Source organism: Streptomyces sp. NPDC104831 (genome assembly GCF_055583025.1).
Genome location: NZ_JBVJOT010000053.1, coordinates 1 through 57671, shown reverse-complemented (window position 1 = coordinate 57671; position 57671 = coordinate 1). Strand labels below are relative to the sequence as shown.

The 57671-nt window shown below is 70.2% G+C and carries 48 protein-coding genes and 5 pseudogenes (1 of these 53 running past the window's edge); 32 read left to right on the top strand and 21 right to left on the bottom strand.

What is annotated here, in order from left to right; translation table 11 throughout:
- Positions 1-252 carry the end of a helicase associated domain-containing protein gene (locus ACZ63H_RS30135; protein WP_469870448.1) on the top strand. 2271 nt of this gene lie to the left of the window's left edge, so 252 of the gene's 2523 nt are visible here — the last part of the coding sequence; the start codon falls outside the window, past its left edge; its stop codon occupies positions 250-252.
- A 347-nt stretch (positions 253-599) separates the two neighbouring features.
- On the opposite strand, the gene ACZ63H_RS30130 is transcribed toward ACZ63H_RS30135, so the two are convergent.
- Positions 600-1196: a hypothetical protein gene (locus ACZ63H_RS30130; protein ID WP_469870446.1), complete on the bottom strand. Its 597-nt coding sequence runs from the start codon at positions 1194-1196 to the stop codon at positions 600-602.
- A gap of 294 nt (positions 1197-1490) precedes the next feature.
- On the opposite strand from ACZ63H_RS30130, the gene ACZ63H_RS30125 reads away from it, so the two are divergent.
- Positions 1491-1685, top strand: a complete 195-nt coding sequence (locus tag ACZ63H_RS30125) for a hypothetical protein (RefSeq protein ID WP_469870444.1) — start codon at positions 1491-1493, stop codon at positions 1683-1685.
- 777 nt (positions 1686-2462) lie between these two features.
- Here the strand turns inward: ACZ63H_RS30125 and ACZ63H_RS30120 are convergent.
- Both ACZ63H_RS30120 and ACZ63H_RS30115 read right to left on the bottom strand, forming a co-directional pair.
- Positions 2463-3641 carry a serine hydrolase domain-containing protein gene (locus ACZ63H_RS30120; RefSeq protein ID WP_469870442.1) on the bottom strand — a complete coding sequence of 393 codons (1179 nt, stop codon included), beginning with the start codon at positions 3639-3641 and terminating at the stop codon, positions 2463-2465.
- A 1165-nt stretch (positions 3642-4806) separates the two neighbouring features.
- Positions 4807-5100, bottom strand: coding sequence for an RICIN domain-containing protein (locus tag ACZ63H_RS30115; protein WP_469870440.1), 294 nt, complete (start codon positions 5098-5100; stop codon positions 4807-4809).
- Between the two features lie 492 nt (positions 5101-5592).
- Here ACZ63H_RS30115 and ACZ63H_RS30110 point away from each other — a divergent pair, with 492 nt between their 5' ends.
- Complete coding sequence (locus ACZ63H_RS30110) at positions 5593-6489, top strand: replication-relaxation family protein (protein WP_469870438.1); 897 nt, start codon at positions 5593-5595, stop codon at positions 6487-6489.
- A 103-nt stretch (positions 6490-6592) separates the two neighbouring features.
- On the opposite strand, the gene ACZ63H_RS30105 is transcribed toward ACZ63H_RS30110, so the two are convergent.
- Complete coding sequence (locus tag ACZ63H_RS30105) at positions 6593-7456, bottom strand: hypothetical protein (RefSeq protein WP_469870436.1); 864 nt, start codon at positions 7454-7456, stop codon at positions 6593-6595.
- 788 nt (positions 7457-8244) lie between these two features.
- Here ACZ63H_RS30105 and ACZ63H_RS30100 point away from each other — a divergent pair.
- The 4 genes from ACZ63H_RS30100 (at position 8245) to ACZ63H_RS30085 (ending at position 10400) form a co-directional block, all read left to right on the top strand.
- The gene (locus ACZ63H_RS30100; protein ID WP_469870434.1) at positions 8245-8901 is read left to right on the top strand and encodes a helix-turn-helix domain-containing protein; all 657 of its coding nucleotides are present in this window, start codon (positions 8245-8247) and stop codon (positions 8899-8901) included.
- Positions 8889-9434, top strand: a complete 546-nt coding sequence (locus tag ACZ63H_RS30095) for a DNA-binding protein (RefSeq protein ID WP_469870432.1) — start codon at positions 8889-8891, stop codon at positions 9432-9434. Before ACZ63H_RS30100 ends, ACZ63H_RS30095 begins: the two co-directional genes overlap by 13 nt.
- Positions 9435-9451: 17 nt before the next feature.
- Positions 9452-9925: a hypothetical protein gene (locus ACZ63H_RS30090; RefSeq protein ID WP_469870430.1), complete on the top strand. Its 474-nt coding sequence runs from the start codon at positions 9452-9454 to the stop codon at positions 9923-9925.
- A 337-nt stretch (positions 9926-10262) separates the two neighbouring features.
- Positions 10263-10400, top strand: a complete 138-nt coding sequence (locus ACZ63H_RS30085) for an ATP-dependent DNA ligase (protein WP_469870428.1) — start codon at positions 10263-10265, stop codon at positions 10398-10400.
- A gap of 466 nt (positions 10401-10866) precedes the next feature.
- On the opposite strand, the gene ku is transcribed toward ACZ63H_RS30085, so the two are convergent.
- A complete protein-coding gene (ku, locus tag ACZ63H_RS30080) occupies positions 10867-11772 on the bottom strand; it encodes a non-homologous end joining protein Ku (RefSeq protein WP_469870426.1) in 906 nt (301 codons plus the stop codon).
- A gap of 37 nt (positions 11773-11809) precedes the next feature.
- On the opposite strand from ku, the gene ACZ63H_RS30075 reads away from it, so the two are divergent.
- The 3 genes and pseudogenes from ACZ63H_RS30075 to ACZ63H_RS30065 all read left to right on the top strand — a co-directional run.
- On the top strand, positions 11810-11983 hold the full coding sequence (locus ACZ63H_RS30075; protein WP_469870424.1) for a hypothetical protein: 174 nt from the start codon (positions 11810-11812) through the stop codon (positions 11981-11983).
- Positions 11984-12699: 716 nt separating this feature from the next.
- Complete coding sequence (locus tag ACZ63H_RS30070) at positions 12700-13200, top strand: ricin-type beta-trefoil lectin domain protein (RefSeq protein WP_469870422.1); 501 nt, start codon at positions 12700-12702, stop codon at positions 13198-13200.
- A 117-nt stretch (positions 13201-13317) separates the two neighbouring features.
- Positions 13318-13527, top strand: a pseudogene (locus ACZ63H_RS30065) (IPT/TIG domain-containing protein); the annotation flags it as partial.
- A gap of 126 nt (positions 13528-13653) precedes the next feature.
- Here the strand turns inward: ACZ63H_RS30065 and ACZ63H_RS30060 are convergent.
- On the bottom strand, positions 13654-13965 hold the full coding sequence (locus tag ACZ63H_RS30060) for a COG4315 family predicted lipoprotein (RefSeq protein ID WP_469870420.1): 312 nt from the start codon (positions 13963-13965) through the stop codon (positions 13654-13656).
- A gap of 326 nt (positions 13966-14291) precedes the next feature.
- Positions 14292-15572, bottom strand: coding sequence for a DUF8189 domain-containing protein (locus tag ACZ63H_RS30055; protein ID WP_469870418.1), 1281 nt, complete (start codon positions 15570-15572; stop codon positions 14292-14294).
- Between the two features lie 386 nt (positions 15573-15958).
- On the opposite strand from ACZ63H_RS30055, the gene ACZ63H_RS30050 reads away from it, so the two are divergent.
- Positions 15959-16459, top strand: coding sequence for an ATP-dependent DNA ligase (locus ACZ63H_RS30050; protein WP_469870416.1), 501 nt, complete (start codon positions 15959-15961; stop codon positions 16457-16459).
- Positions 16460-16560: 101 nt separating this feature from the next.
- Entirely contained in the window at positions 16561-16956 is a 396-nt protein-coding gene (locus ACZ63H_RS30045; RefSeq protein ID WP_469870414.1) for a hypothetical protein, read from the top strand.
- Between the two features lie 93 nt (positions 16957-17049).
- On the opposite strand, the gene ACZ63H_RS30040 is transcribed toward ACZ63H_RS30045, so the two are convergent.
- Positions 17050-17796 carry a hypothetical protein gene (locus ACZ63H_RS30040; protein ID WP_469870412.1) on the bottom strand — a complete coding sequence of 249 codons (747 nt, stop codon included), beginning with the start codon at positions 17794-17796 and terminating at the stop codon, positions 17050-17052.
- A gap of 204 nt (positions 17797-18000) precedes the next feature.
- Here ACZ63H_RS30040 and ACZ63H_RS30035 point away from each other — a divergent pair, with 204 nt between their 5' ends.
- The gene (locus tag ACZ63H_RS30035; protein WP_469870410.1) at positions 18001-18690 is read left to right on the top strand and encodes a hypothetical protein; all 690 of its coding nucleotides are present in this window, start codon (positions 18001-18003) and stop codon (positions 18688-18690) included.
- A 71-nt stretch (positions 18691-18761) separates the two neighbouring features.
- Here the strand turns inward: ACZ63H_RS30035 and ACZ63H_RS30030 are convergent, their stop codons facing one another.
- Together ACZ63H_RS30030 and ACZ63H_RS30025 are read right to left on the bottom strand one after the other, a co-directional pair.
- A complete protein-coding gene (locus ACZ63H_RS30030) occupies positions 18762-19064 on the bottom strand; it encodes a hypothetical protein (protein ID WP_469870409.1) in 303 nt (100 codons plus the stop codon).
- 45 nt (positions 19065-19109) lie between these two features.
- Entirely contained in the window at positions 19110-20759 is a 1650-nt protein-coding gene (locus tag ACZ63H_RS30025) for a replication-relaxation family protein (protein ID WP_469870407.1), read from the bottom strand.
- Between the two features lie 688 nt (positions 20760-21447).
- Here ACZ63H_RS30025 and ACZ63H_RS30020 point away from each other — a divergent pair.
- The 4 genes and pseudogenes from ACZ63H_RS30020 to ACZ63H_RS30005 form a co-directional block, all read left to right on the top strand.
- Complete coding sequence (locus tag ACZ63H_RS30020; RefSeq protein WP_469870405.1) at positions 21448-21780, top strand: hypothetical protein; 333 nt, start codon at positions 21448-21450, stop codon at positions 21778-21780.
- Positions 21781-22049: 269 nt separating this feature from the next.
- Positions 22050-23081: a polyprenyl synthetase family protein gene (locus tag ACZ63H_RS30015; RefSeq protein ID WP_469870403.1), complete on the top strand. Its 1032-nt coding sequence runs from the start codon at positions 22050-22052 to the stop codon at positions 23079-23081.
- Positions 23082-23210: 129 nt separating this feature from the next.
- Positions 23211-23417, top strand: a complete 207-nt coding sequence (locus ACZ63H_RS30010) for a hypothetical protein (protein WP_469870401.1) — start codon at positions 23211-23213, stop codon at positions 23415-23417.
- A 313-nt stretch (positions 23418-23730) separates the two neighbouring features.
- Positions 23731-24216, top strand: a pseudogene (locus ACZ63H_RS30005) (transposase); the annotation flags it as partial.
- A gap of 10 nt (positions 24217-24226) precedes the next feature.
- On the opposite strand, the gene ACZ63H_RS30000 reads toward ACZ63H_RS30005, so the two are convergent.
- Positions 24227-25089, bottom strand: a protein-coding gene (locus tag ACZ63H_RS30000; RefSeq protein ID WP_469870399.1) for an IS5 family transposase whose coding sequence is annotated in 2 segments (ribosomal slippage) — positions 24227-24730 and positions 24733-25089 — 861 coding nt in all. Because the reading frame shifts where the segments join, the coding sequence is not laid out codon by codon here.
- A gap of 504 nt (positions 25090-25593) precedes the next feature.
- Here ACZ63H_RS30000 and ACZ63H_RS29995 point away from each other — a divergent pair.
- Complete coding sequence (locus ACZ63H_RS29995; protein WP_469870397.1) at positions 25594-26391, top strand: transposase; 798 nt, start codon at positions 25594-25596, stop codon at positions 26389-26391.
- On the opposite strand, the gene ACZ63H_RS29990 is transcribed toward ACZ63H_RS29995, so the two are convergent.
- The 4 genes and pseudogenes from ACZ63H_RS29990 to ACZ63H_RS29975 form a co-directional block, all read right to left on the bottom strand.
- Entirely contained in the window at positions 26277-26642 is a 366-nt protein-coding gene (locus ACZ63H_RS29990; RefSeq protein ID WP_469870395.1) for a nuclear transport factor 2 family protein, read from the bottom strand. The two genes, ACZ63H_RS29995 and ACZ63H_RS29990, sit on opposite strands and share 115 nt — an antisense overlap.
- Before the next feature lie 366 nt (positions 26643-27008).
- On the bottom strand, positions 27009-28037 hold the full coding sequence (locus ACZ63H_RS29985; RefSeq protein ID WP_469870393.1) for a hypothetical protein: 1029 nt from the start codon (positions 28035-28037) through the stop codon (positions 27009-27011).
- A gap of 58 nt (positions 28038-28095) precedes the next feature.
- A pseudogene (mobF, locus tag ACZ63H_RS29980) lies at positions 28096-28779 on the bottom strand (MobF family relaxase); the annotation flags it as partial.
- A complete protein-coding gene (locus ACZ63H_RS29975; RefSeq protein WP_469870391.1) occupies positions 28780-28920 on the bottom strand; it encodes a hypothetical protein in 141 nt (46 codons plus the stop codon).
- A 322-nt stretch (positions 28921-29242) separates the two neighbouring features.
- On the opposite strand from ACZ63H_RS29975, the gene ACZ63H_RS29970 reads away from it, so the two are divergent.
- The 4 genes and pseudogenes from ACZ63H_RS29970 (at position 29243) to ACZ63H_RS29955 (ending at position 35066) form a co-directional block, all read left to right on the top strand.
- Positions 29243-29728 carry an effector-associated constant component EACC1 gene (locus ACZ63H_RS29970; protein ID WP_469870389.1) on the top strand — a complete coding sequence of 162 codons (486 nt, stop codon included), beginning with the start codon at positions 29243-29245 and terminating at the stop codon, positions 29726-29728.
- On the top strand, positions 29725-34221 hold the full coding sequence (locus tag ACZ63H_RS29965; RefSeq protein ID WP_469870387.1) for a caspase, EACC1-associated type: 4497 nt from the start codon (positions 29725-29727) through the stop codon (positions 34219-34221). The genes ACZ63H_RS29970 and ACZ63H_RS29965 overlap by 4 nt, the downstream gene beginning before the upstream one ends.
- A pseudogene (locus ACZ63H_RS29960) lies at positions 34121-34645 on the top strand (zeta toxin family protein); the annotation flags it as partial. The gene ACZ63H_RS29965 and the pseudogene ACZ63H_RS29960, both read left to right, overlap by 101 nt.
- A gap of 73 nt (positions 34646-34718) precedes the next feature.
- Entirely contained in the window at positions 34719-35066 is a 348-nt protein-coding gene (locus tag ACZ63H_RS29955) for a zeta toxin family protein (RefSeq protein WP_469870385.1), read from the top strand.
- A gap of 127 nt (positions 35067-35193) precedes the next feature.
- Here the strand turns inward: ACZ63H_RS29955 and ACZ63H_RS29950 are convergent, their stop codons facing one another.
- From ACZ63H_RS29950 to ACZ63H_RS29940, 3 genes are all read right to left on the bottom strand, one after another.
- On the bottom strand, positions 35194-36507 hold the full coding sequence (locus ACZ63H_RS29950) for a sporulation protein (protein ID WP_469870384.1): 1314 nt from the start codon (positions 36505-36507) through the stop codon (positions 35194-35196).
- 1461 nt (positions 36508-37968) lie between these two features.
- Positions 37969-38919 (bottom strand): hypothetical protein, encoded by a 951-nt coding sequence (locus tag ACZ63H_RS29945; protein ID WP_469870382.1) that lies wholly within the window; start codon positions 38917-38919, stop codon positions 37969-37971.
- A gap of 125 nt (positions 38920-39044) precedes the next feature.
- On the bottom strand, positions 39045-39170 hold the full coding sequence (locus ACZ63H_RS29940; RefSeq protein WP_469870380.1) for a hypothetical protein: 126 nt from the start codon (positions 39168-39170) through the stop codon (positions 39045-39047).
- 770 nt (positions 39171-39940) lie between these two features.
- Between ACZ63H_RS29940 and ACZ63H_RS29935 the strand changes: the two genes are divergently transcribed.
- The 8 genes from ACZ63H_RS29935 (at position 39941) to ACZ63H_RS29900 (ending at position 53186) form a co-directional block, all read left to right on the top strand.
- On the top strand, positions 39941-40648 hold the full coding sequence (locus ACZ63H_RS29935) for an AfsR/SARP family transcriptional regulator (RefSeq protein ID WP_469870378.1): 708 nt from the start codon (positions 39941-39943) through the stop codon (positions 40646-40648).
- An 83-nt stretch (positions 40649-40731) separates the two neighbouring features.
- Positions 40732-41796: a ferritin-like domain-containing protein gene (locus tag ACZ63H_RS29930; RefSeq protein WP_469870376.1), complete on the top strand. Its 1065-nt coding sequence runs from the start codon at positions 40732-40734 to the stop codon at positions 41794-41796.
- A 1252-nt stretch (positions 41797-43048) separates the two neighbouring features.
- Entirely contained in the window at positions 43049-45511 is a 2463-nt protein-coding gene (locus tag ACZ63H_RS29925) for a hypothetical protein (RefSeq protein ID WP_469870374.1), read from the top strand.
- A 185-nt stretch (positions 45512-45696) separates the two neighbouring features.
- Entirely contained in the window at positions 45697-49269 is a 3573-nt protein-coding gene (locus tag ACZ63H_RS29920) for a hypothetical protein (protein ID WP_469870373.1), read from the top strand.
- Between the two features lie 136 nt (positions 49270-49405).
- Positions 49406-50197 (top strand): hypothetical protein, encoded by a 792-nt coding sequence (locus ACZ63H_RS29915; RefSeq protein WP_469870371.1) that lies wholly within the window; start codon positions 49406-49408, stop codon positions 50195-50197.
- A gap of 85 nt (positions 50198-50282) precedes the next feature.
- Positions 50283-50990 carry a hypothetical protein gene (locus ACZ63H_RS29910; protein ID WP_469870369.1) on the top strand — a complete coding sequence of 236 codons (708 nt, stop codon included), beginning with the start codon at positions 50283-50285 and terminating at the stop codon, positions 50988-50990.
- Positions 50991-51130: 140 nt separating this feature from the next.
- A complete protein-coding gene (locus ACZ63H_RS29905; protein ID WP_469870367.1) occupies positions 51131-52012 on the top strand; it encodes a hypothetical protein in 882 nt (293 codons plus the stop codon).
- A 250-nt stretch (positions 52013-52262) separates the two neighbouring features.
- Positions 52263-53186: a YncE family protein gene (locus tag ACZ63H_RS29900; protein ID WP_469870365.1), complete on the top strand. Its 924-nt coding sequence runs from the start codon at positions 52263-52265 to the stop codon at positions 53184-53186.
- Between the two features lie 401 nt (positions 53187-53587).
- Here the strand turns inward: ACZ63H_RS29900 and ACZ63H_RS29895 are convergent, their stop codons facing one another.
- Complete coding sequence (locus ACZ63H_RS29895; protein WP_469870363.1) at positions 53588-54439, bottom strand: hypothetical protein; 852 nt, start codon at positions 54437-54439, stop codon at positions 53588-53590.
- A gap of 267 nt (positions 54440-54706) precedes the next feature.
- Between ACZ63H_RS29895 and ACZ63H_RS29890 the strand changes: the two genes are divergently transcribed.
- The gene (locus ACZ63H_RS29890; RefSeq protein ID WP_469870361.1) at positions 54707-54829 is read left to right on the top strand and encodes a hypothetical protein; all 123 of its coding nucleotides are present in this window, start codon (positions 54707-54709) and stop codon (positions 54827-54829) included.
- A 76-nt stretch (positions 54830-54905) separates the two neighbouring features.
- On the opposite strand, the gene ACZ63H_RS29885 is transcribed toward ACZ63H_RS29890, so the two are convergent.
- A complete protein-coding gene (locus ACZ63H_RS29885) occupies positions 54906-55220 on the bottom strand; it encodes a hypothetical protein (RefSeq protein ID WP_469870359.1) in 315 nt (104 codons plus the stop codon).
- Between the two features lie 537 nt (positions 55221-55757).
- Positions 55758-56243 (bottom strand): GNAT family N-acetyltransferase, encoded by a 486-nt coding sequence (locus ACZ63H_RS29880; RefSeq protein ID WP_469870357.1) that lies wholly within the window; start codon positions 56241-56243, stop codon positions 55758-55760.
- Positions 56244-56382: 139 nt separating this feature from the next.
- Here ACZ63H_RS29880 and ACZ63H_RS29875 point away from each other — a divergent pair.
- Positions 56383-57579, top strand: a pseudogene (locus ACZ63H_RS29875) (NF041680 family putative transposase); the annotation flags it as partial.
- Positions 57580-57671 lie beyond the last annotated feature (92 nt).

Here is a 57671-nt window from a genome sequence, read left to right as displayed (position 1 = left end):
GACGAAAAGCCGCCCCCGCGCCGTACGCAGGCCGACAAGTGGGCGCTGAACTACGAGGCCGCCCGCCAGTTCTACGAACGCGAGGGACACCTCCAGGTCCCCAGGAAGTGGGTTGAGCGGATCGCCGGCGAGGACCAGGAGGAACGGGAGCTCCGGCTCGGGGCGTGGATCGGGAATCAGCGCTCCCGGGCGGCGACGCTCGCCCCGGAGCGGGTGGAGCTGCTGTCCGCCATCGGCATGCGCTGGTCCTGATGGCGGGCGTCGCCGCCCGACGGCGTTCGGGGCGTGGGCCGGGAACCAGCGCAGCCGAGCCACGACGCTGACGCTGGAACGGGTGGAACCGACCGCCCGAACGCACCTGCTGTGATCGCTGAGCCGACCGTAAGGCGTACATTTAGCGTGCACAGAGCGTACGGCGAATGTTGTTCCATGGGCAGGCCGTAGCGCGCGGTGTTCCTGGAGCCGGGTGAGGTCCCGTGGCCGCCAGCGCCTCGTTCCGCCCCCAGCCGTAAGCGCAAGCCCGCTTCCAGCCCGCGCGAAACGGCGACCATCGCGGCCTTCTGCGCACCCGGGTCTACCGGCTCGAGTCCCTGGTGTGCTCACTCGGCAACCACAGTCTGCGGCATCGGTGGTGGCTCCACTCCTCTGACTTCGAATATTCGAGCCCCGTACTCTTCTTTTACTCTCTCAACAGCTTCTCGAAATTCCTTGAACCGCAGCCGCATATCCCAGTCGGCACGAGCCGAAGACGTATCGAAGCTGAAATCCCTGCGCAGTTTCTGAAGCTTGCATGATTGCTCATGATAGAGCAGATATAGTTTCTGATCATGGCTAGTCATCTGCACGAACACACAAAAGCCCTGGATAAAGCTCAGGGCAACATATACCCACTTGGGTGAATCGAGCGCCACGGCAGGCGGCAAGGCCAGTGCTGCGAAACCGGTGGTGAATAGCACTATCCGATGGCGCAGCATTCGACTCCGGGCTTCCGAGACCAGCCACTGAACATAGTCGTCCAGCCAGGCCGGGTATTCTTTCTCTCCCTTAAGCAGAGAGGGCGGCGGAGTAACCCGGGGATACATGCTAGGCGTAGGCCTTGCCTCCTCAAGCGCAAGAGTCCGGAATAACACTGCTGCCCCCGCGAGGACCATCGCAGAGGGCATAAGCAGCGCGGCGAAGCGGTTTCTGAGCGTCATGTGCTGAGCCTACGGCTCTGCGCAACATGATCACTGGTGGATTACAGCGGCTACAGCAGGGCCATCGCCCGGGGGATCGTGCCGCGCTCCGGGCCGTCCCGCCCCGGGGCAGACAACGACGGACGAACCCGCCCCGGCCTCGGTGCCGCCGCTGGAGGCGACGGACGTCCTGGCGGCCGCGGAACAGTTCCCGTGGGCCGTGGCCGCACCAGGCGTGCGGCACTGGCCGGACGGCGGTGACTTCCTGGACGTCGCTCTGAACAGCACCGCGCCCGCCGGGAAGAGATACTGCGCATGCACGGGCCGGGCAGCAGGCCCGCCTCGCACGGCCGGTACGCCCTGATCGGACAGCCCGAGACCCTGGTCATCGTGGAGCGGATGGAGAGTGCCCCGTTCCTCCTGCGCGGCCAGTGGGAGCAGGAGCTGGAGACCGCCTTCCTGGACGACCTCGAGTTCGTGTGGGGGCCGCGCCTCCGCCTCAGCCGGTGAGCAGCCGGGAACCAGCAGCGGGGGCCGGGCAGGGGGATTCTGTCCGGCCCCGCTGTCGTCGGATCAGCTGAAGCCGAGCCACCACCGGGCAGGGCTACTCCACCCGGCCGGCGCCAGGCGTAGAAAGTCGGCGCCCGCCCCCCGCATCCGGCCGGATTTGCCCCGCTAGCCGTGAGGTGGGGTGTTGCGACGACCGCTACAACTCACCCCGGTACCCCGGGGCCAAAAGAGGCCGTCCTAGACACGCCACGGAGCGGGCTGCGCGCCGAGTCCGCGTGTGGAGTCCGTTTCCGGGAAAGGCGTCCCGCCGCCGGAAGGCGGGGACGACCGGGGCCGAGCATGTGTGCTGCCAGTCCACCGTGGCCGTTACCGACGCCACCCGCTGACCCCCACGGCACAGGACGCCGTACGGCGCATCCTTCAGCGTCGGACCCCGTCGTCCTCCCCGGACACTGCCCCACCTGCACCCAGCCCCGGCCCGACTCCACCTGCCCCAGCAAGCAGTGCATCCTGCGCTGCCGCAGCCGTGAGTGAACCCTGCGCAGTGCTCGGAGACGCATGCCCCTGTTCTTCATCGACCGGCGAAAGACCCAGGAGGCCGGGGACATCTCCCGGGCTCAGTCGCGTGGATCTGGAGGAGCTGTTCGAGCGCCGCCGGGCGCCGGACGGGATACCGATCCTGCTGGATGAAGCGATGCGCTCGGTGGAACCGGAAGCGGTTTCCTGCCCCGATGTGCCGGCCGCCCGGGTCGGAGGCTTCGGCGGCATCATCCGGGATCAGCCGAGGAAGGCCGGGAGGGCGAAGCGGCGGGCCAGCTTTTCGCCGTCGTCTTTCGCACTTTCGGCGTTCAGTGAGTAGACGACCGTGCGTGACAGCTGACGGTCGCCCGCGATGACCGTGTGGTAGCCGGGGCGGGAGCCTGTCTTCGCCCAGATGATGGTGCCGCCGCCGAGGTCGAGACGCTGGAAGCCCATGCCGTACTGGCGGTCGCCGTCGTACGCGACCTGGCCCGCGGGCAGGCTGAGCATGGTGTCCAGGAGCGGGGCGGGCAGCAGGGCGCCGGAGAAGAGCCCGGTCAGCAGGCGTTCCAGGTCGGCGGTGGTCGAGATCATGTCGCCGGCTGCGCGGCGGTCCACCATGTTCCACTCCGTCACGTCGACACGGTGGCCGTCGACCTGTGCGTACGCTCGGTTGTGGACGCCGTGCACGAACGGGTCGCCGGGGCTGGGGAAGCCGGTGTCCCGCATGCCCAGGGGGCGCAGTACGCGGATCTGCGCCTGGTGGGCGTACGTGTCCTTGGTGACGCTCTCGATGAGGAGGCCCAGGACCGTGTAGTGGATGTTGGCGTAGCGCTGGACCGTGCCGGGGATCGACAGGGAGCCGCCGGCCAGGGACGCCGCCACGACCTGGCGGGGGGTGAGGGTGCGGAAGCGGTTGGCGTACAGCTCCTCGTCGGTCTCGCCGAGGCTCGCACCGTCGCGCAGGCCGCTGGTGTAGTCGAGGAGCTGGCGGACGGTGGGGATCCGGTCGGCGGGGAAGCCGGCGGGGAAGAGGCCGGGCAGGTAGCGGTCGGCGCGGGCGTCGAGTGCGACCTTGCCGTCCGCGACCAGGCTGAGGACGGTGGCGGCGGTGACGATCTTGGTGACGGAGCCGGCACGGAAGCGGGCGTCGGGCCGCGCGGGGGCCTGGGTGACGCGATCGCGGATGCCGGCCGAGCCAGCCCAGGTCTCGGTGCCGCCGACCTTGATGAGGGCGGCCGAGACGTCGTCGTCCGGTACGCCTTCCAGGGCCTGCTGGAGCGCCTGGACGCCGGAGCTGGGGGTGGGGGTGGGGGTGCCGACGGCCGTGACGCGGGTGGGGGGCGTCGGGGCGGCGGCCAGCGCGGTCCCGCTGAGCGGGGCGAGGGTGGCGGCGACGAGGAGGGCGGCAATGGCGATGCGGGGGACCGGCTTCATGGGGTGACTCCTGCGAGATGGGGTGTCGTGTGCCGTTCGGGACGGGGACCATCCTCGTGAGCGGGGCTGCTCCGGCGGATCGTCTGCCCGGGGGAGAGCGCACCCCGAGATCCGTGCGGGAGTCAGCCGCGGAACCCCTGCGGGACAAAGGGGAATTGTGTCAGGGTTGCCCGGCTTGATACCCGGGATCTCCCGACGCAGCGGACCATGACTGCGTTCAGCGTCGTCACGACCGCGCCCGATCCGGAATTGTGCGAGGACTTGAGCTCCTAGGGACCGCGCCAGCGCGCCCTGGCCAACGTCGCGGCGACCTGGGCGACGACAGCCTCACCGCAGCGCGAGCGGAAAACCGCCTCGTGCGCAACCTCGTGCACACCTCCGACGACCCCGCCGCGAGTACGGCACCTGGTCACGGGCCGTCACCGGCATATACCGGACGACACCCCGCCCCGCCACGGGAAGCCCCCCCGGACGGCTCTTCCCGTACCGCCGCCTGGCCGTCCACCGTCCAGGCCGGAACACCGCAGACCCTGGTCTGCTCCCGGCGTCTTTGTGTGCGGTGAAGCCGGCCGGCCGGAGCCCAGCGGCCAACGCGGCCAGCACCTCCATCCAGCTACTGCCTGGCCCGGAAGCCGACAGGTCCGAAGCGGCCGGCCGCAGCCCGTAGCGGCGGGCCGCTGAACACCGGCTGCCCGGCGGGCGTCTGGTCGGCGGTCAACCGCATGAGGGGACTCCTTCGTGTGCAGGTGTGCCGGGGCTTGACGCGGCACACCTGCGCGTCGCAGCAAGGGGTGGCTGGATTGGTCAGGCGCTGCTCAGGGCCGGCACACGGCGTGGGCGCATGGGGCGGCGCGCTGGGCCCGGGCGGTGCGACGCATATGCGGAGGTGGGCTCGTTGAAAGGCAGGTCCACTCCCGCCGGTGCGAGGCGGTGCGCTCCGCAGCCCGCGCGCATTTCAGCGCCCCGTCCGCGAGTGCGGACCCGATACGGTCGAGGGTGGTGCCCGAATCAAGGCACCACCCTCGACCGTCGCGCCACTCACCTGATCGTGAAACCTGGATCAGTCCGTCTCCAGCCTGCGTCGAGGCCGATCATCGTGGCCACGCCCGCCAGGCCTGAGGAGCGGCACTTCGCTGTCGCATCAGCGCGTGTGCTGCGCGGCCAGTCAGTCCTGGTCCTGTGAGGAGGGGTAGATCCGCCACAGCTGGGAGAGGTTGGGACCGCCCCACATGCGGGTCAGGCCCACCAGCCGGTCGTTGCCTTGGAGGTGGTCGGCGACGGCCAGGGCGTAGCGCGGATGCAGGACCGAAACCAGGTAGAAGTCGTTGCCACGGTCCGCGTGGGAGACCAGCCGCCAGTGCTGGTTGAGGCTGTCGGTGGGTTCCTGGAGGGTCACGAGGTCGGGCGGGTTGGCCCCTGCGGTCAGGCAGCGCCGGTTGGCGTAGGACTCGATGCGCACCGTGCCGCCGGCGTTCTGCCGCAGGAACCACCGGTGACACCGCAGGCTGCCTACTGGCTGGCCTGGCTGACTCGGCGCACGGTTTCGTCTGACCGTCCGTATCGCGCGCGGCCCGCCGTCGCGCGCGAGGAGGACCAGCGGCGCCCCGATCCCCTCGCCCGCCGTCCGGGCCTGTTCCCACCACCCACTTCTCTTTTCTTCCTGCTGTGGGGCGTGGACCCGGTGGAGCAGAGGGGATGTCGGCCTGCCGACCATGGCCGGATCAGCCTGGTGACGTGGGGGTTCGCGGGCGGGCGCGGCAGAGGGTGCGGACGGTTGCCGGACGGGTTGTCGGCGGGGATGTGGGTCTGGTCCACGGCAGTGTTGTCGCTTCGTGACCGTGGTCGGGTCTTCGTGGTCGGGCCTCTGGTCGGGGCCGGCTGCTGCTGTGTCCGGTATGCGCGGTGTCGGGCAGGCCGGCGCCGCACCGGATGGGAAGCGGACGGTACCGTGATGATCGGCGTGGACGCGGGCAGCGGGGACCGGCTGGCGCTGGGTGTTCTTACGCACTACCGGATGGCCACCACTGAGCAGATGCACCGGGTGATCACCCCCTCGGCGCGTATCGAGCAGACCCGACGGCGGCTGGCCCGACTTCGGGAGGAGGCGCTGGTCGACCGAATCACGCTGCCGCAGGCCGGACGGACCCGGGTGTGGTTCCCCACCCCCTACGGCGTGCGGCTCGCCTGCGAGTGGCCCGAGCCGCGCGGGCGCCGGCCCTCCAAGACCGTGTCCGATCCGACCGCCGTCCGGCTGAGGACCGGCCACACGCTGACCGTGACCGAGACCGCGCTCGCCTTCCTCGAGGACGCCCGCCGCCGCGGCGAGCTGTGCCGGCCGCTGGACTGGATCCCCGAGGTCCACCATCCCGTCGGGAGCGGAGAGTCTGTCATCCCCGACGCCCTGCTGTACTACCGGCGCGGGCCCGCCGACGGCGACAGCGGGTCGATGCTCCGGGCGTTCGTGGAAGTCGACCGGGCCACCATGGGCCCCGAACGCCTCGCCGCCAAGCTGCCCGCGTACGAGCGTCTCCACCGCTACGTGCCCGCGCTGCCCGGGCGCCGGCTGACCCTTCAGGCGCCGGCGGTGGAGGAATGGCGGCAGCGCTACCCGCTGTTCCCGCGCGTCCTGTTCGTCCTGGACGGCACCGGAGCGGCCGGCATCGAGAACCGGATCAGCGCCCTGCGCGCGGCCGCCCGGCCCCTGGCACTCTTCCTGCGGGACGTGCCCGTCCTCGCAGCACCCCTGGCCGACCTCCACCAGCACGGCCCCTCCGCCCCCGTGTGGCGCCCCGTCCGCGATCCCGACCAGCGAGTCCCCTGGACCGCGGCCTGGCCTCAACCGGGATGACGCGCGGCCGCCGCAGACGACAGCACGGGTCCGCCCTCGCGCCTGTGCTGAGCGGTGGTCGGGGCTGAACGCGGTCCGACGGGAGGCGTGGCCGGCCTCATGGTCAAGTCTGCCGTGCCCGAGGGAGGCGGCCGGCGGCTTTACGGAGGATGACTTCGACGAGGGTGCCGCGGCCGTCGTTCTTCGGCAGGGCGGCGGCGTGGCGCCGGACGTCGGCGGCGCGGGCGCGGGCGCGGGCGTGTCCGGTGAGCTGGAGGGCGATCTGCTCGTAGTCGCGGGGCGTGAGGTCCGGGTCCTGCCACGCGAGGACGGCGGTGACGAGCGCTTGGTACGGGGCTCGGTCCAGCGGCAGGTCGTCGTCGACCAGGCCGTGGGGGTCGTGGAGCACGGTGTAGGTGTCGCTCACCGGCACCTCGCCGCATCGTCCTCCTGGCCGTGGTCGCCGGTGCGGTCGTCCCGCCCTCGCGTACCACACCCGGACAGAACGGCTGCGCCCAGGGCGAGGACGGCGCTCGCGCCGAACACCTTGGTGAACAGGGGCAGCGAGATCCTTCCGCCCGCCCGCGCCCCCACGCCGTCCAGAAGGACGGCCCTGGACGCGGGCGTCGCCGGACCAGGCGACCGTGAACAGGCCGCCGGGGACGTCGACGGCGACGACGACCGCCGCGCAGGGAAGGTCGTGGCCGGCCGCGCGGGCGGGGTCGGCGGCGTAGTAGCCGTACTCGGCGCGCAACCCGGCCTCCGCACCCGCGCTTTCGGTGGCGGCATGGGCCGGGCGCAGGGCGGCGGTGCGGGTCCAGGAGTGGATGGCCGGGCTGTCGCCGACACCGTCGAGCAGGGCGTAGGCGCGGGTGCCGTCCGGCGCCGTGCACACGGCGGTCGCATCGCACTGAAAGGCCCGGTCACCACGCCGCTGGGCAGTGGCGTACGACGTCACTGCCAGGTCCTCATCGATGTCCTCGCGCATGCGGCGAGCCTTCCAGAACGCGCGGTCCAGGCGGAGTGTTTCGCGAGGGCGCCCGTTCCCGGAGGGGGGAAGCTGACCGGTGGGGCCGGGGGATGTGACGCCCCGTTCCCGGCACCGCCGGGGTCTATGCGGGATGTCTCCGACTCGCGGGTGCGGTGACGCGTGATCGCGTCCATGGTTCTCACGCTGCCCTCGCCGTCCTCGATGCGGCGGCGGTATTCCTGCCAGTCCTCGGGGGTCCATTGGTCCAGGGCCGCGGGGAACGCCTCGTCGCCGCCGTTCACCGGTCCGCCCCCACGGCCGGGACGCCGTACATGGCCGCGCAACATGCGCAGGCGCGCAGGCCCCCCACGGGGTACCGGGGCGATGCCGTCCCCGCGCACCACACGCACGACGTGCCCGCGCGCTGCCGGTCCATCAGGGCGTCCTGATGGTCGGGGCATCCAGCAGTGGCGGCAGGTGGCCGTTCGTGCTGCGCGTCGTCATGGGCAGTCGCCTCGCGCTCGCGTCGGTTCGGTGTGGTCGTCCCCGACGGGGGGCGGGGACGACCGGGGGGCGGGGACGACCACCGGGCCGCAACGCGCCCTGGTGCGGGGCGGTTGGGCTGCCACCAGTCAACGATCACTGTCCGCTGTGGGATCATCACCCATGCGGCATGTGCATACGGGTACGCGCTCAGCGGGTACGGGCAGACGCCGAAAGCCGCAGCAACTCGTAGCGTGGGGGACGTCGTGGACTTCCAGGCAGGGCCGATCCGGGACGCCTCACGAGCTGGGGACTACAGACGCGTGATCGAACTGGCCCGCAAGGGACGGCAGATGACGCAGGCGGCGCTGGGGCAGGCCCTGGGCATGGCCCAGTCGGCCGTCTCCCGTCTGGAGAAACGCGCCCAAGCCTCCTACAGCGCCGACGTCCTGGCCGCGGCGGCCGCCCATCTTCAGATCCCGCCGGCGCTGGTGGGTCTGGCAAACGGGCGCACGGCGCAGGTTCGGGTGAGAGACGACGATCCCATGCACCGACGCACCGTCCTTGGTGGTGCCCTCGCCGCGATGGCAGCCCCCATCCTGGCCGCCGTGCCGGACACGCACGACACGATCGGCGGGCAGGCCGCCGCCCTCCGGCTGACCACGAGCGCCTACCGCAGACTCGATGGCACCACCCCCTCCCGTGACCTCGCCGACGCCGTCGAGGGCCATATCCGGCTCATCCAGACCATCACCCGCACCGTCACCGGCGACGCGGACCGGGCGCGGCTGGCCGCCGTGGGCAGCGAGGCCGCCTCCTTCGCGGGCTGGCTCGCGTGGGACAAGGGCGACCACGGGTCGGCCCGCTCCTGGTACGGCGGAGCCGTCAAAGCCGCACGCACGGCCCACAACCCGCTCCTGACCGCGTACCAGATAGGCACGCTCGCCCGGCACACGCCGGCAACGGCGTGGAAGCCCTGAATCTCGCCCGGCGCGCCCGGCGGGTGCTCGGCGAGCAGCGTCCGGCCCTCGCTGACGCCTGGCTGCTGACCGTGGAAGCTTTCGGGTACGCGGTAGCCGGCGACCGGCGCGGGGCGGACCGGGCCCTGACCGACTCCCGCGCAGCCGCGGAGACGCTGACCGCCGAGCAGGAACCGCCACCGTGGCCATGGGTGTTCTCCTTCCCTCCCGGCAAGGTGGCCGCCTGCCGCGTCACCTGCGGCGCACGCCTGGGGCTGCCCGAGTGGGTACTCGCCCAGGACGTGGAAACCCTGACCACCGGACACGCGAAACAACGAGCGCTGCTCGTGCTCGACATCGCCGCCGGGCACCTCGCCGGCGGACGGGTGGAGGCCGCATTCTCTCTTGCCTCCCGCGCCCTCGAGGCCGGCCTGCAGTACCGGTCCGGGCGGATCGTGGAACGCGCTCGTACCCTGCGCCGCAGCCTCACCACCAACTCACCGCCCAGGATGGTGCTGGACTTCGACGAACGCCTGCACGGCGTCTACCTGTAGGGAAGGATGACCACGGCATGAGGGTGGGGATCACCGGGCACCGCGGGCTGAGCACGCAGGTCGAGGCCCAGGTACGGGCGCTGGTGACCGCGTACGTCACGGCACACGACCCGAGCGGCCTGGTCGGCCTCTCGTGCATCGCCGACGGACCCGACTCCTGGTTCGCCGAGACCGTCCTGGAGCACGGCGGCCGCCTCGAGGTCGTCGTCCCGGCCGCCGAGTACCGCCACGGGCTGCCCGACTGGCACCACCCCGTCTACGACCATCTCCTTGCCCGCGCAGCCGACGTCCACCACACCGGCATCACCGAATCGACCTCCGAAGCACATCAGGCCGGCTCCGAGATCCTCGTCGGCCTGGTGGATGAGCTGATCGCCGTATGGGACGGGAAACCGGCCCGGGGATACGGGGGCACCGCGGACGTGGTCGCCTACGCCCAACAAACCCGCGTCCCGGTGCGGGTGCTATGGCCCGAAGGCGCCAGCCGGTGACGCCGTTGAACAAAGTGCCACCCGCGCAACGCACTGTCCGGCGAAGTCACCGCTTGCGCCAAGACCGTGCGGAAGTACAAAGTGCGGGCCACCACCGACGCGGTGGTCGGTACCGTCACCGGTTCCCCCGCGGCGCCCCGGACAGTGCTGCTGGGCCGCTACGACACCGCGGGCCGCCTGCAGTACACCGGGCGCAGCACCACGCTGTCCCAGGCCGCCGGCCGCGCCCTGGCCGACGTGTTGGTCTCACCGACGGTTGCGCATCCGTGGCAGGGGTGGACGTTCTCGGCGGGCTGGGGAACAGCACGCTCTCGATGTCCTCCTGGTAGAGCCCGGCGTGGTGCTGGAGGTGGCCGTCGACATCGCCCGGGACAGCGCCGGACGGTGGAGACACCCCGTCCGGCCCCACCGCACCCGCACGGACCTCGACGTGACGCGGGTACCGCTGTTCGGCGAGGACGACGCCTCACCCTGAGCCGGCCACGTGGTCAGGCCGTCCGCGCCTGGCCGCGACACCCGCGCCCACCCGAGCCGGGCCGACATCTCCTGCATGAAGTACAGGGTGTAGAGGGGGCCAGCTGGCTCGTACCAGAGCGGCGAGCGGAGCGGATCGGTTCTGACCTTCTCCAGCCGGCTGTCACGACGTGAGCCCCGGATCGTGTCCGGGAAACTCACGTCGTCACAACCGGCGAGGCGTGGATGCGGCGGCGATTGTGCGGTCACTCAGCTCGGATAGAGGCGCCGTAATCGTCGCTCTGGCGGAGCACCGCAGCCTCCCGGACGGGTGCGGGCCATACCTGGTCCCGGTCGGCGTCGGTCCGGCTCCGCACCATCGCCGGTCTCGGGCCAACACCCGGAGGGGCTGAGGGGCGGCCTTCGACGAGTTCGGTCCGCTCACAATCCGCGCCGGCCCCGGGCGTCGTGCGCCTGCCGCGCCGGGCTCAGGCACTGCGCGGCCGGCGGCCCGCCGTCTTCTTCGCCCCGGTCTGCTTGGCCGGCTGCTTCTTCGCGGCCGTCTTCCTCTTCGGCTGCGGCAGCTCGTGTACATCGGCCGGGCCGGCGTCGCCGCGGGATGCCTTCGCCTTGGACACCGACTGCTGCAGGGCGGCCATCAGATCCAGCACCTGGGCCGGCTGCTCCGGCTCCTCCACCGCGGGCAGGGGCTTCTCCTCGCGTTTCGCCTCGATGATCCGGGCGATCGCCTCGGTGTAGCGGTCGGTGAACTCCGGCCCCTCCAGCCGGTCGATCGTCATGGTGTCCATGAGGGCGAGGGCGCCGGCGATCTCCTCCTCGGAGACCTCGGTGGGCGGGGGCAGGAGCTCGGTGGGGTCGCGGATCTCGTCGGGCCAGCGCATGGCGTGCAGGACCAGGACGTCATCGCGGACCCGCAGCAGCCCAAGGCGTTCGCGGCCGGACCAGGCGTACTTCGCGACGGCCACCTTCGCCGACCGGGACAGGGCCTTGACCAGCAGCTTGTACGGCTTGGCCGCGACCTGACCGGAGGGCTGGAGGTAGTAGCCCTCGGCGATCCGGATCGGGTCGACCGACTCCAGCGGCACGAACGCGTCGATCTCGATCGCCTTCGCCGTCGGCAGCGGCAGATTGCTCACGTCCTCGTCCGTGATGGGGACGACCTGCGTCTTCGTCAGCTCGTAGCCCTTGCCGATCTCGTCCTGGGGGACCTCGCGGTCCTCCAGCTCGCACACCTTGCGGTAACGGACCCGGCCCTGGTCGGGCAGGTGGTACTGGTGGAAGTGGATGCTGTGGTCCTCGGACGCGCCGACCACGTTGATCGGCACCGTGACCAAGCCGAAGGTGATCGCGCCGGACCAGATCGTTCGGGGCATGGCACACCTCTCCCACTCACCCCGAGCACCACCAGGCATGAGTGTGCATGAGATTCCGGACGAGCTGATCATTCTGGAGCGGTCCGCCGAGCAGGAGCGGGCCCGGCTCGCCGGCCTTACTGGTGACGACTACGACGCCCAGCTGGGCCGCTGGCGCGAGGCCTCCGCCGCCTTCCACACGACCGTCACCGAACACGCAGCCACATCCTAGATCAGCCGGTACGAGCTGGAGCAAGCCGTGAAGAAGGCCGTACGGCACCCCGAGCCCAAGGACGACGCAGCCGACCAGTAACCCCGCGGACGGTGCCGGGGCTACTGGTCGGGCCAGTCGGCCAGCACCCCACCGGTCTCCTCGTCGAAGAGGACGACGCGGGTGCCCGGCCTGCCGCCGCGCTCGCCGATCCGGGACTGCCCTCCGGCTCCCACGTCACAGATCCTCCCGGAAGTGTGCCGGGCACCCTGATCCAGCACACTCAACTCTGCGGCCCTCGTATGAAACTGATTCCGTGGCGGAACGCAGCATCATGCGAGGGCCGTCCGTCTGTTCGGCGAATGCCCAGGCAAGTGACGTCACACGACGACCTGTTGGCGACGGCTCCCGGCTGGTCGCCCGGGGCCCGGCGTGCGGCCGACGGTTCGCTCGCGGCCACGGTCACTGCCAGGACGCGGTCTACTGCTCGCACGCCTGCTGACATGTGACCGAGCGCTTGGCCTGGCGGGACTCGCCAACTTCAGTACGCATTCACCGAAATGCCCGATCCCTGCGCATTGCCGTCCGTCACTCCGTCGCCGATGCGCGGTTCGAGGTATTCCGGGCACCGCTGTGGTACGGGTGGTGTCCGGCGTGGCACCCATCAGTGCGCCCGGCCACCGCGGTCGGCACCCGAGGAGCGGCATCCCTCCTCGCACACGCACAAGGGAGTACCCGTGCCCGACACCAAGAGGACGGCGGCCATCGCGGCGGCCGTCCTGACCGCCGCGACCTGCGCGCTGACCACCGCCACACCCGCCACGGCCACCGACGTCCGCCAGCAGAACCAGACCGTACGCTTCTTCAACGAGGACACCGGCGGAGCGCTGGACGCCAACGGGCGAGGAAACATCGCCATCACCTGGGTGCCCAACGGAAATGCCCTCCAGGACTGGAACGTGCGCCCCTCCGGTTCGGGATACCTGATCGAGAGCGTGGCCAAGCGCGGCAACTGCCTCCAGGCGCCCGACGACCCCGGCCAGCCCGTCCTGGTCGTGCGGTGCAACGCCTACGCCCCGACCCAGCTCTGGCTGGACGAGCGCGTCGGCGACCAGTGGGTCCTCGTCGAGCAGGCAGACCAGAACTTCGCCATCGAGGCCGTGCGGAACGGCCAATCGGTGATCAGGGAGTACCGAGACGACAACCCCCGCCAGCTCTGGGACGTCACACCCGCCTGACACCACTCGGAACGGCCGGCCCGCCTCCCGTATCCGGGACACGGGCCGGCCTGGCACCCACAGGGCTCCACCGGAGCCGGCACAGACCTCCCGCCGCCCGCGGCGAAGGGTCGCGAGACCACCGTCACGCTGATTGGCTCGGACCTGTCCGACATCACCAGGGTGACCTTTAACAACGAAGACGCCACAGGGCTCAAGGTCAGCAGTTCCACGAGGCTGAGCTGCCAGCCCCCGGACCTGCACGCCGGCACCACCCAGGTCGTCGCCTACGAGGACGACGACACCCCGACCAACAGCTTGACGTTTACGTTCACGGGTGAGGACTGAGCCCGGCGCCGCCCGAGCGCCCCTTCCGGACTCGCGCGGACCGGGCCGCCCGGCCGGTCGGATCTCGTCCTCGGCCTCCGCGTCCCGGAAAGGGGCGCGGGTCCTGGGCGGCCGTCAGGCTGCGAGCTAGGGCGTGGCCACGTGCCACATCCCCTGGTAGTTGTCGCCGTTCGTGTCTCCGGGGTTGGCGTCCTTGGAGCAGAAGTAGAGCGGCTTGCCCTTGTAGCACCACTGCGGTGTGCCGTCGTCGCGCTTGGCGATCGTGTAAGGGCCGGCCGGGACGTCGGTCGCGCTCGCCTTGTACGGCGGCCAGGAGGTGGCGCACGGGCCGGTGCACGCGCTCGTGCCCGAGTTGGGCTTGTCCTTGTCGAACGTGTACAGCGTCATCCCGTTGTCGGCGACCAGGAACCCGCCGGCGGAAACGCTTGCAACACCCATCGCTGTCTCCTCATCACATCGCCTCCGGTACCGATAACCGGGGCACATTTGTACGGACGTCGGCAGCACCGGTCGTCCTGGAACCGCTCCAGCCGGGAGTCGCGCTGATGCTGCCCCGGCGTAGATCACGAAAACATCAAGGCCGGTGGAATTGGCGTCGGGCGCGTGAAGCGGTCCCGGCTTGGGTGATCGCGGCCGTGAGCCGGAGGATCTGCTGTCGTGTTCGACAGGGCAGGCAAGCGGGCGCCTGGTGGTCCCCCAGGCGATGGCCGCCTGGGGGGACCGGTTGAGCTTGCCGGTGTCCTTCGACCGAGAGGCCCCTGGGGTCAGTCGACGCCGCGGAAGACGCACATCAGCTGGTCGTCGGTGGCGTCCTTCTGGCGGTAGTGGATGATGTCCGGCCCCTGGGCGCTGCGGTGACCGCCGGCGCCCTGTCCAGCAGTCCATCCGCCGGCCGCGGTCCAGGTGGTGTGGTACAGGTTCTGCTTGTTGCCGGTGTAGACGCAGTGGAGCCGGTTGCCGTAGACGGCCAGGCCCACACCGTCGGTGGTGGCCTGGGTTCCCAGGGTCTGGCCGCTGTTCCAGCCCGAGTTGTCGCTGTAGCGCAGGTGCCAGATCTTCTTGTCCTTGCCCTGGTAGACGAGGTGGAGTTCACCGTTGTAGGAGATCAGCGCGGGCTCGTTGAAGCAGGCGTGGTAGCCCAACTTCTCCGCCAGGGGCCAGGTGCCGTCCGTCGATGACATCCAGTAGAGCTGCCCGGTCTTGTCGTTGGAGTCCCGGTAGATGCAGTGCATCCGGTTGCCGTGCACCGCGAGCGCGGCACCGGCGCTGGTGAGGTTGTTGTGCATCTGCGCCGCGCCGCTCCAACCGCGGCCGTCGAAGTGCGTGGACCACATGGTCGAGTTGTTGGCGCCCCGGTACACGCAGTACAGGCGGTCCTGGAAGACGGTCAGCGCCGGGGCGTGCCTGGTTTCCTGCCCGTGCGGGAAGGGTGAGGCCGGGGCCCAGCTCTCTCCGTCCGGGTTGTACCAGGTCCACCACAGTGTCGCCTTGTTCGCCGAGTTGTTGTACACGCAGATGATGTCGTCCCGGTACTTCTCCACGCGGGGGTTCTGCGTCGTGGCCTGCCCGTGAGGGAACTGCTCCTTGGGGCTCCAGCCGTGCTGGGGGTCGTAGACGCACCAGTACAGGTAGTAGTCCGGCGGGGTCTTCAGCCGCACCGGGATGAGCATCCCCGGCGCGAACCAGGGCGAGACGAGCTTGCAGCCCTTGCCTGAGGAGACGTCGCGGATCCACTTCGCCTTCAGCTTGCAGAACAGCTTGATCAACGGCGAGAAGGGCTTGAGCTTGGGAACCTTGGCGAGGACCTTGCCCACCAACTCGGTGATCTCGGCGGCGATGTCCGCCGCCTGGGCGCTGAGATGGACCTCGAACTTCCACCAGAACGTCTTGATCTGGATGTCGTCCTCGGAAAGCCCAGCCCTCGCGGCATCCTCCGCATCCAGGCGGTAGACCGCGTCCGGTTCCCCCTCCTGCACCTCCGGGATGTCCGCCAGCTCGTTGCCCGGAGCGTCCAGCCCACTCAGCGGGCCAGCGTTCTCTTCCACCGCCACGATGATCTCCTCCCGGCGCTCTACGCCAGTTCCTCGGTGACACCCGCGAAACACCACGAAAGTCCGACACCGGACAAGCCGGCACGGGCCCCTGTGCCCGCGCCAAGCGGGCACGCATCTGGAGGCTAGGGCCGATCACGACGATGAATCCGCATGACCCGCCAACCCACCATTCACAACAATACGTATCCAGCCATGTACATATCGCGACACCTCGTCATTGACGCAGCACAGGCCCGCTACGGCAACTGCAACGAAACCCAGGCCGTCCTGCGGGCACTCAAGCCACGTCGGGGGAAGGCGGACCGACCCCCGCGCGCCCACCGCTCGATGCAAGGTCACGTTGACCCCTGCAAGATCAGATGCAGCTTCAAGCTGGCATGTGCAGAGCCAAGCGGTACCGGACATCCGCCAACAACCTCGCCCACCTACCCGGACAGGGGCTCGGTGTCTCTGAGACATACCGCAGTCTGGAGAAGGACGGCTTCCGCGCCCAGCTCGCCGTGCGCACGAACGGCCGGGTGCTGCTGCGCTCGAGACAGGGAACGGACATGACCTCGGCGTTTCCCGAGATCCGGGAGGCGGCCCTCGCGCAGCTGCCCGCGGACACCGGCCTGGACGGCGAGCTCGTGGTCTGGGAGTCCGGCCGGCTCGCGTTCGAGCGGCTCCAGCAGCGCCTTCCCCGGCGCGGGACCGGAGCCGTCGAGGCGGCCCGGCAATGGCCAGCGCACTACGTCGTCTTCGACCTTCTCCGCGCCGGGACGAACCTGACCGCCTGGCCGTACACGCGGCGGCGCGCGGCGCTCGAGGCGCTCTTCGTGGACCACGGTCTTGAGGCGCCGCTGACGCTGTGCCCGTCGACCACCGCGACCTTGCCGTAGCGAGGGGATGGCTGGAGTGGACGGCAGCCGGGCTGGAGGGACTCTGTTTCAAGCGGCTGGAGGAGCCGTACCGGCCGACACGCTCTTGGCGGAAGTGCAAAGTGCGGATCACGACCGAGGCCGTCATCGGTGCCGTCACGGGCTCACTCACCGCGCCCCGGACCGTACTGCTGGGCCGCTACGACGCAGCGGGCCGCCTTCAGTACACCGGGCGCAGCACCACACTGTCCCAGGCCGCCGGCCGCGCCCTGGCCGATCTGCTGGTCCCGCCGACGGGTGCGCATCCGTGGCAGGGGTGGACGTTCTCGGCGGGCTGGGGAACACAGCGCGCTCTTGAAGTCCTCCTGGTGGAGCCCGACGTGGTGATGGAGGTGGCCGTCGACGTCGCCCGGGACAGAGCCGGGCAGTGGCGGCACCCTGTCCGGCCACACCGCATCCGCACGGACGTCGACGTGGCGCAGGTACCGCTGGTCGGCGAGGACGACGCCCCGCCCTGAGCAGAGGGGTGACGCGCCGGAGCGCGATGCGCAGGTCGGTGATGCGCTGGTCGCGGGTGGCGGGGGCGGGCGGGGCGTCCATCGTGGGCCACCTCAGCAGGTGATGCGGGCGACGAGGGCGGTGGCGTTGTCCGCGTACGAGTCCGGTAGAGCGTGCGCGCGCCGGACGGCGTCGTCGACCAGGCGCTCGGCGGCGGTGCGCGGAGTGCCGGTCAGGTAGCCGGCCAGGTCGTGGCCACCGTCCTCGTGGGGTTCGTAGGCGCCGTCGGAGGCGAGCAGCAGCCAACCCGCCCGGGCCGGACCGCGCAGGTACTCGATGGCCGGGTGGCCCCAGAGACGTTCTGTCTCCTCGTCGCTGCGGGCTTCCCCGAGGCAGGCAGTGATCAGGTTACGGTCCCCGCCGTCGCACGCCCTGCGGGCGTTGTGGTCCTCGGTCAGCAGGCGCAGGTGTCCGTCCAGGAGGAGGTAGGCGCGGGCGTCGCCGGACCAGGCGACCGAGAACAGGCCGCCGGGAACGTGAACGGCGACGACGGCCGCCGCGCAGGGCAGGTCATGGCCGGCCGCGCGGGCGGGGTCGGCGGCGTAGTGGCCGTACTCGGCGCGCAGCCCCGCCTCCGCATCCGCGCTCCCGGCGGCCGCGCGGACCAGGCGGCGGGCGGCGGTACGGGTCCAGGAGCGGACGTCCGGGGTGTCGCCGACACCGTCGAGCAGGGCGTAGGCGCGGGTGCCGTCCGGCGCCGTGAACACGGCGGTCGCGTCGCACTGGAAGGCCCGGTCACCACGCCGCTGGGCAGTGGCGTACGACATCACGGCCAGGTCCTCATCGATGTCCTCGCGCATGCGGCAAGCCTTCCAGAACGCGGGGTCCGGGCGGATCGCTTCGCCAGGACGTCCGTGCCCGGGCGGGTGATTCCTTCCTCGCGCACGCGGACGCAGCCCTGGCAGCACGGCCCAACTTGCCTACTTCCAGAGCGAATTGACAGCTTTGGCAGGTTCTGTAATCTTCTGTCCGCCGCTTCCGGTGAACGAGCGAGAGGTGATCTCATGCGACGAACCGAGTACGACGCGGGTCAGGCGGCCAAGCGCCTGAAGGTGCCCGCAGCGGTCTTCCGGTGGGCCCGGCACACCGGCCTCGTCCCCGCCCCCGACGTGTCCACCTCGCAGTGGTCCCGGGCCGCCGTGGAGGCGATGGACGCCGACGCCATCCAGGCCGCCATGCCCACCCCGCCGATCGGCGGCGGCGCGGCGGCGGACCGGATCGCCGCCGCGCTCGGCACCCCCAACGTGATCGGTGAGAAGGCAGCCGTGACGGCGTTCGTGGTGCGCCGGTTCGTCGACCGCGGCCTCCTGGTCGACCTGAGCGCGAACCCGGACGGAACGCTGCACCACCCCGGCCAGGTCGACCAGGTCTGCCGCCGCGCGGACCTGGCCGAGCTGGTCGCCGCCGACACCCCGCTCGGGCCCGAGCAGGCCGCCGCCCGGCTCGGGGTGCGCCGCGTGGAGTTCGACCACATGGTCCGGCTCGGTTGGGTCCGCTCTCCGCAGTCGGTCGAGGTCCGCTTCGGCACCAGCCGGGCCGGGGCCGTCGACGTCGCCCTCTACCGGTCCGCCGACGTCGACGCGATCCCCGCCGCACACCCGGAAGTCGACTGGGAGCAGCTGCGCGCGGTAGAGAAGGGCCGGCGCTCCCCGCTGGCGGCGCTGCGCCCGAAACCGGCGGTGGCACCTGCGTGAGCCTGCCGGGGCAAAGGCGGCCCTCGCACCCTGGACGTCGGGTGCGAGGGCCGCTTCCTTTGTCGCCGTGGTCAGGGTGTGTCGCCGCAGTGGTAGAAGCGGCAGCTCACTCCGGGGCCGGAAGAGCGCGGCTCGCCGGGGCGCGGGTCGTACAGGGCCCGGCCGCCGGGGCCGAACTGCCCCAGCTCGGTGGCCAGCGCGACGCCGGTATCGACCTCGTCGGCCTGCCAGCCGGTGATGTCCAGCAGCAGGCCGTCCAGCGGGCCGCCGACCAGTTCGACGTAGGTCCGGTGCGGGAGCGGACCGGGGTCGGGATCGTCGTGGTCGGCGCCGTAGACCCGGCGGCGGAGCAGCTGTTCGTCTTCACGGTCCATCCGTCAAGCCTGGCAGCCACCCCTGAGAGCCGGGGTGTGGTCGCGTCACCTGCGGAAGCGGGAGAACCAGCGGCCCTCGGCCTTCTGCTCGGGTAGAGCCTGCTCCTGCTCCTGGGACCTGCCCGTCCAGCCCAGCTCGATCTGGGACTGCTCGAGTCCTTCCCTCTCCCGCTGGTCGCAGTCCCCGCACAGCGTCGGACGGGCCTCCATGGGAACGGGACCCCAGCCGGTGCGCTCCACCGCTTTCCACCGCTCGTTGGTGAACGCCGCCTTGCACTCGGTGCAGCGTGGACGACGGGGGTAACGCAGGAGGTCCGGCTGCTTCGCCCAGTCGGGAAGCGGCTCCGGGTGATCGGCCTCCTGGGTGGCGGCGACAGCCTGGTGCTTGCACCCGTCGCACAGCTGCGGGTGGGTGTCGACGGCAACTCCCCAGTTCGTCTTCTCGGCGGCCTCCCAGCGTTCGTCGGTGAACCGCGTCCCGCAGCTGGCGCAGGCAGGCCGGCGGGCCTCGCGCTGGGCGGCTTCCCGTGCGGCTTCGGCGGCCTTCTTCGCCGCCTGCTCCTGCGCCGCCCGCCGCACCCGCGCCTGGAACTGGGCCCGGCGGACCTCGGCCTCTGCTTCCTCGCGGGCGTCGGCAGCCTCGCGGCGCGGGTTGCCGATCGCCTCCAGGAGCGGCTCCAGGTGGTCGCGGCCGAAGCGGAGGAACACCGGGCCGGCCGGTCCGTGCGCACGAAGGTTTTCCAGCGCGACCGCGACGATCGGGATCTTCCCGTCGTAGAGGTGGTGGCCGCCGCGCTGCCGCTCTCCCTGCCACAGGTGGCGGGTCAGCTCTCGCAGGCGCGCGATGGTGTGGGTGGGGTTGCGTTCGCCGATGCGGTTGAACACCAGCAGCACGGGCGGATGCGGCACATCGCCGTACCTGCCCTCAGGCACCGTCCAGCGGGTGCGCCACATCGGGCGTTCGGTGCCGTCGGTGTCCTTCACCGTCCGCCGGAAGAACCGGGCGTACTTCTCCAGCTTGCCGGCGAGCTCCTCGGCGGTCTCGTGGCAGTTGTCGACCTCGTTGAACAGCAGTGGCACCCCGTCCTGCGGGGCGGTCAGGACGATGTCGGCCTGGGCGCCGCCCCTGCCGGGTGCGTTCCACGTGCCGGTGGCCGGCAGGGGGACCTCGGTCCAGTACGAGGCGATGGTGCCGATGCCGGGCGGAGCGTCGACGGCGGCCCGGGCGGCGGCCTGGACGTGCGGCGGGTCGACGGTGAGCCTGGCCATGTCCGGCTTCGGGCGCAGCATCGCGATGACGGTCTCGTTGACGGCCATCGGGTGGGCGGCGCCGCTGGAGCCCGCGCCGCGCGCGGTGGAGCCCATCTCCGTCACCGGGCGCCGCAGTTCGTAGGAGGCGGCATGCAGGCCCTTGGGGGTCAGGTTCCGCAGGCGGTCTCCCGCGTGGGTGGAGCCGCCGTTCTCGACCAGGCCGTGCCGGCGCATGTCGGAGAGCGCGGCGGTGTGCGAGGCGGTACGGGCCTGCTTCCGCTTCGACGCAGTCGGCTTGTCGGCGTGCCGGAACGTCAGGTGGGGAGCGCCGATCCGCTGGATCTGATCAGCCGTGGCCACCTTCAACGCCCCGAGCACGCACAGCACGTCACCGCGGAAGGTGTTCGTCGATCCCGCCGGGTTCGTCTCCCGCTTGCCCGCCATCAGCCCCGCTCCCTTCCCATCACCCACCGCACCCACCGCGTCCGGCCGCCTGCCGGGCGCCGGCCGCGCCCGGCCGTGGAGGGCGTCCGGGCTCCGGACCCGATGATCTCCTCCCCCACGGACAGCACAGAGAAGTTCAGGAGGGGAGAAGAGGGTTGTGACGGCGCGGCGTGCGCTCGGATCTGAGCGGTGATCTGCGGGTTTTCTGTGTGCCGGGTGCCGGGCACCAAAGGGGGTTCCGAAGGGGCCTTCGAAGGGGGTGCCCAGGGATCCCCCTTGGGTCTGCCCGCCAGGCGCCGGCCTTCCGGTGTGATCGGCCCGAGCGGTGCCGCTGCCCGGCCCCCGGGTGGGTGCTCGTCATCGTCTCGTCTCCTTCGCTGCCCCGGCCGGGGTGGTCGGGGCGAAGGAGCAGCGTGCACGGACCCCCCTTGTCCGCGGTCTAACCGTGGCCAGGGCAAGGAGAAATGCGGCCGTGGTCGGGGCGGTAGCAGAGGTGGACAAGGGGGTGCGGTCGGGTTCGTGGTCGGCCCGACCGCCCTGGCAAGGGGGCCCGGTTTGGCCCTTGCAGACCCGATTCGCCGGTTTCGGATCGGGGGGAGAAATCTCTGGCCTCTGTCCACAGGCTGGCGGGCCGACCCTGCTGGGACGACGCCGTGAGTCGCACGGCGGTCATCATGAGGAGAGGTTCATGCCGTACCTGATCCCGACCCGTACGCCGCTGAGGCCCGAGCAGGTGGAGCAGGGCTTCGACTACCTCCTGGCGCTGCAAACGGGCGGCGGTACCTACGCCGCTGGTCGGGTGGAGGCGACCCCGGAGCTGGCGTTCATCCTGCTGCGGCTCGCCGAGGACATCATCTGGCCCGTCACGGCCGTGGACGGAGAGGCCGCCGACCTGTGCGCGGACTCCTTCGTGCTGGACGAGGTCGGGTGCGTGCTTGTGACTGAGTGCTGCACCTGTCCGATGAGCACCGGACTTGTCGTGCCGTGCATTCGAGTCGGCGTGTGGGGTGGACCTCGGTGACCGCGCGGGCAGCCGCGACGGCAAATTCCATGCGGATGCGTGTGAGACCTCCGCGAGTAAAACGGGCCGCGTTCGCCGGCGCGGCCCGGCCAACCTCACCGACACGGTGCGCTACGGCGGCGGCGCCACCTTCGCCCGTGAGCAGAACGACGCCTTCTCCGCCCGGCCGGGCGGCGGGCGTTCCGTGTCATCCGGCGCCGGTGGCTCGTTAGCCGATCACGAACCGTTGGGCGCCGACGTTGTGCCTCGGGGACTGAAGGAGCACCGACGTGCATTCTGATCGGAGTACTGGCAGCCGTACGGCCGAGGAGATCTTCGACGCGGGAGGGAAACTCATCGATCCGGCCGTCAGAAGCTTGGTGGAGCGCCTGCCCTCACCGCTGCTCGATGCCGTCCGCTACCACTACGGCTGGGCCGGCCAGGACGGCGGTCCGGTCACAGGCCAGCCCGGTGGTGTCGGACGCAGGGGTCTGGTACTGCCTCTGCTGTGCGCGGGTGTTGACGGGGGGCCCGTCGAACGGGGCCTTGCCGCCACCGTCGTCGGCGATCTCCTGGTGAACACCTCGATCATCCACGACGACGTCCTGGACCGGGATCCGATGCGCCGCGGCAGGCCGGCCCTGTGGGCGGCCTACGGCACCGAATGCGCCCTCATGGTCGGCGATGCCCTCCTGGGGCTGGCCTTCTCCCTCCTCGGCGAGCAGAGCCACCCCCGCACCCACCAGGCGCTGCGGATGATGAGCGACGGCTGGAGCCGCCTGTGCGCGGGCCAGATGCGCGACACCGGCCAGGAAGGGCGGACCGAGACGTCCCTGGAGCAGGCCATCGCGGTGAACGAGGCCAAGGCCGCCGACGGCCTGCGCGGCGTGTTCTGCCTGCCTGTCCTGTTCACCGACGCCACCGGCGAGCAGGTGGAGGCCGTCGGCCGGTACGGTTTCCACTTCGGCATGGCGGCGCAGTACCACAACGACCTGACGGACGTGTGGCCGACGCTCGACAGGGGCCGAGCCTGGGGTGGCGATATCCGCCGCCGCAAGATGACGCCCATGGCCGCGGCCGCCCTCGCGTCCGGGCACCGTGACAGCCAGCGCCTCGCCGCGTACTACGGCAGCCGGGGAGGGCCCGGAGAGGAGGAGGTCGCAGCCGTCGCCGAGTTGCTCGACCGATGCGGCGGCCGCGACTGGGCCGTCGCCCAGAACCTCAAGCACATGCGCCTGGCCGCCGAACACCTCCAGAAGGCGGACCCGCCGCCCGCCCTGTACGACGACATCCTCGCCGCCGGCGCCCGCTACCTGGCATGAGGACGGCGGGCGGTCGGGATCACCGCTCCTGAATCGGAACTCTTCGCCAGAACGTGATGCTCCTCTGCCCACCACAGGAGGCTGTGCACCGAAGTTGTCCAGCCAGGCCACCTCTAGGTCTCAGTCACAGTGCTGCTGTCCGCGCTGCGGGACTGGGCGCGCGACTCCGCCACCACGGCGGTGCCCGGCATCGCCCGCAGCATCATCCGCTTCATCGAGAACGTCATCCCCGACCCCGACGACCACGGAGACACCCACGCCACCCTGGAAGCGATGCGCGACGAACACCTAGCGCTGGCGCACGCGGCGCACTCCGCACCCGGTGCGCACCGCTGACCGCACCAACCTCACCACCGCACCGGATGGGAGCGCATCGGTGCGGTGGCGCGTCCATCCGGTGCGCACCACCGTCCATCCGGTACGCCCCACTCGGTGGGCGGTGCGCGCACCCGTGCGAACGACGCGCGGGAGTGGTGCGCACCGGGTGGAGACGGTCCGGTGGAGTGGGCCCGAGTGGAGGCGGCGCGTTTCTCCTTGACCTGAGCCGAGGACCCTGTTGGCCAATTCCACTGTGTCGTACGCGGCCCGGGGTCGTTGATCCGATCATCCGGCGTCGTTGCCGGAGACGGACAGCATCGGGGAGGCGTCAGTGTCGCTGCGTACGAGCGGGCCGGGCCGGGTTCCGGAAACGACGCGGAGGATCGCCGAAGCCGCCTTGCCCCAGGGCAGCCCGGCGATCAGGGTGAGGGACGCGCTGGGCGAGCTGTTCCGTGACGAGGACTTCGCAGATCTGTTCCCTCGGCGGGGTCGGCCGGCGCTGTCTCCGGCCGTTCTCGCCCTGGTGTCGATCCTGCAGTTTGCCGAGGGCCTTTCCGACCGTCAGGCTGCCCTGGCAGTCAGGGCGCGTATCGACTGGAAGTACGCCCTCGGCCTGGAACTCGAGGACCCAGGGTTCGATCATTCAGTGCTGAGCGAGTTCCGAGACCGGCTGGTCGAGGGCAGTGCGGAGACCCGCATCACGGACGCCGTGCTGGCGGCCGCCTCGGAAGTGGGTCTGCTGAAGCCCCGGGGCCGCCAACGCACTGATAGCACGCACGTCCTGGCGGTGGTCCGCGGACTGAACCGTCTGGAACTAGGGTCCGTCTTCAAACGGATCTTGCCCAGAGTAGGAACGATGCGAGGGTGACCGCTGCTTCGTAGGAAGTGGCGGTCTTCTCGTATCTGGTGGCGATCCCGCGGAAGCCCTTGAGCCGGTTGAAGCAGCGCTCGATCACGTTGCGTCGTCGATAGCTCTCCCGGTCGAAACCCGGGGGTCGGCCGCCGTGGCAACCGCGCCTCAGCCGGTGCCGCCGCTGGTCGGTCTTCTCCGGGATGGTGTGCGCAATACCGCGCTTTCGCAGGTAGGCACGGAAGCCGCGGGAGCTGTAAGCCTTGTCCGCGATGACCTGGTCGGGCCTGCACCGAGGTCGGCCCAGGCCGGTGCGCGGGACTCGCATCCGTTCCAGCAGAGGGCGTGCGCAGACGCTGTCGTGCCGTTGGCCGGGCGTGACCAGGATCGCGAGTGGGCGGCTCTTTCCGTCACAGGCGAGGTGGACTTTGGTGGTCAGTCCGCCTCGGGATCGGCCGAGGGCGTGATCGTCCGGTTCGTCCGGCCGGTGCCGCCCCCTTTTCGGCCGGTGGCGGCGGCGTGCTGGTGGGCGCGGACGATGGTGGAGTCGATCTGGACCAGCCAGTCGATGTCGCCGGCCGCATCCGCCTGGGCCTGGATCTGTTGCAGAGCTCGGGTGAACACCCCGTCGAGGGCGTAACGGCGGAAGCGGGTGTACACGGTCTTCCACGACCCGTAGCGTTCCGGCAGGTCACGCCAGGAGATCCCGGTACGGATCTTGTAGACCATCCCATTGATGACCTGCCGGTCCTCCACGCGGGGCCGCCCCGTGGCGGCCCGGGGTATCAGTGGAGCGAGCAACTCCCACTCCAGGTCAGTGAGTTCATGACGGCGTACCACGACACCATGATCTATGCCCCAGATGATCTTTGAAGACGGACCCTAGTGGGTGAGACGCTGCGGGCGGCACTGAACGCGCTGGCTGCGGCCGCACCCCAGTGGCTTACCGAGCTGGCCGACGACGAGTGGTTCAAGCGGTATTCCTACCGGGTGGGAGGACTACCGCCTTCCGCAGACAATGACCGAGCGCATCGAGAGGGGCAACGAGATCGGGAACGACGGCATGCGCCTGCTCCAGGCCGTCTTCCACCCGGCCACACCCGGATGGATCCGCCAGGTTCCCGCAGTGGAAATGCTCCGGCGGACCTGGGTCCAGGAGTTTCAGATCGAGGACGAGACCGTCGGCTGGCGCCACCCGAAGAACATCCCACCCGCTGGCCAGCGCTTGGTCTCGCCCTACGACAGGGTCGCCCGCCACGGATCCAAGCGGGATACCGACTGGCAGGGGGGAAGGTCCACATCACCGAGACGTGCGAGCCCGACCGGCCCAACCTGATCACGCACGTGCTGACCACGACCGCCCCGGTCCACGACGTGCAGGTGACTGGCACCATCCACGAGGGCCTCGCCGAGCACAACCTGCTGCCGGCCGAGCACTTCGTCGACTCCGGCTATACCGAGGCCCGTGTCCTTGTCTCCGCCCAACGCGACTACGGCATCGAGATCGTCGGACCGGTTCAAGGCACCGCGGCCTGGCAGGCCAAGGACGAAGGCGGATTCACGCAGGAGAGCTTCACCATCGACTGGCAGGACCAGGAGGTGCGCTGTCCCAACGGCAAGCGCAGCAGGGGGTGGTCCAACAGCACCAGCCAGACCGGGGCCGCCGTCATCCGGGTCTGGTCTTCCACCAAGGACTGCGGGCCCTGCCCCGTCCGCTCCCAGTACACGCGCGGCACAGGCAGGATCGGCAGACGCCTGACCTTCAGGAATCGCGAAGAACTCGAAGCACTCCGCAAGGCACGCGAAGAGCAGCAGCGGCAGCCCTCAACCTCTCGCGCATCGACGCCTGGATCACCGAGACACCGCGAGGCAGCAACCGTACTTCCCACTTCCGCCGCCTACGACCAGCACCGAACCCCTTGGCTGCGGGCCGCACCCCCGCAGGAGCGGAAGTGCCAGACACGGCCAGCTGAAGCCGCCCGGTTAGGCTGGGCGACCGCCGTCCTTACGGGCGGCGGTCCACCCATTCAACTGGTCAAAGTGGCCTGGTGGAAGTACATCCGCCAGCCCGTCTCCGTCAGGCGCCACACAGAGCTCCGCCATGCCCGACGGCCCTGGTTGTCAGCGAAGTACGTCAGATGAACGATGCCGGGAGCGAGGACGACTCCGGACATTTCACTGACCTTGACCGGAGACTCCGGAGACACCGAGCCTCCGCTCGTCACCGTGAGGATCGACTCCACGTCCCACCGGCGTCCGGAAGCGCCGAACTCGATGAACTCCGGATCCAGAAGCTCCAGGACACAAGCCGGGGAAGCACGCACCTCGGGATCGAGAAGCCGCATCTCCCCATCGATGGCCGCCTGCACGGCCCGCTCACTCTCATCCGTCATGCGCAAACCCTACGGACGCTACTTGCCAAGGCACAGCGAATTGATCACTCGCCACGGCGATGCCATCAAGACTCACGAACATCTCTCGACGGAGTGATCACCAACTGCCACCGGAACTCATGCGCGAGGTCTGCCGCCAAGTGGGAGTGAGGCCGCGCGGCCTTCCCATAGTCGCCCAGTGAGATTGGCCAACAGAGTCCTGAGCCGAGGTCAAGGAGAAATGCACCGGGTGGAGGCGTGGCCCCACTCTCGTAGATGGCGTCCACTTCCACTCGGTGGCGTCCACTCCCGGACGGTGGACTCCACTCGATGGAGTGGGTGTCGTCTGTGCGCACCACCGCACCCGGTGCGCGCCATCGGGTCCACTCAGTGGCCAGTCTCCCGGCCGTGGTGCGGTCCGGGTTGCTGTGGGCGGTGCGCCTGCTGTTCGTCCGGGTGCACCGGGCGCACTACGTCGGCATCGTCCTGTGCGGTGTGGCGGTCCGCGCGGACGCGGGAGTCGTCGGCCATCTTGGTGGCCACCTCCTGGAGGCGGCGCAGTCGGTCGGCCGTGAGATCGAGGGCTTCCACGTCCGTGCGGGATTTCCGCAGGGCCCGCAGCACCGTCATGTCGATCGCCTCCCGGCGGCCGGACTCCGGCTCCTGGTCGTCGTTCTCGGCTTCGGCGGCCAGGGGCGCGAGCAGCTGCTCGGGCATTGCCGCCTGCTGGTGGGCAACGACGTCGTACGCCCGGCCCCGCACGGCGGTGGCGGTGGCGGTGGCGATGCGCAGCTTCTCGCGCACCACCACGCCGGCGAGGACGGCGCGCTCGTACTGGAGCGGGATGCGGGGGATCGCCCACTCCCCCGCGTCCTGGCCCGGGGGCCGGTGCGCGGCCGGCTCGCCGGGACCGGCCGGGGGCTGCCGGTCCGGGTCGGGCGCGGGGGTGAGTGGTCGGCGGCGGGCGGGGAGGTCGGACAGGGGCCACCGGGCGGTGTAGAGACGGTAGGAGGCCTCCAGGCCGCGTACGGTCTTCGGCTCGGTGATGTCCAGGCAGTGGGTGGAGATGGCGGCGGCCACCACCTGGTTGTCCAGGCCGGGGTCGCGGCGGCGGCCGCGCAGGACGAGGGCGAGATGGCGGCGGGCCTCGGCGAGCAGGTGCCGGCGGTGGAAGCGCCCGCCCTCGTTCATCACGAACACGGTAGCGGCGACGTCGACGGCCGCCAGCGCTATGTCGACCACGGCCGCCACCCGGGCCCGGATCGCCGCGACTGCGGCGCGGGCGTGCTCCAGGAGGGAGGTGATGACGTCGGCAGCCACCCTGGACGTGCGGATCGCGCTCACCTTCCACCAGACGCGCAGCTGCGCGAGCGGCCGGGCCGACTGCTTCGGCGGGCGGGTCTTGCGGGCAGCCATCGTGTTGAGCTTGGCGCAGGCCCGCTCGGAGACCACGGGCAGGAACCTCAGCTCGCCGTCGTCGTCGACGGCGGTGACGTACTCGTTCCAGCTCGGTCAGGCAGGCGGCGATCTGGTCGCTGCGCCGGGCGGTCCAGCGGATCAGCTTGTGCGGCACCCCGGCAATCTCCATCACCGGCCGGCGCCCCGGGGTGACGGTCCGCGGCCCGGTCGCCAGCCCCAGCGCCGCGCAGACCTCCGCGGCCACGATCTCGTTGTAGAGCGCGGAGGCCGCGACCGTGTTCTCGTGCAGGGCGGTGGTGTGGATCGAGCCCCACTTCCCGTCCAGGCGCTGCCCCTTCACGGACAGCAACAGATGGTCATGGAGCAGCGGTCGGCCGGAGCGCGCCTCGTAGTGGCGGAAGCGGGCGGCGACCACACCGCCGGGCGGCCTCACCCGGTAGATGCCGTCCTTGCCGTACCGGATCACCGCGACCTCGTCCTCGATCCACTCCAGCACCCGCTCGATCGCGTACTCGTGCGCGGCCTCGATCACCCGCCGCGTCTCCTCGTCCCCCAACGCCCACAGGAGGTAGATCCTCGGCTGCGGCCGGAACACGAAGCCGACCCCGGTCACTGTCACCCGGCGTCCGAGGGCGCCGGCCTTGAACGCCTTCTTCGCCGAGTCACCCTCGGCGAGCCGCTCGGCCTCGATCCGGTCCGCGTACGGGCGGCGTCCCCGCTCGCCGAACAGAGCCCGCAACTACGCCTCGGTGACCTCCTCACCCGACGTCAGTCCGAGCACGGCAAGTCCCCGGCCCATCCAGCGCCCGGCCGGGACACCGGCCTGCTCCTGGGCGGCGCGCAGCAGCGTGCGCGCCGGGCGGCGGCCGTCACCGACCACGATCTCGCGCAGGTAGTAGCGGTGGCACGTCCCGCCAGACTTACTTTGCCGCGTCCCTCCGGGCGGGACGCGCCCCCGAGCCGGACACGAATGTCATCGCTCTCCGACAGCCCTCACACCACGACCCGGCCAACACCAACAACCACCACCGAGCATCACCACACACCAAGGAACGAGCACCGCCAAAGAAGCACCGCCTACACCAACCCCCAGCAACCGCCGGGGGCTTCGCCGGCGGTCCGTCGCCCTCTGTTCAGTATTGGTGCACCGTTGGTAGCCTCCGTCCCCTGCACATTGCGCCGAGCGGACCGACGGGGGCGTCATGGACGTACGGGTCAGCGCGGAGGGTCCCGACGCGGCGGACCAGCTCCGCTCCTTGCGTGAGTGGTTGAACGGCGACCAGGCCCTGCGCGGCCGGGTCGCCGGCCGGGAGAGTCCGCCGGAGCCCGGTGCCCTGGGCCCGGTGTTGGAGGCGCTCCAGCTGGCCCTTGGCCCCGGCGGGGCGGCGACTGCCTTCGCCACCGGGGTGATCGCCTGGCTGCGCAGCCGGCGCGGCGAGGTGTCCCTCAAGGTGACCCTCAGGGACGGCCGCTCGCTGGAGCTGAGCGCCAGACGCGTGGCCGCCCTTGACACCGCCGTGCTGCGGCGGCAGGTGGCGGAACTCGCGGATCTGCTGGAACAGGAGCGGTCCGCCGGCGGTCCGGCGGTACCGGATGGGACAGGGGTCCCGGACGGAGCCGGTGGCGGTTTTGGGCGGAGAGCCAGCCCCGGGGACGGGGACGCCGACGGCAGCCGAGCGCTCCCGTGACGGACCTTTCCGGGGCCGGCGTACGCGTCCTGCTGATGGCCACCGCCCGGCACGACGGTCCGACCCTGCCCTCCGTGCCGTCCGTGGCTCCCACGTTCCACGCGCTACGCACCGCCCTGACCGAGTGCTGCGGAGTGCCGCCGGAGCAGGTGCGGGCCGAACTCGACCCACCCGATGCGAGGTTCATGGCGCAGGCGGTCGCCGAGGAGGCCCAGCGTGCCGGCAGCGTGCTCCTGGTCCACTTCGTCGGGCACGGACTCCTCGACGCCGACGGCGAGCTGTATCTGGCGGCCCGCGCGACCGACCGCCTCACCCCGGGGCTCGCCGCCCACCAGGCGCTGTCCTTCTCCGCGTTGCGCCAGGCCCTCCTCGCAAGCCGGGCCCCGTCCGTGGTGCTCGTCCTCGACTGCTGTTTTTCCGGTCGTCCCGCTTTCGGCAGCGGCACCCCGCTCCCCGCCTTCGGCATGGACCCCGCGCCCGGCCTGTACTTCATCGGCTCGGCCGAACAACTCGCCCTCGCCTCGCCGGACGCGGAACGGACGGCGTTCACCGGCGCGCTCATCGACGTACTGACCCACGGGGATCCCCGTGGGCCGCACCCGATGACGCTGGACTCGGTGTACGACGCGGTGTTCCGCACACTGCGCGGGCAGCAGGCACCGCTGCCCCGCCGCCAGGCGGAGGGACTGTCCGGGAACCTGGTCGTGGCCCCGAACCCCATGGTCGCCGGCGGACCGCGCCCGGATGACCCGCCCCCGGCGCCGGGCCGCTCCCCCTACCCGGGTCTGAACGCCTTCGAGCCGGATGAGGCAAGGCTGTTCTGCGGCCGGGAACGCATGGTCGACCGATTGCTCGCGGAGATCAGCCGGCCGGAGGCGTCCGGCGGCCCGTGGGTCCTGGTCGGCCCATCCGGCGCGGGTAAGACGTCCCTGCTGAACGCGGGCCTGCTCGACCGGCTGCGCGACGACGGCCTGCCTGGGTCCTCCGGCTGGCCCGCGTTACGCCTGACACCCGGGGCCGGCCCGCTGCGCCGCCTCGCCGACCTGCTGGACGCGCGGCCCGAGGACGTCGAGCTGCTGCGCACCGCTCCGCACGCCGCCCCCGGCCTGCTTCGCCGACTGCTCGCCGACCGGCCCGGTCAGCGGCTGGTCCTCCTGGTCGACCAGCTGGAGGAGGTCTTCACCCTCTGCCGCGACGACGCCGAGCGGAGCGCCTTCCTCGGGGCGTTGGGTGCCCTGGCCGAGCCGCCCGCGGGCTCCGGCCCGCCCCGTGCCCTGGTCGTTCTCGCCCTCCGCGCGGACTTCTACGGCCGTGCCGCCGCGGAACCCCGCCTGGTGCCCGCACTGCGCGACCGGGCCGTCCTGGTCGAGCCGATGACGGCAGGCGAACTCCGGGCCGCGATCGAGGAACCGGCCGCCCGGTCCGGACTGCAACTCGACGACGGACTCGCCGACCTGATGCTGCACGAGTTCGGTGCGATGCGCGGCGACCGGCCCGTCGCCGGAGCGCTGCCCCTGCTGTCCCATGCCCTGTGGGCGACCTGGCGCCGCCGCGCCGGTACCCGTCTGACGATCGCCGGCTACCGCGCCACCGGCGGCATCGCCCAGGCCATCGCCACCACTGCCGACGAGGTGTACGAGTCACTGGACCCGGAGGGCCGCCGCGCGGTCCGGCACATCCTCACGCGGCTGGTCCGCGTCGGTGACGGTGCTCCCGACACGGCCCGGCCCATGGACCGCTCCACCGTGGTGCGGGGGCTGCCCGAGGAAGCGGCCCGCGCAGCGATCGAACTGCTGACCACCCGCCGGCTGCTCACCCTCGACCAGGACACCGCCCGCATCAGCCACGAGGCGCTGATCCGCGCCTGGCCCCGGCTGCGGACCTGGGTGGACAACGACCGTGAGTGGCTCCGCCTGCGTCAGCGGCTCGCCGACGACGCCACCGCCTGGGACCGCTCCGGCCGCGACCCTGCGCTGCTGTACCGGGGGAGTCGGCTGGCCGCCCTGCTCCAGTACACCGAGAACCCCCCGGCGCGCAGGCAGGAACTGGAGCCGCCGCTGGCCGCGTTCACGGAGGCCTCCGCCCACCTGGAACGCCAAGGCGTCCGCCGCCGCAGGACGATCGTCGCCATGCTGACCGTGCTGCTGGTGCTCGCCTCCGCCGGCCTGGTCGGCTCGGTCGCCTTCCAGCAACAGGCTGAGCGGGCACACCACCGGGACTTGGCGCGCTATCTCGCGGCCGAGGCCGAAAACCTCCGGACGACCCAGCCGGGTCTGGCCAAACAGCTCAGCCTGCTGTCGTTCCGGATGAACGAGGACGCCGGCCTGAGCGCCCTACTGGCCAGCCGGAGCACCCCCGGGGTGATCAACCGGGGGGAGGCGGCGCGAGACCTCGCCTCCAGCGCGAACGGCCGGGTCCTCGCCATCTCGACCGGCGACGCGATCGTGCTGCGCACCCGTGACGGCACCACGCGGATACCGGCAGGCGTGACCGGCCCGATCGTGGTCAGCCGGGACGGCCGCAGGCTGGCCGCGGTCACCTATGCCGTCAGCGGACCGAGACGCGCCACGGTACGGCTGTGGGACCTCACCCGGCCCGCGCACCCGCGCCGGACCGCAACCCTGAGGACGGGCCACCCCGTCGGGGCCCTCGCCCTCGGCACCGACGGCAGGGTCCTGTACGGTGCCGGACCCACCGGTCAGGTCCTCCGCTGGGACCTGGGCCACGGGACGGAGGCGCCCACCGCCCTGGCGGATCTCGGCGGAAAGGGCGGGCGGATCGACTCGCTGACCGTGTCCCCCCGGCGGAATCTGCTCGCCGCCATGAGCACGGATGGAGCGGTCCGCCTGTGGGACGCGGCCGACACCGATCAACCCGAGCCGGTGGCCACGCTGACCGGAGCGCCGTACACCCCCGGCATCGAGGGAGGTCTGCTGCACCGGATGGCGTTCGACCGGACAGGCCGACTGCTGGCGGCCCCCATGACCGCAGCCCACGGGATGGATCTCGGGCTGTGGCGCGTCGGTGACCCGCGCAGGCCCCGGCGCATCCAGCGGGAGGACGAGGACGACGAGTTCCCCACCGCCGCGTGCTCGGCCGACCTCACATCGCTGGCCTTCAGCCCGGCCGCCGACCAGATCGTCGGGGTGTGCGGCACCACCTGGCAGACGTGGGCCTACGCGACCGACTCGCCGACCGGGCTGATTGTGCCCGGTGCACAGAGGGGCGGCCCCGCGCCGTTCGGCACGTGGGCGACGATCATGTTCGACCCGGCCCGAAGCCGCCGACTCCTCCTGGCAACCGACCACGGCGTCCTCGTCTGGTACCTGTCCAACCTCATGCAACCGGGCGCCGACGCGACCCTGCTGCCGCCACCCGGCACCGGCAGTCAAGTGGCCTTCCGGGCGGCGGGCCGCAGACAGCTCGTCGCCTGGAAGGGCCCCGGCGTCAACTACCTGTTCGACGTGACCAGCCTCCGCAAGCGCACGGCGCTGCTCGTCACGCCCGCCCCCGACATGTACACGAGCCCGGACATCACGCTGAGCGCCGACGGCAGGCTCCTGGCCGACAGCGAGATCCGGACGAAGGGGAAGCAGCAGTACGTCGGGGTGGCCTTGCGGGACACAGCGCGCCGTGGAGTGCCGTTGCTCTCCACGATCGTCGACGAGTTGCACAACGGCGTCCAGGTCCTGGCCTTCAGCCCCACCAAGCCCCTGCTCGTGGTCTCCGACATGAACGGCATCCGGAAGCAGAATCACAGGCCTGCGGTGGTCCGGCTCTTCGACATCAAGGACCCACGGCATCCCCGGCAGGTCGGCCGGATCGCCGCCACCTCCACGGAACTGACCTTCAGCCCGGACGGCAGGACACTCGTCGTGGCCGACTCGCCCTGGCAGGACGCGTCCTCCCGGCCAGCCCCCGGGATACAGCTGACCGGCTGGGACGTCACCGACCCGGCCCATCCCGCTCGAGCATGGGAGCGGCGCCTGCCGACCGGCGTCGACTCGATGCACCTGGCCTTCCGGCCCGACGGCGAGTGGCTCGCGGTCTACCGGAGCGACGGAACACTGGAGATGTGGCCCGTACGCGGAAACCACCCTGCGGGCGCCGCCGTGAAGGTGCAGATCGGCCAGTTCGGCGACGCTTTGGCGTTCAGTCCCGACGGCACACGCCTCGCGCTGATCGCGACGACCATCCCCGCGGACGACGGCACCCGTCCCGAGATCTGGAACGTCCGCGATCCCCGCCATCCCGCCAGGCAGTCGTACCTGACCCCCGACTCGGCCAGCCAGTTCTACGCGTTGACCTTCAGCCCGGACGGCCGCCGTCTCGCCGTCGTCCGGGGCGGCGCGGGCGTCGACCTGTGGGACCTCACCCCCGCCCCGGTCATCAGTGACTTGTGCAACTCGGTGGGCACGCCGATCACCCGCACCGAGTGGCGTCGCTACCTCCCGGACCGGCCTTACCACCCCCCCTGCGGGCAGGACCCCTAGACCTCGATGTAGGGCGACGACCACGACCGTGGGCAGCGAAGTGACGAAGTACAGGACGCGCACCTGCTCAGCGCGGTGGCGACTTCGTCGATCGTCAGGCCGTGCACGACCCGCAGCCGCTCGCGCTCCGCCGGCGGCGGCGGCAGCTTGGCGCGGGACGAAGGTGCGCCGGGCCACGGTGTCCAGCTGGGAGAACGGCAGAACGAGCTCCGCCCGTCCGAGCGCGACGCCTACACCCGGCTGCCGATCAGCGCGTCGACCCGCGTCGTTGCCCAAGTCGGAGGGCCGCCGGGTGCTGGAGCAGGTGATCCTGCCGGCGGCCACGAGGGGAGCCGTGCGCCAGTCCCGTCCGGTCGTCGTGGTGGTCGCCGGGCAGCTGGGCGCGGGGAAGACCGAGATCGCCGATCTCGTGCAGGCGGCGCTGGGCTGCCGGGGCGGCGCTGTGCGGATCCTGCCGCGATCTCTACAAGGCAGCGCACCGGCGCTACGGCCGGCTCGTGGCTGCCGACGTGCGCACCGCCGGGGTCCGTGTCCGTTCGGACACGGGCCGCTGGCAGGCCGCCGTTATGGAGCACGTCCGCGTGCACGGGTACGACGCCGTGGTCGAGTCCGCGCTCGCCGACATCGACGCATTCCGTACGTCGGCGGCCGCGTACCGGGAGGCCGGCTCGCGCCTTGGAGGTGGTGGTGGCGACGTCCGAGGCCTTAAGCCAGCTCGGGATCCTGGACCGGTTCCTCAGCGAGGCGGTCGCGGGTGGCGGCCGGTATGTGTCGTGGGGGAACCACGTGAGCAGCACGCTGCCCGGCTCAGATCGCGGTGCTCGATCTCCTTCTCGTGCGCGTAGGTCAGCGCGGAGATCAGAGGCCGCGCCCGATCCGGTCGAATTAGGCCAGCCAGTCCAGTGGCCGACCGGCCGCCATCTCGTCCTGACCGTGCCGTGCTCTGCTGCGGCAGGTTGCCGGTGCCCGGGCTCAGGCGGCTGTCGTCAGCTGCCGTACGTCGTTCAGGTACGCCACTACGGCTGGCTCGCGGCGCCAGGGGGCCAAGGAGTTGGTGTAAATCTTCAGGTAGTCCAGGCCGCGGATGCTCTGCAGCCGGCCGAACAGGCGCAGGGACTCCCCGCCCAGGCGCAGCGAGCGGTCCAGTTCACCGGCCTGGGCGTAGGCGGTGGCCAGGACGGACAGGCGGATCCCGCGTGAGCGGGCGTAGGCGTCGCCGGGCATGGAGCCGAGGGCGTGCCAGGCGAAGGTGGCCTTGGGCCGGCCCAGGTCCCGGAAGATCTCCGTGGCGTCGGTGACGATCCGCTGGCGGGAGAAGAACTCGATCCAGGTCCGCTCCCCGGTCCCCTCCGCCGTACCCCGTTCTTGGAGGCGCTCGGCCAGGGCCAGGCAGGAGGCCGCCGCCCGCGCGTTCTTCTGCCGGGCGTGCGCGCGGGCCTCGATGAGCTTGGCGAAGCCCAGCACTCGGGGGTCGGCGGAGGGGACGCGCTCGAAGGCGCCCTGGGCCATGTCGACAGCCTGCGAGGTGAAGCCGCGCATCAGGGCCTGCATGGCCATGGTGGTCAGCACGTAGGAGCCGAGGTGGACGTCGCTGCCCGCCTTGGCCAGCCGGAGCGCCTGGATGAAGTGCCGCTGCGCCACCTGGTGCTGACCGGCATCGAAGGCGGTCCAGCCGGCGAGGCGGGCCATCTCGGCGGTCACCGAGAACAGTTCGCGCCCGTCCCGTTCGGAGTACCGGCCGCCGAGCAGCGGGGTGACACGTTCGTACAGGTAGGTGGTGAGCGATTCGGATTTCCAGGTCGCTCCGCCGAAGCGGGAGTCCCACAGCCGGGCGGAGTCGGCCGCCGCCCGGAGTTCCTGGATGTGTGACGGGCCCACGGTGATGCGCCCGGAGGGCGATGCCAGGGGCTCGGTCGGGTTGATCAGCCACCGGGTCACGGGCTCCGCGAAGGCCGAGACGACGAAGGGTGAGCTGGCGAGGAAGGTCCTCCGGTTCAAGGTGCTCCAATACGACGAGGCTTCGGTGATCGCGTCGCGCCGGTCCCGCGGGAAGTCCAGACCTGCGTCCTGGTCCAGGTGACCGGGGCGTTCCATGCCGATCTCCGCAAGCCCCACCGGCCTGCCGAGACCTTCGGACAGCACTTCGCACAGGTGCTGCGGCACGGGCCAGCGCGGGTGTACGCCGCGCCGGCACCAGTTGGCCAGGGAGGTGTGGGTGTATTCGCTGGTGATTCCGTGCGACTGACAGATCTGATTGAGTCGGTGGGCGAGTCTCTTGTGACTCATGCCGGATTCCTCGATCAAGCTTTCCAGCCGGACGTTACGCTGTGGCCGGGAATTCTTCTCCCCCGTCACGTGGGTCACCTGCGCTACCTCCTCCGAGTGCCGACGTGCGCTTCAACGCCAGCATAGCGGGGGGCAGTTGGCGCGAGCGTGCGCCGCGATCCATGAGCCCCCTCGTGAGCCCTGCCGGATCTTCGGCGCCATCTGATCTCCTGATGAAAAGCCTGCGGAGAACGGTGGGAAATCCATTTCGGAATGGAGGGGGAAGGCGTATGAACGGCAAGAACGGCAAGTGGAATTCCGGGCGCCTCGGGAGGTGGGCCCGGTGCGCCGCGGCACTGCTGTGCGCCTACGTCCCGCTGGCCGGCCAGCTCCCGGCCCCCCTGCTCCCGGCCTCTCTGCTCAACGCCCTGGCTCTGCTGACCGCCCTCCCCGTCCTCCTGCCCTCCGGCCCTGGCGACCGGCTCCCACACGGCGCCCCCACCCACCGGTCCTGCCCGGCGACCCGCGGCCGTCACCCCGGCTGCCGCCACGGCGCCCGACCGGCCCGCCGCCCGAACTCCGGACGAACCGGTGGACCGACCCGCCCCTGCCGTGTCCCGCACCCACCCTCCGGGCCGCTCCGGAGCCGGCCCCGCCGCTGACCCGAGGTGCCCGGCCCTCCGTACCGGCCCCCGATCGCGCCGCCGAGGCCGACCGGCTCGCGGCCGTCGCGGCGTACGACCGCGCCGGTGCGCCGCTTCGGCTTCTCCTTCCGGGTGGGGCTCGGATCGGGGGCGGCGCTGGCGCGGCACGCCGCAGGTCATGGAACCGGAGGTGGGCGACGCGATGGACTGGTTCGCGTTCAACGAGTTGCCGGAGCCAATTGTCGCGTACTGCCGGGCAGGCGCCCGCATGGGCGTGCACTCACGTCGTGGCCGTACCGCTGCCCTGAGGTTGGTCCGCTCAGCGGCAATCTCGGGGTCGGGGGCCTTCGCATTGTCACTGTTGCGGTGAACGGCGCACCGAGGGAAGCGGGCGCCAGGGCCTCCGCCACTGGGCCGGTCCTGTTGCCGATGGCACGGGAAAAGGTGAAGAGCTGGTCGCGTACTGCGGTACGCATGATGGTCAGTCCTTCGTCCTGCGGGGATCGGTTCCCTGATCGCCGGGTTCCCGGGCATCGGACTTCCGGTTGTCGGGCTCTCCGCCCTCGGATTCCCCGCCGGATGTCTCACCGGTCGACCGGAGAGCACGCAGCAGGTCCGCGACCGCCCTTTCCTTCTCCGGGTCCGACAGTCGAGGATCCGACCGGATCATGCCGATCCGTCCCTCGATGAAGGCCCGCTCGGCAGCGGGATCCCGGGGAGCTTCGCGGGACTCGCGGGCGAACTGCTCGCGTCGGTCGGCGGGCGGCCCCGGAGGGCGCTCGTCGTCCGACGGAACACGGGGCGGAATTCCGGACATGGCGGTTGGTTCCCTGGAGAGTCAGCTCTTGACGGAGAAGTTGTAGTTCGGGTCGAGGAACTGGACGTAGAAACCGACGTTGTCCGTGCGGATGTAGCTGTTGTACCAGGGCAGCAGGCTCCAGGGACCCCAGTTGCCGTTAACATCTCGCGTGACGAGGGATATGGCAAGGCCGCCCAGGGGGATGGTGCCCGAGTAGGCGGTCTGGAAGGTTTCGACGATCGGCCCCCATGACCCGTTGTAGTCGGCCGCAGTCTGCTTGGCCAGCGTCGCCGCGTAGTCGAACTGGTAGACCAGATCCTGATTTCCCGTGCTGGCGTTCCACAGCTGCACCTCGTTGCGCCACGTTCCGGAGGCCACCTCGACCGTGGCGTTCGTTACCCCCATGACCTGGAAGATCTCGCCGTGAGAGGCGACGGTCCTGAGGTAGGGGCCCAGGGACGACAGCGGAATGTCGAGCTGCCAAGGTGTGGCGGGCCTGGCCCAGTCGTACACCTTGAAGCGCGGCGGTGTCTGTGCGTAGTACGAGACGAAGGCCTCGACTCCGAGGACCGCACGGTTCATGGCCGTGACGTACAGGTAGTTGTTGACGTTGCCCCCGGGTGCGCTGGGGCAGATGATGTCCCAGCCCAGTGCGGTGCCCGTCGCGAAAGCCCGCTTGAAGACCTCGTTGTAGTAGACGCCGTAGCCCACTCCTCCCGGTACCGGCGTCCGCATGGCCTCGTCGCCGAGCTCTAGCCGCTCGGCCATGGCGGTCACCATGCGCTCGCGGTCGGCGAGTTCGACGTCCGGGTGGGTTCTCACCAGGTGGAGCTTGCTCATCAGGAACGCGTGTCGGGCGGCCTCCACGTTCTCGTCGGGGTACTCCTTGGTGAGGCGGGTGAATACCTCACGCGTGTCCACCGTTGCGCCGGGCATCTCCGGTCCGACGATGCGAGCCGGGGCGGAAGGGTCAAAGATAGTGCCGGTCATAAGATCACCTGCTCTGCGGGGCGGGAAGTGGCGGACGATGGAGCGAAGGGGTTGGTCTTCCGGCCACAGCAGAGAGACGCGTTCGCCCCGATTCACGACGGTAGGCGGCATGTGTCATCCCACCGTCATCGCCGTGCCGGCGCTCCGGCCCACCTGGAAGGGGCTGTGGGGAGCATCCGCGTGAACATGGGCGAGGTTGGCACACCGAGTTCCTCGCGCAGCAGGCGCCGGAACGCGTCGTAGTGCCGCACCGCTTCGTCGACATCACCTGCGCGGCGACGACGACGCGATGCCCCCTCTCACGTAAGGGTTCGCTCCGTATGCTCGTGAGAGCGGCCTCGACACATACTGACGGGTTCGGTGACCCCCGAAGGTCCTGTTCGCCGAGGGCGACCTGGTGCCCGGGTGGGACGACGAATCGCGTCCACCGCTTTGCGGCGCGTACGTGCGGAGGCAAGCGGTCCGCGGCCGGTAGCGGCCCCAGGTTCAAGCCCGTGAGTTCTGCAACATCCACCGGCACCTGGGAAGTGATCTCGGCCTGCCAGGACAACCAGCTCGCAGCCGACGGGCGAAGAAGCCGCCACCCGGATCAGCGTTCCGGTCCTCCTCGGCTACCTGCCGGACGAGGGCCGTCAGCAGCCGGGTCCCGAAGGATCCCTGGAACGCGGCTGACGTGCCGGTTCATCGCCAATTCCTGGTTGAAAGGTGTACCGGTTGGCGGAGGAGGGCCCGGGCGCGCGGCGGTCGTCCGAGGCGGCGCGATCCGAAGCGGCGTTCGTCCGACGCGGGACGCGCCAAGGGCCGGGCGGGGCCGCCGCTGATTCGAGGTCTACGGCCACGTGCGCTGGGGCGCTCCTTGTACGGTCATTCCCTGTCTCGTCTCTGGGCGTCGGGGCCCGCGAACGCGGTCCGCGCGGGGCGCCGCCCCGGCTCGGCGCGTCGCCACCGGTTCCCTGTCGTACGGTAGAAGAGGCCTGCCCGGCTCGGTCGTGCCCACGCACACGCCCTAGGAGAGGGGTAGATGCCGACCGTCACTCTTGCTCAGTTGCGGCTGCTCGGCCAGTTCCGTCTGGAGTCCGCCGCCGGGCCGGTCGAGCTGTGCGGCAATGCGCAGCGGCTCCTCGCTTTCGTGGGGCTGCGCGGGCGCGTCGGTCGCAGTGTCCTGGCCGGGACGCTGTGGCCGGATGTGACCGAGGAACATGCCCGGGGCAGCCTCCGTACCACGTTGTGGAAGCTGCCGCACGGCGAGCGGCCGCTCGTGCGGTGCAGCGGGGAGTCGGTGGCGCTCACCGATGCCCTTCGGGTGGACGCCCATGCCCTGGCCGAGACGGCGCTCAGTGTCGTGCGCGCGGAGGCTCCGCCTGCGCACGGCCCCGCGCCACCGGTCTTGCTGGGCGACGGTGAGCTGCTGCCCGGCTGGGATGAGGAGTGGGTGCTTCTCGAGCGTGAGCGGCTGCGCCAGCTGCGGCTGCACGCACTGGACGCCCTGGCGTACGGGCTAACCCGACAGGGCAGCCCGGCTCTGGCCCTGGAGGCAGCGCTTGCGAGCATACGGATCGAGCCGCTCCGGGAGAGCGCGCACCGGGCGGTCGTGGCGGCGCACCTGTCGGAGGGCAATGTGATCGAGGCCGTACGGCACTACCGCGCGTATCGGCAGCTGCTCCGGGACGAGCTGGGCCTGGAGCCGTCCGCTCAACTCTCCCGGATGATTCCGGCGGCCCACCGATAACAGCGCGGTGACACAACGCTGACGGCACCGGCCTAGCCTTTCCAGGACAAAAGGGTATCTAAGCGCTGCGGAAGGGGTTGTCCATGACGCCAGTTCTCGAATACCGGAGCAACCGGATCGTCGAGCTGATGGAGGAGCCCGCCGAGCGCCGCGACGCCGACTGGCTCAAAGAGTCACTTCAGCAGGCGGTGATGCTGGAACTCGCCACTCTTCCGCCGTATTTGTCCGCGATGTGGTCCATCGAGCCTCAGAGCGGGGACGTGTTGAAGGCGCTCAAGCGGATCGTCTTCGACGAGATGTCCCACCTCGGCCTCGCCGCGAACATGCTCACCACCATCGGTGGAGTCCCCCGCCTCGGCGACGTGCACACGGTGCCGAAGTACCCCGGTCCACTGCCCGGCGGTGTACGTCCGTCGCTGACCGTCTTCCTGAGCGGGCTGTCGAAGGATTCCCTGGATCAGTTCGCGCAGATCGAGAAGCCCGACGATCCGATCGCGGAGGCCCGGTCGCACGCCTCCATCGGAGCGTTCTACACCGCGATCCTGGAAGCGTTTCAGGACCACGCGGAGCTGATCACCGGGACTCACCAGCTCGAACGGGACATGCAGCACCATGGCGCGGGAAACAGCCTCGTGGCACTCAATTCGCTTGCCGACGTGGAGGCGGCCATCGAGGTGATCAAGGAGCAGGGCGAGGGCACCTCCGCCTCGCCGGAGAATCCGCACCCCGGAGTGACCGGCGAGCTCGCGCACTTCTACGTCTTCCGGGAGCTCTTCCACGGCCGCAAGCTGATCAAGGTCGCCGAGAACCCGGACCGGTGGGAGTTCACCGGAGACGTCATCGCGATGCCCGGTACCCGCCCGATGGGTACGGTGCCCGAGGGCGGCTGGGGAGCACCGGGGCAGCCGACCCCCGACGCCCAGACACGGGAACTGCTGGACCAGAGCAACCAGGCGTACAGCCGGATGCTGGACCTGCTGGAGGACGCCTGGCAGGCGAACACCCCGGACACGGCGACCGGCCTCCTCGACGAAGCCGTCTTCAAGATGTTCGGTCTCAAGGGGCCGGCCCGGGCCCTCATGCTCCGCGAAGTCCCGGGCAGCGGCGGCAAGACCTACGGACCGGAGTTCCAGTACGTCGACGACTAGGACCGACCGGCAGGTCGGCCCGGTGAGGAACCGGAGAGCTTCCGGGTGGCCCCGTATACGCCGTCGGAGGCGAGCAGGGCGGCGGTGGAACGGGCGAGCGGTCTGAGCGACTTCCGGATCCGCGGCGTGCGGGACGAAGCCGTGGAGGCGCTGTTCGCCCGGGCGAGAAGCCGACAGCGACAGGGGCGGCCACGTCCCGCCGACCATCAGCGGCATCGCCCGGTCGACGACAGCCGTGGACAGCCCCGCCCTGCCCAGCCGGTGGGCCGCCGAACCGATAGGGGACGGCTTCCGCGTCCGGCTCGCCGGACACACGCACGAGCGGGTGCTGCTGCGCTTACGGCAGGAAACGGACATGACCGCCTCGCTCCCCAGATCCGCGCGGCGGCCCTCGCGCAACGTCCGGCGGACGCCGGTCCGGACGGCGAACTCGCGGTGTGGAAGTCCGGCCGCCTGGCGTTCGACCGGCGCCGGCCGCGCCTCGTCCAACGCGGGGCCGAGGCGGCAGCCACTGAGACGCATTGCCTAGTGGCCGGACAGGATCCCCGACGTGCCGCTCGCCGATTCGAGGCCGCGGTGAGCGGCCACCCTGAGGCGTGCAAGCGATCCCGGGCGATCTCCCTTACCGAGTTGGCTTCCCTCATGACGGCCAAGGACGATCCACGGCGGGCTGCCGCGATCAATCACTCGGCCCTCAACGAAGTCGGCCGGTCAACTTCCCGCCATGCCTCAGCCAATTCGGCGCAGCCGCCACCCGCGCTCCAGCGGCAAGGCGACTGCCGGTGAGCGGCTCGCAGGGGCCCCGGCCGCCCGCGAGGCGTCCGGCCGGGGGCGCTCCGCCGGACGGCAACGCCCCACCTCGGCTCCAGATGCGGGGCGTTGCCGCCCGGCGGAGAATGAAGTAACGAGGGCCGGCACCCGGACTCGGGCGACCACACGATCTCCTTCACTCCGAACATCTCACGAGCGGATTGTTCAAAGGATCGAATCCGGGCGACCCGAACGACTTTCGAGGTCCGCCATGAGTGCCACGGATCAGTATTCAGTCCTGCGTCCGAGTGATCTCGTGTCGCTGACGATCCGTTCGACAGGCCTGCAGGAAAGAACCAGTACCGCCGGGGTCAGGGAATGGGTCGCCACGGGCGAAGGCCGCCTGATCGTCGACCTTCAGCCGCAGCACGTCGCGGAGAGCGTGGTTGGCTCGCCCTCGGTACAGGGGCGCCCGGCGGGTCCGACCAGCCTGCACTTCATCGTGCCGACCGGTCGCGTCATCCCCCTGACCGTCGAGGGTGTGCTCGCCGCGGCGAACGAGCTGAAGCTGGTCGGCACGCCTCGCGAGCAAGGAAAGGCCAGCACGCTCGAGCTGCCGTGGCGGCTGCTGCTCGCCGTCGAGGACAAGGCTCGCTGCCGGCATCCCCGCCGACCCGCGACCAGTGACGCCGGCGTCACCGCGCTCTGGCACACCCGTGTCCTGGCGCCGTCCTCGCCCGCGTACTCGGCCGTCTTTCCCTTCGCCAGCCTGCCGCTGGAGACGCCATTCTCCGACAGCACCCCGCTCGCTGACGGCGTCAAGAAGATCGCCGCCCGGGGCCACGACCACCCCGGTACGCCCGTCGCCGTCGACACGCTCGTCCTCTCCGCGTGCGGAGCGTGGTTCTCCGGTTCGGTGAGCTACCCCGACCTGGAGTGGACCCACCGTGTCGTGATGGGGCGCGACGTCTACGTCCGGCTGCTGCAGCGCGGCGTCCTGTTCCCCTTCGGGAACGAGGCATCCACCGTCGAGGTGACTGAACGCAAGTTCGACCCGGTCACCGGGGTGGCGGGACTGCACCGCACCCTCACGCTGGTCGTGACGCAGCCCGTCCTCGAGTACGGCATCGAGCAACGGCACGAACGTGAGTTTCCGTTCCACCGAGTGGCGATCGAGCCCGTGCTGGTGACGCCGCTCGACCGGCCCCCGTCCAGCGACCGCGCCCATTGGCTGACCCGGGACGGCCGCCCGGTGATGTTCACGGTCCACGCATCCTCCGCCGGCGACGTCGTTCCCCTGCGGCTGCCGCTGATCTTCGCCGAGAAGGGCACCGATGTCGGGCACCTCAACGCCCTGTACGCGCAAGGGGGGCCGCGGGAGGATGCCGAGGTGACCCCTGGACCGCCGACGGCCGTCGTCGACCGGGCCGTTCCGCTGGTGTTGCGCCGGCGGGCGGACAAGGTCGTGGAGGCGGTCGAGCGCACCGAACAGCACGTCCGGACGCTCACCCTCGCAGCGACCAGGATTGGGAGCGGTACCGCGTTCCACCCTCGGATCGCCGGGCTCGAGGTGCTGCTACCCGCCGTGCAGCAGTTGCTGGGGCAGCACACGACCATCCGCGCAACGCTGGCGCGGGAGATTGCGGACGCCGCGGGGTCCGTGTCACCGCCGGACGTCCTCCTGGAGCTCCCTGACAAGGTCCCGGTGAACTTCGCCGCCGCCCGGGCCGCCGTCGCGGCCGCGCCGTCGATGGCCGTGGACCGGATCCATCGCGAGCTGGGTCCCACGGTGGCGAATTTGCCCACCGACCCGGCGAAGCTGTTCGACCGCGGCGCCAAGCTGCTCGGTGTCGTCCCCTTGGTGGACATCATCGGCCAGGTCACCGAACGTCCGACGATCATATGGTCACGCACTCCCACGCCGCGGGCCACCCTGCACTGGACCGAGTCCCTGACCCGCGAGAAAGGCCCCTTCAAGCCCCTGGCCGATTGCAGGGTGACACTCGACGTACGGACGGAGCTGGTCGGCGGCCGGCCACGGACCACGACCGACGGCACGGTGACCAACTTCGCCATCGGCATCCCCTCCCCCGAGGACGACAAGTACCTGGTCAAGCTCGGGTTCACCGCCTTGCGGTTCCACGCCGAACCGGGCGAGCTCCCGAAGACCACGCTGGTGATCAGCTCGGCGCGGCTCGGCCAGCAGCTGAAGTTCGTACAGAAGCTCAGCAGCTACCTCCCGGGCATCGGCGGCAAGGCGCCCACCGTGGACATCGGCAGCCGCGAGGTGCGGGTCCGGTACGCGCTCGCCGTCTCACCACCTCCGCAGTTGGGGGTGTTCGTCCTGCAGAACCTGCTGCTGCAGGCCGGCATCACCCTGTCGCTCGGCGACGATCCGGTGACGGTCGACTTCTCCTTCGGGGCGCGGGACCGTCCGTTCCTGGTGACCGTGATGGGATTCGGTGGCGGCGGCTACCTGGAACTGGGCATTCGGGCCGGCGGTGACGACTCCGGCCTGGAGCGGTTCGTCGGCGGCATCGAGTTCGGAGCCGCCGTGGCGATGGACTTCGGTGTCGCCCGCGGTGAGGTGCACGTCTTCGGTGGCATCGTGTTCACCAAGCGGGGCAGCACGATCGAGATCGCGGGCTACCTGCGCATCGGCGGATCCGTCCGGGTCCTGGGCCTGATCTCGGTCTCCGTCGAACTCACGATCAGCCTGACCTTCGTCGAACCGAACGTCCTGCGCGGCAAGGCCCGGCTCGTCATCGCGATCGACCTCACCTTCTGGTCCACCTCCGTCGAGATCACCTGCGAGAAGACGTTCACCGGTTCGGAGCAGGCCGTGGCCCCCCACGACACGGTCGCGCTCACGGCCGCGAACCCGTCCTCTGTGCAGCACGCATGGGGTCCGGTCGGATCGTCGTTCCCCTGGCACACCTATTGCAAGGCATTCACACGGGAGTGATCATGGCGCTCGCCCTCACCCGTCAGTTCGTATGGACCGTCATACCCGGGGGCCGCGCGGAGACCACCGAAGGAAGCCGGGCCCTGTTCTCAGTGCTACTCACCCCCCGGTTGCTCGCCCCGACCGGGACCACGCCGACCGTCGCGCAGTTCGGTATGCAGACCTGGCCGTCGCGCCTGAAGGATATGGACTTCGCCGCCCACCGGGGCGACCGGCGGCTCACCCTCACGCGGCTCCGCCCCACCACCGAGGACGGCCGGCCTCTCTGCACGACGGAGCAGCAACTGTCCGCGTGGCACACGGCGTTCCCCGCCTCCCTGCCCGTCCGGCCCTATCAGCCGACCAGCTACCGGGACCGTCAGGTTCGGGTCTTCCCGGCGGACGAGGCCGGTACGGTGATCAAGCAGGCGTACGCCCGGACCACGCGGGCCCTCGCCCGGACCGACGCCCGCGACCACCGGCAGCGCGCCCGGCGGGAGGAGGCGTTGCAGGAGATCGCGCGGAACTGGCAGTTCGCGGCGACACTCTCCGGCCGCAACACCGGCGAAGCCGAGGAATCACCGCTGGTGCGGGCCTACCTGTTCTACCTCCGGGAGAACCCCGGCCTCACGACGCCCGCCGAGGAGGAGGCCCGGGTCCTGGACTTCCATGACGTCGTCGCCCGGCTGGCCGGCCATCCCCTCCTGCTGCGCACGCTAGGCCTGGTGGTCGACTTCGCCGTGCCGGTGGCCGAGCTGGCCTCCACGGACGGCCCCGCACACCTCCGCGTGGAGCCCCTGTGGCCCGATCCCGACCCCGGTGCCCCGGCCGGCTGGACCAACGCCCGCCAGGACGATCTGCGGCCGACGACCGCCTACTCGCTGGCCGGCTCCCGGTTCGTCCCGCTGATGCCGCCGGTAGCGGGGACCGCCCGCCCCCAGGGGATGCTGCCCCTGGCCAAGGTCACCCTGGCGGGCACGCCCACGAACTCCCCCTACGCGGTCATGCCGTTCGACGTCGACAGTGCGTCGCTGCGGATGGTCAGCATCGCCCAGTCGGACCGCGGCCAGGTGCCACCGGAGGCGGCACACGCCGCCGGTCTGCCCGCGCTGCGCTCCACCGGCTTCTCCCTGATCGAACGCAACCGCCGGGAGGAACACTCCGCACGCCTGCAGCGAGCCACCGACCGGGACACGCCGCAAAAACTCCTGGGCTCACCGCTGACCGCAGAGAACCTGCTCGCGGGGTACCGGCTCGACGTCTTCGCCGCCGGAAAGTGGCACTCGCTGTGCCGACGCCAGGTCCGCTACACCGTCGGCGAGGTCGCCCTCCCCCCAGAACCCGGTCTGCCGGGCCTGCTGGACGAGGGCTTCGTCCCCGTCGGCTCGGCGACGACCAGCTCCGGTGCGGGCACCGCGCTCCACGTCCATGAGATCGTGGCCCGCTGGGACGGCTGGAACCAGGTGGTGCCCCGCCCGGACCGGGTGGTGGATCCGGTCGGGGCCGAGCCGTCGACGCCGTTCACCGCCACCGCCAAGGCCGTCGACGGGTCGCTGCCCCGACTGAAGTTCGGCTCGACCTATCGGTTCCGGGCGCGGCTGGTCGACCTCGCCGGCGGTGGGTTGCGGCGCGACCAGCCCGGCTCGGAGGACGCCACTGAGAAGATCGTCCACCGGCGCTTCGAGCCCCATCCGGCACCGGAGCTGTTGCCGACCGCGGCCTACGTCGACGGCGCGGGACCGCACCGCATGGTCGTACGGACCGAGCGTGGAACCGACCCGGCCGCCTACGCCGCGGCACACGGCTACCCGGCCGCCGAGCTCCGTTACCTGTTCCCGCCGAAGAGCTCGTTCGAGCTGGCCCTGCAGTACGAAGGGGCCTTCAGTACCGCGTTCGGACCGGATGCCTCCCTGGACGAGGTCCGCAATCAGTACGAGATCGCCACCCGCGCGGACAAGGACGTCGCGGAGATCGCCGGGGCACGCCTCGAGACAGCCCCGGACGGCTCGGGCACCTATGTAGTCGTCCCCGCGGACCCCCCGTTCCCGAAACCGGCATGGCTGGCCGACCGCGGGACGATCTGGGTCAACCTCCGGAACCGGCCGCGGCCGACCGATCCGGTCACCGGCAATCCGGGAACCGCCGACGGGTTCGACTCGAAGGACTCCCAGAGCCTGTGGCGGGGGACCTGGCCGGACATGGAGCCCATCGCGCTGCGGGTCGAGCCGGCTGCCGACGGGTGCACCATCAGACGCAGCCCCGGTTCCGGCCCTCGCACGTTCACGGTCTCGCTGGGGCCGGCCGAGCAGGTCACCGTCGACATCCCCTCGTGTCCCTCCATGCTGGCCGTCCCGGACCTGGGCATCCCGCACTGGGCCGGTGCCACGCAGGATGCGAGCAACCCGGTCAACATCGAGGCGGAGTACGGCCGCAACCCGCTGGTGAGCCCACCGCGCACCGTCACCCTGGTCCACGCGGTGCAACGCCCCCTGGCCCACCCCGCCGGCCGGTTCCGTGCCGTCCGGCACATGGGCGACACAGACGCCGAGCTGGAGACGTCGGCATTCCACATCGACGTACGCAGCACCGGCCGGATCGACGTCCAGGCGGAATGGGACGATGTCGAGGACATCATCCCCGCCCGGCCGGTGACGAGGCGGATCATGGCGAACGTCGGCTCGTTCGAGATCGCGCACAAGCCACCCCTGCTGAAGCCACCCGACGGTGCGTTCCCGCCGATGCGCCACGAGTTCGGCGACACGCGGCGCCGGAAGGTCCGCTACACGGTCACCGCCGTCTCCCGTTTCGGCGAATACTTCGGCCGGGTCATCGCACAGGATCCGCAAGCCTGCACGGTCACCGGGAAGCTCGCCGAGGCAACCGACGTGGCGAGCACGACCAGGCCTCCGGCCCCCAAGGTCCGCCACGTCGTACCGAGCGCCCGGTGGACCCGGTCCGTCGAAAGCGGCGGAGCAGTGATCCGGTCGTCGCGCAGCGGAGGCGGCCTGCGCGTCATGCTCGAACGGCCATGGTTCGTCACCGGCGCCGACGAGGCGCTCGCCGTCCTGGCCTGGCCACGGTCGTCGGCGCCGCCCACCGACCAGCAACGGCGCCACCTCAGCCTGGCCGGCCGCGACCCTCTGCAGGCCACCACGGCACTGCCCGCCGTCCTCGACGACACCCACGTCCGCGCGGACGTCTCTGGGACGGTGAAGCCGGCGGAACTGCAGGGCGCCCCGGCCGTGGCAATGGCCCACCACCTGGACGCATCCTCGAACTACGACGAGGAGGCCGACTGCTGGTTCGTCGACCTCGACCTCTCCCCCCTCGCCGCGGCCTCGTACCGCCCGTTCGTCCGGCTGTCGCTGGCTCGCTACCAGGAGAACACCGCCGACCTCGACCAGCAGTTGTCCCCGCCGCTGGCGATGGAACCGGTCCGGCTCCTCCCGCCGCGCGATCTCGTCATCACCCGCAACGCCGGCCGGGCGGGAGTCGTCCTCAGTGGTCCGGGACCGACCGGGCCTCCCTTCACCACGGTCCGTGCTGAGCTGCAGGCATTCGCCGGTGACCCACGCGCGGCCCGGGACGGTCTGATCGGGCCATCAGGCTGGACCACCCTGGCGCAGACGACCGGGCGGCTCGGGGACAACCTCGCACTCGACCTGCGGCCCACCGACGCACGGCCGATGCGTATCGCCGTCACCGAGGCCGAGTCCGCTCCCGGAGCGGCGGGCGGGCCGGCGGGCCTCGTCTACGCCGACCTCGCCGAACTCACATGACTGCCCACGCCCGGAGGAAAGACCAATGGTGTTCCAACTCTTGCCGGAGACAGAGCCACTCGAACTCCGCGGGGGCGCTACCGGGCCACCCCTCCCGTTCGGCGTGCCCATCGAGGCAACCGAAATGTTCATCCGCGTGATCGCTCTCTGGCACGACAACCGTCCGCTCGTCGGGCGCGACCCGACGTTCGAGCTCAAGTCCGGTCGTGACGGCCGGCTCACCCCCGTGGACGCCGGGAGGGGCAAGGTCGAGATCTGTGAGACCGAGGGTGACGTCGTGGCCCTGGCCGTGGTCAGGCGGCAGCCCGCGGCCAGCTACCTCATCGCCCTGTCCGGGCTCGAGGAGGACCCCGGACCCTGGCACCTGCGCATCACCAACAACGACGCGGAGACCTTGCGGTTCACCTGTGTCGCGTCGTACCGCGAGGAAGAGACCCTGCAGCCATGGATGGCGCTGGAGTGCGCCACCACGTCCCACGGTGGTCTGCCGGCGCTGCACGGTGAGAACCCCGAGACCCCGATCACGGTCCGGAACTCGGGCACCGCGCCACTGGTCATCCACGATCCGCCGGGCACCCGGCTGGGTTCGGACCGTTCGCCGGTGGTCCTGCGGCGGCGGCCCGCGTCGATCGCCCCGCACGACACGGACGAGCTGGTGGTCGAGTGCGGACAGGTCTCCTTCGCGGACCGCTTCAGCCACACCTTCGACACCAACGACATGAACCGCGCACACACGACCCTGTTGTTCGAGGTCCTGCCCCGTTCCGCCCTGCACGACTCGCCGGACGAGGAACCGGCCTTCTGCCGAGCCTGCGGGCGGTGCCCTGCCTTCGTGCCGCCACCGCTCGCGGTGGGCGGTCCCTGCGAGACCTGCGGGCATCGGGGGGCCGAGCACTTCGATGTCCCGCCCGACCACCGGAACGTCTAGGGCAGCGATCTGGAGAACGGGCCGCTGCCCCGACGCCGGGCACGGCCTCTCTCCACGCCGTGAGAAACGGGGATATGCAATGAGCGTGATCCAGATTTTCCCCTCGGACGAGCCGCTGACGCTGACCCCCGGCCAGACCGGCCCGCTGGTCGCCTTCGAGGTACCGATCGAGCCGGTGCCGATGTTCCTGCGGTTCATCGCCCTGTGGACCGACAACACACCGCTGAACCGTGCCGCCCCCACCTTCGGGATCAAACTGGGCGAGGGCCTCATCACCACGGTTGCCGCGGACGACACGGAGGTCGTCATCCCCGGCCCGAAGGAAGGAGGGACGGCGCGCTGTCGGCGCTTGAACGACGACCTCTATCTCCTGACGGTCGTCAACCACACGGAATCGAGGACCAGCTGGCGACTGCGGATCAAGAACAAGGCCGACCGGACGTTGCGTTTCGTCTGGGTCAACTCGAACGTCAAGGACGACACGTTCCAGCCGTGGATGGCAGTGGACGACAAACTGTCCATCACTGGCAGAAGCCCGGCCGGCTTCGTCGTCGTGCGGAACTGGGGGACCGGAACGCTCACGATCGACGACAGTCCGGAAACGCCGGTCGGCGGGCAGGAATCCCCCGTCGTCCTTGTCCACCGTCCTGCGGAGATCGCCCCGCATGGCGTCGATCACCTGGTGTTCAGATGCGGGGACGTGCGCAGCCGCATGAACCTCGAACACACGTTCAGAACCAACGACGACAAGACCGCCCACACCACCTTGCAGATTGTGGCCGACCCAGCCTGAGGGGCACACCGGATCACTTGACATCGATCCTCTGAACCGCGGGTGAAACACACAGCGCTCCCGACGAACGGTTCGCGAACGGACAGGTGCGCGCCTCAGGTGACACGCATTCGACCGAATGCAGCAAGGAGAAATGGATCATGGTATACGAACCGTTCCGAACCTCCCGTCTGGCCGAGAACGAGACGACCTCTCCGATGGAGTTCGTCGTGCTGCTGGGTGCCGAGCAGACGTTCCTCCGGACGATCGCGCATCTGGAGGCCAACGTCGTACACGGCGGCGCGCCGCCGACGTTCTTGATCAAGGCAGGCCTGGGCGATCCCACGGCGGTGGAGGAGGGTGCCGGCCCGGTAGACATCCCGGGAAGCGGAGGAACGAGCGTGGCAACAGCCGATTGCCGCCGTTCGGCTGAGGACATCGACACCTATCTGGTGACCCTCAACCACGGCGCCCCCTCCGGCCCCTGGCTACTGCAGATCAAGAACAACGAGCCCGAAGCGCTGGAATTCGTCGGCTTCATCTCGCACACGGAGGACGAGACCCTTCAGCCCTGGGCAGACTTCTCACGACCCCACCTGCAAGGGAGTGAAGTAGAAACCACTCACGGAATCGGCGTGCACAACGTGGGCACCGCACCGTTGATCATCAAAGATGCAGTCGGCTCGCTATTGGGCGGCAGTGGGTCTCCCTGCATCATAACGGCCCGCCCCAACTCGATCTCCCCTCACGACGCGCACTCAGTTTCCGCCAAATGCAAGCCTCTCGTGGCAGGGCGCGGAGAACGGTCGCAAGAATTTGTGCACACCTTCAATACGAACGACCCGGATCTTGCGCATTCTCGGGTCAGCTTCACGGTTGTGTGGCCGAGATTCCCCACCATGTGCCTCCCCGACGAAGGATGCTTCGCAAAATGCAAGAGATTCGTTCCGCGGATGCCGCCCGACGAGTTCCAATGCGAAACCTGCTTCCATGATGCAGGTTTTCACGGACTCCCGAGTGATCCTGATCACAATCCACCCTGAATCGGCGTCGACGGCCCTGTCATTGTCACGCAGACGGTACGCCAGGCCGACTGACCATTTCTCCGACATGCACATTGGGCGGAATGGTGGAAGACTCGGCAGTGAAGTGATATAAGCCGTGCGCCGACGAAGGAGCCGCAGCCCCCTCAGGCCGTACAGCGACCGACGCGCGCCCGGAGCAGCGTGACACACCGGTCGGATTCCTCCGACTTCAGCGGTACCCAAACCCTGGACTACCCCAACTCATGACATGAGTAAAATATTCAACACCGACCAGCTGTATGTCGCGGCCACCATTCCGGTAGGGAACAGGCCGACCGGCGTGGCGGTGGATGTCCACAACCGGGTCTTTGTCACCAACAGCGGCAGCAATTCCGTGTCTGTGATCGATTTCTCGGCCGAGACAACGCCCGTCACTGTTAATGTCGGATTCTTCCCGGAGAGCGTGGCATCCGATCCACAGTTCGGCACGTTCGTCGCCAACAGCGGTGATCACACCGTGTCCGTGATCAACAGGCTCAACGTTGTCGTCAGTACCCTGAACGTCGGAGGCCTGCTTGAGCCACCGCCCGACATGGCGAGGGTAGCCGTCGATCACATCCTCAGCCGCGCCTACGTGAGCAACCGCAGTGGTGACAGAGTGGCGATAGTTCACACCAGCACCGTCCCACCCGTCGTCTTCCCCGTACCCATCACTGTTCATCGCTCTCTTGGTGTGGCTGTCGATCCCATCGATCACCGCTTGTACGTCACACAACCCGACTTCGACACCGTGTCGGCAATCGACCCCTCGACACATCAAACGGTTGCGACCATCCCGGTCAGGCGGCGGCCCAGCGGTATTGCCGTCGACTCCCCCAGGCGTCGCGCCTACGTCGCCAACTCCGGCTCTACGACGGTTTCAAGGATCGACGTCACTACCGGTAGCGTGGTCGATGTGGACGTCGGTGCGCACCCGGTCGATGTGGCGGTCGATCCTCGGGGGAACGTCTACGTCAGCCACTCCGACGGCAGCGTAAGGGTGATCGATGCCGGGTCCGGCAGCGTAACCGCCACGATCCCGGTAGGAACCAAACCGGAAGGGGTGGCCGTCGAGCCCCACAGCAATCGGGTCTATGTCGCCAACAGCGGTGACGGCACCCTTTCAGTGCTTGACGCTGCCGACGGTCACTGACCGCGCCCGCCGTGCTCAAACCGCAGGACTGCGGCGCTCGACCCCTGGCTCGTCGTCGGGCGGCGAACTGATCGGGCGGCTCGCTCTGCTTGCCGTTGCCCATCCCCCGCTACGGCACGCGCTACTGGCTCTCCGACCGCGGCGTGCGCCGCCCTGTAGGGCTACGCGGAGCGCGAACTCGGCTCCACCGACACCTTCGCCGACGTCACGTCGCCCTGCTCAGGCGGGGTTGGGCTTCGAGCCGGTGGTGGATTTCGCGGAGTACACACGCTTCCGCCTGCTACCTCGTACAGCAGGCTTGAGGCGGTGGCGCTCTCGGTCGGGGCGCGGCCGGCGGAGGCCTGGCCCGCCCCCGTCGTACCCCACCGGTCACCCGGCTGCTTACGCCCGGGGATCAGGGATTACCACTGGTAGAGGTACTGGTTCCAGGTGCCGTGGTAGCCGGTCCCGTAGTACGTCCACGTGTCGGTGTCGAGCAGCAGCACATGGCCGCCCCAGTACACGGCTTCATCGAGCTGGAAAACGGCCCACCATCCCGTGTGCTGCGTCGGGGTGCGGCTCGTGCGCACCGCCCGGGACTGGAACCAGGCCCACATGTCCCGGGCCCGGATGGGCCGACGGGCCGGGGTGCCGCACCGAGCGTGGATGTGGGGGTTGGCTGTGGCGAGTTCCGAGTATCCCGCCCGGATGAAGGCGTCGGAAAGGAAGTGTGCGCAGTTGTTGGCGTACGCGTCACCGCCCAGACACGATTCCGTCCAATGGCTCCCCACGGAGGAGAGGGGCGGGAGGGTGCGGGGGACCGCCAGCTGGGCCATGCCTCGGCCGGCGGGGCGCGGAGCACCCGCCAAGTCCTCGGACGGCGGAGGGGCGATGTGTTCCATCTGATCGACGGTCACCCGGCCCGAGGGGGCCGGGTCCCCCTCCAGCCGAGAAGAGGTCGGCGGTGCGATGTTCTCCATGGCGACGGTAAGGGGATCCGGCTCACCGGCGCGCATCCGGCTCAACCGGAATGCCGTGACTCCTGCCCTCACCCATACCCTGACCCGGTCCTCACCGAGCTGTTCCTTTTCCATGATGTCGGACTTGGCGAACGAGTAGACGCATGCGTCGGACACCGCCACCAGCATGTTCCCCGGGATGTTGCCGTCCTCCTGGCTGTAGCCCTCGAAGGGAACGGTGGAATTGCGCCTCCCGGCCCGCTCCATCAGCGCACCGAGGTCCTTTTGTTGAGGATTCATAATTTTCTCGGCCATGGCGATTACCTTGTCAACAATCGAATCGCGGTGTCTGTTGCGGCCTTTCCCCTGTTTCAGGGTGCTCCTGTACGCCGGGGGGCGCCACCCGGCGGGCCAGGCCGTGTCCGCACTACGTTGAGGTGATCGTTCCGGCGGGACGCGCTGCTCACGAGGCTGTGCTGGCCGTCGGCCGGATGGTGCCGTACCGCGGCGAGCGCCGCGCTCGCGGCGGTCATGTTGGGGTCATCCGTCCCCGGCACCGGCATCCTACTGGCCCGCCGCGGTGTGACCGGCTTCGAGATCCTCGCCTACCTCGAAGCCGTTGTGTGCGACCTTGCCGCGGTCACCGTGTGCAACCTCGACGACGCTGAGGCGAAAGCCTTCGCCGCCCGCCGCCAGGAGCGCTGACCCGATCTGAAGACCGAGGTCGCTCTCAGCGTCGAGGGCCCGAGCACCGGCTGCCCTCGGTCTCCTTCTCCGGTCATCAGCACGGGCCTGCCCAGCCGGCGCCCGAGTCGATCTCACCGGCCGACATCGGCCAGAAGTTCAACTGCATATCCGCGACAGGCCATACCTTCAGCAGGGCCGTGTCCGCGTCCGTGGGCCGTGACAGCACCTCCTGCACCGAGGGCGCGAACGCAGCCTTCCGAGTACTCCCATGGCACCCGCTCGCCCCGGCCAGGTCGAACACCGCCTGCCAGTCATCGACCGAGGTGTCGGTCACGGAGACATCAGGCAGCGCACCCATCAGGTCAGGGTCGGGGAAGTTCCTGACATCATCCCACAGCAGATCCGGCATGCCGCCATGCTGCCCGTCAGCCCGGCCGAACGCAGCTCGATTCCGTGACGAACCCCGTAGAGGCACCCCCGTGCGGGCACTACCACGCGCCCCGGGAATACGATCGCCTGGCCAGTCCTCTCCAACTCACCAGCCGCCGCACCGTCTGGCGCCCCAAGTGCGGTCCGGCCCTCAGCCGCCCGACAACCCTTCCGCCGCTCGACGTCGAGACTCCGCAGACCCTGGTCCCGGGTCAACCGGCCATCTTCCACCTCACCTTCCCGGAACAGGCCAGCAGCCTGTGCGCCATCCATCTGCGCCCTCGCTCCACCCGGCGCGGCTCCTACGATCACGCTGTCCTGATCGCCATCCCGGGCAGGCACACCGTCACCCTCACCTCGCTCGTGTACCCGCTCCCGGGGCTGGACAGGTTGGGGGTCGTACACGCGCCGGTCCTGGTGTTGTTCCAGGCGGTGTACCAAACGTTGCTCCAGTCCTTCGACGACACCTTGCAGACGGCCGAGGTGGGCCGCGCGGATCACCCGGTTCGGAACTCGGCTACGGCCGGCCGCCCTGGCCCCCCAGAGCGGTCAGCGCTTCGTCCGTGAGCCGGTACACCGCCCACTCGTCCTGGGGACGGGCGCCCAGTGCCTCGTAGAAGTCGATCGCGGGACGGTTCCAGTTCAGTACCGACCATTCCAGGCGCTCGTAACCGCGTGCGACGCAGATGCGGGCGAGCTCCGTCAGCAGGGCCTTGCCGTGGCCGCCGCCGCGGGCTCCGGGACGGACGTACAGGTCCTCCAGGTAGATGCCGTGCACACCCCGCCAGGTGGAGAAGTTGAGGAACCACAGCGCGAAGCCCACGACTTCCCCAACGGCGTCCTCGGCCACGTGCGCGTAGGCAGCCGGGCGCTCGCCGAACAGGGCCTCGGTGAGTTGCTCCTTCGTCGCCCTGGCCTGGTCGAGTGCCTTTTCGTACTCGGCGAGCTCGCGAATCAGGGTGTGGAGGACGGGGATGTCGGCGGGGGCCGCGGTACGGATCATGCCCTGAGTCTCACCTTGGCGTTTAACATCGCGGGTCACTCGTCCTGCTGACCTGCGGTTTTTCACGGGACAGCGGAGGCGGCCGTTCTCCACGCTTCGAGATGTCGAGTAACGAAGAACGAGAGAACGGCCGCTGCCCATGAGTCTGCCCGTCGATGTGCCCGGAGGTGAGGCGTTGGGTCTGTTGTCCCGCTTTCGGGTCGAGTTCTACGAGTGTCTCTACCAGCGGGCGGATGCGCTCTTCGAGCTCACCGACGCGGTGCTGTGCGCGGACGGGCCGGTGAAGACGCTGGTCGAGCTGTCCCTGGCAGTCGAGCACCAGCGTGGGCATGGCGCCCTGTATGCCGCGCTGGACCGGGGCTGGCTGGAGCCGGTTCGACTGCGCCGCGCTCTGGCCGGCCTGCCGCTGCCGAGGGCGGCCGACGGACGGATCGTGCTCGCTGTGGATGTGTCGCACTGGCTGCGGCCCGATGCGCCGACCAGCGACGAGCGGCTGTTCTGTCACGTCTACGGACGCGGCGACCGCAAGACGGACCAGTTCGTGCCTGGCTGGCCGTACTCCTTCGTCGCCGCTCTGGAAACGGGCCGCACTTCCTGGGTCGCGCTCCTGGACGCGGTCCGCCTGGGTCCGGCGGATGACGCCACTCAGGTCACCGCCCGCCAACTCCGTGACACAGTCGTCCGGTTGATCGCGGCCGGGCACTGGCGGCCGGGCGATGCCGAGATCTTGATCGTCATGGACTCCGGCTACGACACCGCCTACCTCACCCACGCCCTGGCGGACCTCCCGGTGGTGCTGGTCGGACGTCTGCGCTCGGACCGCGTCATGCTCCGCGATGCCGGCCCCGCCCGCTCCGGACCGCGCGGAGGACGCCCCCGTCGGCACGGCGGTGTCCTCACCCCCGCCAAGCCCGACACCTGGCACACCCCCGACGTCACTACCTCCACCAGCACCACCCGATACGGCACCGCCGAGGCGACGGCCTGGGACCGGATGCACCCCAGACTCACCCACCGCGGCCCCTGGCTCGACCATGCCCACGAGGAACTTCCCCTCCTTCACGCCACGTTGATCCGGCTGAAGGTCGAGCACCTGCCGGGCAACCGCGACCCGAAACCCCTCTGGCTGTGGTGCTCAGCCACCGGCGCCACACCCGCAGACATCGACCGCTGGTGGCAGTCGTTCCTCCGCAGATTCGACCTGGAACACACCTTCCGGCTCATGAAACAGACCCTCGGCTGGACCACCCCGAAGATCCGCCACGCGGACACCGCCGACCTGTGGACCTGGCACATCATCGCCGCCCACACCCAGCTCCGCCTCGCCCGCCCGCTAGGACGTGTCCGGCCGATCATGTGACTACTTCGCAGTGGTGTCGTTGATGGGGGCATGGGGCGGGGAGATCTGACGGATGCCGAGTGGGAACG

Coding starts and splice junctions, on each gene's coding strand:
- ACZ63H_RS29885 (WP_469870359.1), bottom strand. CDS start 55,220: ATGCCGGATCTGCTGTGGGATGATGTCAGGAACTTCCCCGACCCTGAC.
- ACZ63H_RS30120 (WP_469870442.1), bottom strand. CDS start 3,641: ATGAAGCCGGTCCCCCGCATCGCCATTGCCGCCCTCCTCGTCGCCGCC.
- ACZ63H_RS29935 (WP_469870378.1), top strand. CDS start 39,941: ATGCCGACCGTCACTCTTGCTCAGTTGCGGCTGCTCGGCCAGTTCCGT.
- ACZ63H_RS30020 (WP_469870405.1), top strand. CDS start 21,448: ATGCCGTACCTGATCCCGACCCGTACGCCGCTGAGGCCCGAGCAGGTG.
- ACZ63H_RS29970 (WP_469870389.1), top strand. CDS start 29,243: ATGGACGTACGGGTCAGCGCGGAGGGTCCCGACGCGGCGGACCAGCTC.
- ACZ63H_RS29900 (WP_469870365.1), top strand. CDS start 52,263: ATGAGTAAAATATTCAACACCGACCAGCTGTATGTCGCGGCCACCATT.
- ACZ63H_RS29990 (WP_469870395.1), bottom strand. CDS start 26,642: ATGACGGATGAGAGTGAGCGGGCCGTGCAGGCGGCCATCGATGGGGAG.
- ACZ63H_RS30090 (WP_469870430.1), top strand. CDS start 9,452: ATGAGGGTGGGGATCACCGGGCACCGCGGGCTGAGCACGCAGGTCGAG.
- ACZ63H_RS30040 (WP_469870412.1), bottom strand. CDS start 17,796: ATGCGCGAGGACATCGATGAGGACCTGGCCGTGATGTCGTACGCCACT.
- ACZ63H_RS29930 (WP_469870376.1), top strand. CDS start 40,732: ATGACGCCAGTTCTCGAATACCGGAGCAACCGGATCGTCGAGCTGATG.
- ACZ63H_RS30125 (WP_469870444.1), top strand. CDS start 1,491: ATGCACGGGCCGGGCAGCAGGCCCGCCTCGCACGGCCGGTACGCCCTG.
- ACZ63H_RS29945 (WP_469870382.1), bottom strand. CDS start 38,919: ATGACCGGCACTATCTTTGACCCTTCCGCCCCGGCTCGCATCGTCGGA.
- ACZ63H_RS30035 (WP_469870410.1), top strand. CDS start 18,001: ATGCGACGAACCGAGTACGACGCGGGTCAGGCGGCCAAGCGCCTGAAG.
- ACZ63H_RS29950 (WP_469870384.1), bottom strand. CDS start 36,507: ATGAGTCACAAGAGACTCGCCCACCGACTCAATCAGATCTGTCAGTCG.
- ACZ63H_RS29895 (WP_469870363.1), bottom strand. CDS start 54,439: ATGGCCGAGAAAATTATGAATCCTCAACAAAAGGACCTCGGTGCGCTG.
- ACZ63H_RS30105 (WP_469870436.1), bottom strand. CDS start 7,456: ATGCGCGAGGACATCGATGAGGACCTGGCAGTGACGTCGTACGCCACT.
- ACZ63H_RS30050 (WP_469870416.1), top strand. CDS start 15,959: ATGTGCAGAGCCAAGCGGTACCGGACATCCGCCAACAACCTCGCCCAC.
- ACZ63H_RS30110 (WP_469870438.1), top strand. CDS start 5,593: ATGATCGGCGTGGACGCGGGCAGCGGGGACCGGCTGGCGCTGGGTGTT.
- ACZ63H_RS30030 (WP_469870409.1), bottom strand. CDS start 19,064: ATGGACCGTGAAGACGAACAGCTGCTCCGCCGCCGGGTCTACGGCGCC.
- ACZ63H_RS30025 (WP_469870407.1), bottom strand. CDS start 20,759: ATGGCGGGCAAGCGGGAGACGAACCCGGCGGGATCGACGAACACCTTC.
- ACZ63H_RS30130 (WP_469870446.1), bottom strand. CDS start 1,196: ATGACGCTCAGAAACCGCTTCGCCGCGCTGCTTATGCCCTCTGCGATG.
- ACZ63H_RS29985 (WP_469870393.1), bottom strand. CDS start 28,037: ATGGCTGCCCGCAAGACCCGCCCGCCGAAGCAGTCGGCCCGGCCGCTC.
- ACZ63H_RS29880 (WP_469870357.1), bottom strand. CDS start 56,243: ATGATCCGTACCGCGGCCCCCGCCGACATCCCCGTCCTCCACACCCTG.
- ACZ63H_RS29905 (WP_469870367.1), top strand. CDS start 51,131: ATGGTATACGAACCGTTCCGAACCTCCCGTCTGGCCGAGAACGAGACG.
- ACZ63H_RS30075 (WP_469870424.1), top strand. CDS start 11,810: ATGAGTGTGCATGAGATTCCGGACGAGCTGATCATTCTGGAGCGGTCC.
- ACZ63H_RS30060 (WP_469870420.1), bottom strand. CDS start 13,965: ATGGGTGTTGCAAGCGTTTCCGCCGGCGGGTTCCTGGTCGCCGACAAC.
- ACZ63H_RS29920 (WP_469870373.1), top strand. CDS start 45,697: ATGGACTTCGCCGCCCACCGGGGCGACCGGCGGCTCACCCTCACGCGG.
- ku (WP_469870426.1), bottom strand. CDS start 11,772: ATGCCCCGAACGATCTGGTCCGGCGCGATCACCTTCGGCTTGGTCACG.